The following is a 54,603-nucleotide window of genomic DNA, read 5'->3' as shown; positions in this document are numbered from 1 at the left end:
GGCAGTCCGTTCGCCCGTGCGCAGCGTGGCGACGCCGCCGACGAGCACACCCCGGGCCCGGTGATCACGGCTACTCCGGGTGTGGGTCGCGTTGCGGCAGCAAGCCCTGCGCCAGCAACCGCCGCGAAATCACGACGAGTCCGTTCCGGAACCCGCCGCCGAAAATCGCCTGTTCCTCGCCCGTCTCGGGCACGAGCGTACTGACGAGGATGGTCGACCCGTCGACGAGCAGGAGCCGTCCGATCGCCAAGTCCTCGACGGAGTCCGTGCCGCTGCGCAGCCAATCCAGCCCGGAGAGGAACGTGGTGGCGTTCGGGACGGCGTCGTGAATGTGCGCTTCGAGCGCTTCGGTTACCGCACCGATCAGCAGATCCACCTCGGGACCAAGTTCGATCAGGCTGTCGATCAACTCTTCCGTCAGCAGCGATTCGTCGCCGAGCACCAACACGACCTCGTCGGTCGCATCGCCGATGAGCTGGTTCGACCGGTTCGCAATCGCGTCCGTCCCGGACATCGACCAGACCTCCTGGATCGGGTCTTCGTCGGTCTGGTCCACTGGATCGGCCTGTTCGAGGGCGTTCGTGAGGCGGTCGACACGAGCCTCGTACTGGTCGCGAAGGGTTTCGGTCGCCTCCTCGAGCGGAACGGCCCGAAACCGCTGTGGACTGGAGTGCTGGACTTCGACGAGTCCCTGTGCTTCCAGCACCCGGACGGCGTCGTAGACCCGCGTCCGAGGAACGTCGGTGATCTCGCTGAGCTGTTTCGCCGTCCCCGTCGAGAGGCGTGACAACCCGACGAAACACTTTGCCTCGTACTCCTTCAAGCCGAGTTGCTGGAGTACCTCGACTGCTTCTTCGACTGTTTCGTGTGTGTTCATGTGTCCCAACTCGTAACCCCCGAGATGCCCGGAGTTCTCGAAACGTTGGAGCGCTGGCCGGATAGGCGTTGTCACTACTCGGGAGCTCGATTCACTGGTGGGACGGAGCCACTCTCCCGAGACGACAGTCGATACGCCCTATCGAAACCGCCCACGATTAGTTGTCACCCACAGAATCACAGTTTTCAGGATGTGAAATAGATAGATTCCTGTCCGATTACAGTTTTGCTTCGCACTTTAACTCAGTTAATCACAAAAGAAATATACTGCTCAAGATCGTACTACGAATCCGGCACGCGGCTCGGAATTTGTGTCCCAACCACAACCCGATGCGTGCCGGCCCCGGCCACGTTCCGTGGCTGGGTTTCCGAAGCCACCGACCATGACTCCTGATCCGTCCGACGATCCCCGCTCGGCCGCCATCGAGCAACTCGAACAGTTCGGCCTCAGCGCGTACGCCGCGCGGACGTTCGTCGCCCTCGTGAGCCTTGGCACCGGAACGGCGAAAGACGTGAGTGGGGTTTCGGACGTCCCTCGGACGCGGGTGTACGACGCGATAGACGAACTCCACGACCTCGGGTTGGTCGACGTACAGCAGTCCTCCCCCAAGGAGTTCTGGGCGATTTCGGCCGACACCACCGCCCGAAAGTTCGAACGGGAGATCGATCACCGACTGTCGGTCCTGACGACGGCGCTGGACGAACTCGAACCCGTTCGACGGAGCGAGGAACAGCGCGGGGTCTGGACGGTGGACGGGCAGGCGACGGTCACCGACCGCGTGGTAGAGTTCGTCGAGGGTGCGGACGACGAAGTCGTCTACATGACGGTCGAGGATCTGCTCACCGAGGACGTCGTCGACGCGTTACGCGACGCCGCGGAGCGCGGAGTGACGATCAGCCTCGGTGGCGTCTCGGCGGACGTACAGGAGCAGATCGGAACGGAGATTCCCGGTGCCGAACTGTTCGAATCGCTGTGGGTCTGGTCGGACACGCCCGCGGGGCGGCTCATGATGGTCGACGGCACGCAGACGCTCGTGAGCGTGCTCGTCAACGGTCACGATGCACCCCCGACGGACCCACGGTCGGAGACGGCGATCTGGGGCTCCGGGGAGACGAACAGCCTCGTGGTCGTGCTGAAGGCGATCTTCACCTGGCGGCTGGAGGGGTCCGAGCCCTCCGAGTGAGATTCGGGAGCGAAGACGGAGTCCGGCGAGCCGGAACCCACTCGGTCGGGTCGAGTTGATCGGGCGGACGAGGGCGCCGTGACGCGGAAGCCGCCGACGGTTCTGAAAGAGAGTGACGTTCTGTCCGCAGTGTCGAGTGGCGACGCTGGCAGACGGCTCGGAGAGTCGGGGAGCGCTCCCGGTCCGCCGGCCGCCAGAAGTTGAGACCGGCCTTCTCAATGCATATGGATTCTGGCGCAGTTCATAAATAGTATGAAGTCGTAGTCCGAGATGGAACGATGGCACGAATCACTGGATCGTATCCAGACGACCTCGACCTCCTCATCGAGGGTGCTGTCGAGGCTGGTGTGTTCGGGGGCAAGAGCGATGCGTTGCGAGAGTTCGTGCGTGAATACTTCGAGGATCACGAAAACGAGCGTATTGCAGCTGCGGTGGCCCTCTATGAACGAGAACGGATCACACTCGGTGATGCTGCGAGACTTGCTGATGTCGACCGCTGGACGATGCGCGATATCCTCCGTGAACACGGCGTTGACCTCCGCCTCGGGCTCGTTGACGAAGACGACGCAGCCTACGAGGTAGGGGCAGCAAGCGAACTCGAATTCGATGATGAGGACTCGAACGACGTGGAGTCACCTACGGAATGACAGGTGGCGGAATTCCAACGAATCCGAGCGTCCTGAACACGACTGTCCTCTCGAATTTTGCGTATATCGACCAGTTGTGAGTGGTTGCAGGACTCTCTGGAGTCTGTACGGTTCCAGTCGTGCACGAGGAACTCGAGAACGGTGTTGGTGATCATCCATATCTTCAATCCGCACTCGATACACTCGACGACGAGATTCCAGTCGCGTCGGTTTCGGACACCGTTTCAAATAGAGAGTCGGTCGTCAGCGATCATCTCGATCCCGGCGAGGCTCAAGCGTTCGCCTTGGCGGACGCAGAGGACGGTCGTCTGCTGACGGATGACGGAGATGCCCGATCATTTGCGAAAGAACAGGGCGTGCCCGTGGTCGGATCCGTCGGTGTGCTCTTGGCTGCTATCGATGCCGAAAAAATCGACGAATCGATCGCTGACGAGTGGCTGTCGACGTGGATCGGTGAAATCGGGTACTACGTTCCACACCAGTCGATTTCGGAGTATCGGTGACTACGCATGCCGCCTCCTCCATAGCGGGTGTAGTCTCAACTTCCAGCCGGCCGCCCTTCTGTATCGCGACATGCGATTTATCGCCCGGCGACGCCGGCGCCGTCGCTGGCGGACGCTGAGAACGGAAAAGCGGAGCCGCCCTACTTGCCGCGGCGCCGGTCGCCGCTCACGCTGGGTCGGGTGTGTTCCGTGCCCTTGCCGCGCTTTCGCTGCCCGCGGCCCTTCTTGCCGGCGCTGGTCTTGCCGCGGAACGCCCGGCCGCGGTGACTGTCGTCACAGATCCAGTTCAGGTCGTCGTCGCTCTGGATGGCGGGATGCTCGGGGTCCACGAGAATCACTTCGTGCCACTTCTGCGAGCCGTCCTCGCCCACCCAGTAGGAGTTGAGCACGCGGAGGTTGGGGTACTTGCGCGACGTGCGCTCTTCCGCGATGCGCTGGATGCTCTTGCGGCGGCCGAGGCGGTTGACGCCCTGGCGCTTCGAGCGTCGCCCGGCCTTGAATCGGCGCTTGCGGGCGCCGCCCTTGCGCACCGACGTGCGGACGACGACGATGCCCTGTTTGGCCTTGTAGCCGAGGTTGCGCGCCTTGTCGAGGCGGGTCGGGCGCTCGATGCGCTCGATGGCGCCCTGCTCGCGCCAGTCCTGTTTTCGTTGCCACTGCAGTTCGGCGAGTGCCCCGTCGTCGGGGTTCTGCCACGCGTCCCGGATGTGGGAGTAGAAGCTTCGTGCCATGGGTTTCACCACGGGCGCTTGCGATTCAGCGTCGCCGAAGTCGGCGAGCCACATGTCGTCCCGACGAGTCGGGTGCCCGCTGGGGCCCGTCGACCAGCGAGTTAGCCGTGCTACCGCCCGGTTCCGTTTAAGGACTTCGACTCGTCGCGAACTCCCGCACCGTCTGGAAGTCGCCCTCCGCGATGGCGTCGGCCACTCTCGCCACGTCCACGTCGGGGACGACGGCGGGATACTTCCGGCGGAAGAAGCCGACCAGATTGCTCACGTCGCGTTCGAGGAGTTCGGCGGCGTTCGCGTGGTCCGTGGGCACCGACTGGGGCCAGTCGAAGATCGTGATCCCCGACTCCGCGACGGCGACGTTGTGTTCGCTCAGGTCGGCGTGGACCATGCCCGCCTCGTAGGCGTCGGCCACCTCCCCGAGCACCAGGTCGAGGACGCCGACGACCTGCGCGTCGTCGAGTTTCGCACGCGCGAGTTCGACTCCGTCGAACTTCGTCATCAGGATGGCGTGGCGGTTGTGGTCGACGGGTCGCGGCACCGACACGTCGGGATAGAGGGTTTCGAGCGCGTCGTGTTCGCGCTCGGCCGCCTTGCGCGCCGTGTAGAGCCACGAGACGTGGTGGTGGTCGGCGGTGTACTCGCGTTCCTTGTTCACCTCCCGGAAGTTGGTGTAGCCCTCGCGGTGGAACTTCAGGGCGAGCGGGCGGTAGGACTGGGCCTCGTACACGTCGCTCTCCTTGCCGACGCCGAGGGGCGCCCCGACGCCCTCGATGGTGTCCCGCTCCGCGAAGGTGTGGAGGGCGAGCACGTCGTACCCCTCGAAGGTGAGCTGGTAGCCCTCGTACTGGATGGTCCGGCGCTCGATCAGGTCGCGTTTCATGCAGCGATCCAGCCGGTAGTCCACCTCCTCGGCGGTCAGGTTCGCGTACTCCGGCAGCTTCCCCCGGTTGACCCACTCGCTGAATCGCATCCCCTGCTCGACCCCCGAGAGCAGATAGAAATCCTCGGGGTCGAGGTCGGCCACCACGCTGGCGACGTTTTTGACCATACCCCGACTCCGCGGCCGAGGGACAAAAGCCCCCCGCGTCGGGGGAATAAATCGTATGTCGCGATATCGAATGCCGGTCGACGGGCGAGCGCCGACACCGACGGCGTCAGGTCTCCGGTTCGGGAAGCGGTTCGACCAGGAACACGTAGTCGTCGTAGACGCCGTCCAGATTCGTCGGACTCTCCTCGTCGGTGTGGGCGCGACAGAGGTAGGCCTCCGCGGTGACGGCGCCGTGACCGGTCTCCTCCTGATATCGCTCGATCACGACGAACGTCGCGGGCTCGTTGCATCCGCGCCGGTGACACGTGAGCGGCCGCTCGTCGGGCGGTTCGGCCTCGTCGCCGCGTTCGCGTGCCTGGTCGATGTCCCGTCGCTGCTGGCGTTTCGTCTCGTGGCGGGCTTGCTCCTCCCGCCCCTCTTTGGTATCTGGCATCGTCCGAGATAGGACGATGAACGTGATAACGCTGTGGTGGGGCCGCGGACTACCGGCGACGACCCGTCACTCGTCGAGGCTCGGATGCGTCGGCTGGTCGGAGGGGTGAGCCGCCGCGAACCGCTCGCGCATGTGTTCGCGGGCGGCGTCCTCCCGACGACGGCGCTCGGCGTCGTCGATCTCCTCACAGCCCGGCGGCAGGTCCCGGCCGCGGTCGGTGAAGTAGCCGTCGGGCGCCACCCAGTCGTGGTAGAACGGTTCGTCGGCGTCCTCCAACAGCGTCACCGCCACCTCCGCGCCGTGCCCGGCGCTCACGACCGCCTGGTGGGGTTTGGCCGCCAGCCTCCCGGCGGCGTACAGCCCCGGGACGCTCGTCCGTCCGCGCTCGTCGACGGCGACGAACGGTTTCCCGCGGTCGACGACGTCGACGCCGTCGGGCAGGTAGTCGACGGTGTTTTTCGTGGCGGCGACAACCCGGTCGGCGCGGTAGCGGTCGCCCGCGGCCGTCTCGGCGGTGAACGCGTCGTCGTCGCGGGCGAGTCGGGCCACCTCGCCCTCGCGGCGCTCGGCACCCGCCCGGTCGGCACCGTCGGCCATCAGGTCGAGCAACAGACGGGCGTTGACGCCGGCGGGGAAGCCGGGGTAGTTCTCCAGATGGGCGTTGCGTCGGAGGATGGAGTCGTCCGAATCGAGAACGAGCGTCTCGAAGTCGGCGCGGGCGGTGAACGTCGCAGCGGACAGGCCGGCGACGCCACCGCCGACGATCAGGACGTCGTACATACGCGACGGCACGCGGGCATCGTACTTGTCGGCGTCGCCCGCGACAGCGTTATGCCATGTGAAGACGTACCACGTTGGATGGAAGACGTATTCGTCGGGAGCCTCATGTCGTCGCCGGTCCACACGATCGGTGGCGACGCTACGCTCCGGGAGGCGGCGGCGGTCCTCCTGGATCACGGCATCGGGTCCGTCGTCGTCGTGGACGACGCCGGGCGTCTCGACGGAATTCTCACGGCGACCGATTTCGTCACCGTCGTCGCCGACGGGACGGGCGACTACGATCCGGCGACGAGCGTCGCGACGGCGATGAGTACGGACGTGGTGACGACGACGGCCAACGACACCGTCGAGGCAGCGGCCGATCTGATGATCGAATCCGGTCACTATCACCTGCCGGTCGTCGACGCCGACGGCGCCGTCATCGGCGTCATCACGAGCCACGACCTGACGGCGTACGTCTCGACGGTGCGGACGCCGAGCCCGCCGTCCCGGGATACTGCGTAACAGGGGGTGTCGCTACGCGTCGGGGCGGACGCTCGCCCGGAGCGCGACGCGGGCGACGTTCCCCCCGCACTCGGCGGTCCGGGCGAGGCTCGCGAGCACCCGCGAGAGGGCGTAGGCGTCCGGCGGGGCGCGTTCGAAGAGCGCCTGATCGAGGGCGCGCACGTCGTCGACGACCCGATCCCGCCGATCCAGCGCCTCGTGGGCCCGCTCGGCCGACCCATCGAGGGCGGCCGTCGTCGCCGTCTCGACGACCCCACGGGCCGCGTCGGCGAGCGGGCGGAGTTCGGCGAGCGGACCGTCGTCGACGGCGGCGTCCATGCGGTCGGCGAGCGAGCCGATTCGGACGGCGTGGTCGGCGACTCGCTCGAGTTGACGCGCCACGACGAGGGCGTCGAACAGTTCCGAGCGGCGCACGTCGAGGGCGTCGACCTCCTCGAAATCGACGAGCGAGCGGTTGGCGTGGCGGGTGAGCATCTCGAACAGGCGGTCGGCCTCGTCGTCGCGTTCGTCGAGCGGGTCGGCCGCCGTCTCGTCCGGGGTGCGTTGTGCCACGCCGCCGTCCGCGTCGCACGTCACGCGCTCGACGGCGGTGCGTTGCATCGAGAGGGCGGTGAACTGAAGCTGGATCACGGACTGCCGGATCGACACCTCGGCGGCGTCGAGCAGGTTCTCGACCGTGATCCGGTCGGGCATCTCCTCGACGACCGACAGGCCGACCATGCTCCGGACGAGACGGCGGGCGGCCCGTCGCTCGTCGGCAGTCAGTTCCGCCCCCTCGGGTGCGACGAGCGTGACCGCGTCGTAGCCGACGACGTAGGCGGCACGGAGGGTCCGCTCCACGGCGTCGGTGTCGGCCGAGGGCAAGGTGATCGTCGTCGCACCGAGTGGCTCGCCGTCCTGAGCGGCGCTCCGGACGACGAGCGACCCGTCCGTGTGGGGGTAGAGGTGGATCGGCATCCCCGCTTCGAGGTGGTGGTCCGTAGCCCACTCCTTCGGAAGCGACACCGAGTACGTCGATCCGCCGACCTTCTGGAGCTTTCGCGTCTCCATCTCAGACGAGCTCCGGGTCACTCTCGATCATATAGAGGGTGCGCGCGGCGATGTTGACCGCGTGGTCGCCGACGCGTTCGAGGTCACGGATCACGAGCAGGAGCCGCGACACGTCGTCCAGAAGCTCCTCGACGGCCCAGGAGTCCCCCTCGTCGACCTCGCGTTCGATCAGGTCCCGGACGACCCGCTCGCTCGCGTGCTGGCACAGCGCGTCGAGTTCGTCGTCGCGTGCCGCAATCTCCCGACACAGCTCGGCGTCGTCGGTCCGGTAGGCGGCCATCGCGTCGTCGAGCATCGAGCGCGCGCGGTCGCCGATGGCCGAGAGGTCCACCTCCTCGAAGCGCTTGCGGTCCGCCGCGAGGGTGTACTGTGCGAGGTTCACGGCCAGATCCCCGACCCGTTCGAGGTCGGTGACGATTTTGAACGACGAGGCGACGAAGCGGAGGTCGCCGGCGACGGGCTGCTGGCGGGCGAACAGCTGGATGCACGTCGATTCGAGGGCCAGATACCGGCGGTCGACCGCGTCGTCGGCGCCGGCCACCTCGCGTGCGACCGCCTCGTCGACCGTCGCGAGCGCCGCCAGCGCGCGGTCGAGGCGGTCGGCGACGAGTTCGCCCATCGCGAGCACCTCGGTGCGAAGGTCGGCGAGCGACGACTGGTACTCCTCCCGGGTCACGGTTAGCCGAACTTGCCCGAGATGTAGTCTTCGACGCGCTGGCTCCGCGGGTCCTCGAATATCTGATCGGTGTCGCCGTACTCGACGAGTTTGCCGCCGGTGAGGAAGACCGCGGTCTGGTCCGAGATGCGGGCCGCCTGCTGCATGTTGTGGGTGACGATGACGACCGTATACTCCTTCGCGAGGTCGTTGATCAGGTCCTCGATCTTGGCGGTGGCGATGGGATCGAGCGCCGACGCCGGTTCGTCCATCAGGATGACCTCGGGGTCGACGGACAGACACCGGGCGATACAGAGCCGCTGTTGCTGCCCGCCGGAGAGGCCGAGCGCGTTGTCGTCGAGGCGGTCGTGCACCTCGTCCCAGAGCGCGGCCTGTTTGAGCGCCCGCTCGACGAGTTCGCGCTCCGCCTCGCTGTCGTCGCGGCCGAGCATCCGGGCCAACAGCCCGGTCTCGATGTCGCCGTGTTTCCGGGGGCCGTACGAGATGTTGTCCCGGATCGACTTCGGGAACGGGTTCGGCGACTGGAACACCATCCCGACCCGCTTGCGCAGTTCCACCAGATTGATGCCGTCCTGGTAGATTTCCTTCCCGTCGAGGCGGACCGAGCCGTCGACGCGGGCGGCGTTGATGCGGTCGTTCATCCGGTTGAGACAGCGAAGGTAGGTCGACTTCCCACAGCCCGAGGGGCCGATGAGTGCGGTGACGCTCTTCTCGGGAATCTCCATCGAGACCCCCTTCAGGGCGTGGTCGTCGCCGTAGTGCACGTCGAGGTCCTCGGCGACCATCTTCGCCTCGCCCCGGAAGTCGTACTCGACCCACTCCGCTCTGGTCTCTTCGACCGTCTCGCCGCTCGTGGTTTCGAGCGGCTGATCGCTGCCGGTCGTCCTGGTCTCCGTCTGACTCCGTGTCTGTCGTGAATCACTCATGGTTAGTCGTGTCTGAGTTGCCGTCGGAAGTAGTAGCGCGCCCCGATGCCGATGGCGTAAAACGAGAGGACGACGGCGAGCAGGACGAGCGCCGTCGCCCACCGGAACCCGGTCGGATCGGAGACGTTGCTTCCCAGGCCGACGCCCGCGGTGATGAGGGCGTACAGCTGGTACGGGAGCGCCGAGGTCGCCTGCAGGAGTTCGGGGTTGGCGACGAACGGCGGCGAGCCCGTGAACTCGAAGCCGCCGACGACGTCGACCGTCTGTGCCCCGGGGACGAAGGTTCCGCCGGCCATCGTCAGCAGAATGGGCGCCGTCTCGCCCGCGATCCGGCCGACGCCGAGGATGACCCCCGTGACGACGCCCGGTAGCGCGGCCGGGAGGACGACGCTGCGGACGGTCTGCCACTTCGAGACGCCGAGTGCCGCGCTCGCGTCGCGGTACTCGTCGGGCACCGAGAGCATCGCCTCGCGGCTCGTGATCAGCACCAGCGGCAGGAGCATGAACCCGAGCGTGAGCATCCCGGCGAGCAGCGACTTCCGGTTGCCAAACCGGGGGATGAGGAAGGCAAAGCCAAAGAGCCCGAAGACGATGCTCGGCGTACTCCAGAGGCCGTTGGTCGCCACCTCGACCGCCTGGGTGAACCGGCCGCGCTCGGCGTACTCGGTGAGGAAGATGGCCGCGCCGACGCCCAGCGGCACCGCGAACAGCACCGCGCCGACGACCAGCCAGACCGTGCCGACGATGGCCGGGAGCACCCCCTGGAAGTCGTTCAGGAGCGCGACGCCGTTCATGACGAACGGGACGTACACCGGCAGTTCGAACGAGCCGAACAGCTGCGGACCGACGCCCGCACCGATCTGGACGCCGGTGAGCAGGCCGGGCAGTCCCTGGACGACGACGAAGGCGATCAGGATGAACAGGAAGGCGATGATGGAGAGCGCGTTCAGGTAGACGAGCACGTACGCGCCCATGTGTCGGCCGCGGGCGCCGAAGCGGCCGTAGGCCTTCGCCGCGGCCCAGCCGCCGTAGAGGGCGCAAAACAGCGTCGCGGCCGGCACGAGGAACTCGGCGGTGATCGACGCCTGCTGTTCCCAGCCGAGGTTCCACAGCCAGCCGGGACCGATGGTTCCGGTGAGGAAGACTAGGCCGACGAAGGCGAGGAGGGCGCCGAGCGGCACCGTCGAGCCGACGTCTTCTCGAGGGACGGCGGTCGCGACGAAGGCCACGCCGCCGGCGACGGCGGCGCCGGCGACGCCACCGGTGACGCCGAGCCCGAGCGTCTCCGAGGCGACCCCGCCACCGATGACGAACCACGGCACCGCGGCGCCGAAGCTCGCGATCAGGCCGGCGCTCGAATCGGGGTCGGTCTCGACGTAGCCGAGTCGCGACCCGACGCCGAAGACGCCCACGGCGACGCCGAGGGCGATCAACAGCCCGCCGAGCAGGGTCACCGTCGGCACGCCGGCGAGGGTGCCGGTGAGGCTCACCCGCTCGAACATCGCCGCCACCGCGAGGACGAACAGGATCGCCGAGAGGCCGACCGTCGCTGCGGCGACGGCGTCGGTCGCCGTCGTGTCGCCGTCGACGAGCCGCGACCCGGTCGCGCCCGCCATCAGGCCTCACCCCCCAGCTTGCTGCGCATCCGCCACTCGATGTACTGCGCGCCGATGGAGATGGCGAGAACGGTGAGAAAGAGGATCACGCCGGCGACGAACAGCGCGTCCATCTGGAGACCGTCGGCCTCGCCGTAGTTGCGGGCGATGAGCGACGTGAGCGTCTCCTGTCCGTAGAAGACGTTCACCAGCGGCTCGGTGAGCCGCGGGACGCCGCGCAACATGACGGTCGCGGCCATCGTCTCGCCGATGGCGCGCCCGACGCCGAGGAGGACCGCCGCGGAGACGCCGGAGAAGGCCGCGGGCAGGGTGATCGAGGTCATGGTCTGCCAGTCGGTCGTCCCGACGGCGAGCGACCCGCTTTTCATCGACTCGGGGACGCTGCTGAGGGCGTCCTCGGCGACCGAGACGACCGTCGGCAGCGCCATCAGCCCGACGACGATGCCGACGAACAGGTAACTCCCCTGACCGGTGGTCTGGAACTGATCCGAAGCCCACGGGCTGAGGATCGTGAACCCGATGAACCCGTAGACGATGGAGGGGATGCCGGCGAGGATCTCGACGCCCGGTTTGACGAACTCGCGGACGACGGCGGGTGCGATCTCCGACAGGAAGAGCGCGGCGGCGACGCCGAGCGGCCCGGCCACCGCCGTCGCGATCACCGTCACCAGCAGAGTGCCGTGGATCATCGGCGCCATCGAGTACCGGATCGGATCCGACACCGCGTCCCACCTAGCCTGGATGAACATCCGCAGTCCCGGCACCTCCACCCCGAACACGGTGGCGGTTTCGTACTGAATGACCGGGACCGACTCCCGGAAGATGAACACGATGATCAGCCCGAGGATCAGCAGGGTCGAAACCGTCATCGTCAGCGTCAGTATCAGCGCGGTCTCCTCCTGGTGACGCACCCAGCCGTACCCCGTCGCCGCGACGAACACGAGGAACGGCAGGACGGTGAGGTTCGACACCGCGAGAAACCCGACGAAGGCCGTCAGGAGGGAGACGGCGATGACCCCGACGACGACCAGCGCCGCGGGGTCGGTATCGTCGACGAAATCACGAACCCGCTGGAACTGCCGCCCCGCGGCCGCGTTCAACCGTTCGGTGCGTGTTACTGATGACATATATCGTTTGTTTGATGTTTTGGGTGGGAGAGTGTCATAAAAATGAGCTGTCGGCGGTCTCGGTCGGCGGGCCGATCCGGTCGTGTCGCCGGAGTTACGGCATGATCAGGTCTTCGGTGGCGAGCGCCGAGACCTGCTCTTTCATCGACTCCAGGTCGCTCGTCGGCAGCGGGATGTAGTTGTTCCCCTCGACGAAGACGGTCTGCCCGAACTCGTTGAGGAACATGTTGATGAACGCGGCCTCGCGGGCGTCGTACCCGCCGCCGTTCGGGTTGTCCTCCTCGATCAGCGTGTACATGTGGAGGTCGCGGTTGAGCGGGTAGTCGCTGTCGAAGATGGTGTTCTCCGCGTCGCGGTCCGGCTCGTAGAGCGTGCCCTCGAAGTCGATGCCGACCGGAACGACGGTCTCGCTGGTGAACGCCAGCGCCATGTACGCGATGGAGCCCTCGTTCTGGGAGACGGCCTGTGCGACCTGCTGGTTCTGCCCGAAGCGGGTGTCGACACCGGGCATCGCGGCGTCGGCGCCGCCGAGCATGTTCAGGCGGAACGAGGTGTCCGTCCCGGAGCCCTCGGCGCGACCGATGGCGTAGATCTCCTGATCGTAGTCGACGCCTTCGATCTGGTTCCAGTTGGTGATCTCGTCCTGGTAGATCCCGCGGACTTCTTCGCCGGTCAGCTGGGTGACGCCGGCGTCGATCACGTCCGAACTGACGACGACAGGCTGGCCGTCGCGGCCGACGACGTTGTCGACGACCTCGCTCTGGGCCTTCTCCTCGCTCCAGTCGAGTTCGGCCGTGATCGGCCCCGAGGAGTTGCCGATGTCGACCAGCCCTTCGGTGACGGCCTCACAGCCGGTTCCCGAGTGGCTCAGGCCGACCGTCGTCGGGAACGGCGGGCTGGAGCGCTCCTCGGTCGGTTCGAAGCCGAACTTCTGGGCGAAGTAATCGGCAAGAAGCATGTCCGGCTCGCCGAGCTGGCTCCAACCGGGGACGGTACTCTCCGAGTTCGATCCCCAGTACTCGCCGTCGCTCGGCGGTGCGTTGGAGTTCCAGTAGGCACTGCCGGTGTTCGAGATTGGGTAGACGGTGGAGGACCCCTCGGCGTTGAGCAGCGAGGTGTTCAGGCCGTCGGTGCCGTCGTCGCTCGATTCCGTCTCCGTCGGTTCGCTGTCCATATCCGATTCGGCTTCGGTGGCCGTGGGGTCGGCCCCGCCGTCGCCGCCGGCGCCGCCGTCGCCCCCGCCCGACTGCCCGCCACAGCCGGCCAGACCGGCGATGCCGACGGCACCTGTCGTCGTGATGAACGCCCGCCGCGAAACTCGACCGCCCTCGGTTCCAGTGTTGTCTGACATCGAGTTGATTTCCCGGAGTTCTCGTAAAGGTCGTTTATATGAGGGGTAGATCCCGGACCCATGCTACAGTGTACCAATCCTTCAGCTATATATGCGAAAATAGTCCTCAGAGACGCTGATACGGAAAATTATAACGCCGCCTCGGCGGAAACGGTTCGTGTGATCGACCACGACGACTCGCTCGACGGGCTGTCGCTAGACGCGGCCGTGGACGGGGTCGTCGCCCGGACCGGCGACGACCCCGACGCGGTTCGGGCGGCGCTGGGACGGGTGACGACGGACGGTATCGTGCGCCGCGAGGCGGTCGACGACGCGCTCGCCCACGTCTCGAAGGTGGTGTCGACCCCCGAGACGCGCGTGGAAAACGCCGGGATGCTGATCGACGACGCTCGCGAGGCCGCCGCGGCGGTCGATCACCTAGACAGCGTGGCCGAGCGTCTCGACGACTTCGAGACGCGACACGCGGCGGTCGCGTCCCGTGTCGACGACCTCGGCGACCAGCTTCAGTCGGTCGTCGACCTCGCGAACGAACCCGACGCCATCTACGAGACGGCGGTCGAGATTCGTCGACTCAACGCCGCGGCCAATTCCGCCCAGCACACCGCCGACAAACTCGGCGTCGACGCCGAGGAGTTCGAGGCGTGGGTCCGGACCCCCGACCGTCGGCTGGCCGCCCTCGACGACGACGCCGACGCGGTCGCGGGCTTCGTCGACGGCGTGGCGGGGACCTTCGACGCGCTCGCGGCCGGGGACGTGGAGGCGGACGTCGACCCCGCCGCCGTCCGGTTCGACGCCGCCCTCAGACACCGGGTCGCGCGGCTCCTGCTCGACGACCTGCGTGCCGAGGTCGACGACCTCCGGGCCTGGCCCGACCCCGGTCCCGACGACGCCCACGGCGCCGTCGACGCCGAGGGCCTCGCAGCCCTCGACGACCGTCTCACGGGCCTCGAGGAGCGATGGCGGTCGATCGACGACCGCTTCGACGGGGGGCCGGCGGCCGCGTGGCGGGACCGCTACGGCGACCGGCTGGCCGACTTCGAGGCCGCGCTCGACGACCACGCCCCGCCGGTCGACTGGCGGGCAGTCGAGTCACTGCTCGGCGAGTACCGCCCGGAGACGGAGAGCGCGGAGTCGGCCTGATCGGGGGCGACGACCCCGCCGACCGATCCTCCCGCTCGGGTGACCCGCCGATCAGCTCTGTCCGTCTCAGACGGGACGTTGTAAGTCAGTACCGGCGGTTCGCCAAGACGGGGCGGCGAACCACCGGTGAACAGTTACACTACTCCGTCTCAGTCGACGCGCCCGGCGAGGTCGAGAGCCGCGTTCGCCAGCACGGACGCCGAGCTGTAGCAGTCCGCCCAGCTCGTGAACTCGTCTTCGGTGTGGCTCTTGCCGTCCTCGCTGACCGAGAAGACCATGGCCGTATCACAGACCGACGCGGTGTGGGTGGCGTCGTGGCCGGCGCCGCTCACCATCCGGCGACCGTCGTAGCCCAGGTCGTCGACCGCGTCCGCGACGGCCTCGACCGGGCGGTCGGGGAAGTCGACGCTCGCCGCCCGCATCGTGTGTTCGATGTCGTAGTCGACGCCCTCGCGCTCGGCGGCCGCCGCGACTTCGGCCTCCATCCGCTCGACGCCGCGGTCGAGGGTCGACTCGTCGGGGTCGCGGATGTCCGTCGTGAACTGCACCGTCTCGGGGACGATGTTGACCGAGTTCGGTTCGACGGTCAGGGAGCCGACGGTGGCGACGGTGCGCTCCCCGAGGGAACCCGGGAGCCGTCGGATCGCCGTCACCACGTCCGACGCCGCGACCAGCGCGTCGTCGCGGTAGCGCATCGGCGTCGTCCCCGAGTGGTTGGCCTGCCCCTCGAAGGTCACTTCCGCCCACCGCAGGCCGACGATGCCGGTGACGATGCCCACGTCCGCGCCCGTCTCCTCCAGAAACGGCCCCTGTTCCGGGTGGAGTTCGAGGTACGCGTGGTACGGCTCGCGGGGTTCGGCCGGTTCGTCACCCCGGTAGCCGATCCGTTCGAGTTCGTCCACCAGTCGAACGCCGTCGGCGTCGGTCTTCTCGTACTCCGCCTCGATGTCGTGAGCGCCGGCCCAGACGCCGCTGCCCTGCATCGCCGGCGGGAACCGCGACCCCTCCTCGTTGGTCCAGTTGACCACCTCGACCGGTCGCTCGGTCTCGATGCCGTCGTCGTCGAGCGTCCGGACGAACTCGATGGCGGCGACCACGCCGAGCGCGCCGTCGAAGATGCCGCCGTAGGGCTGGGAGTCGAGGTGCGATCCCACGAGTACCGGTTCGGCGTCGGGGTCGGCGCCCTCGCGCCGGGCGAACATGTTGCCGAAGGCGTCGACCCGGAGGTCCATCCCCATCTCGTCGGCGCAGTCGGCGAACCAGTCGCGGGCCTCCGCGTCGGCGTCGGAGAGGGTGAGCCGATGGAGGCCGCCACCGTCCGTCCCACCGATGGCCGCCTGTTCTTCCATCGTCTCGACGAGTCGGTCGCGGTCGATGTCGATACGCATAGCCGACCAACGACCGACGGGGAATTAAATGCCCACGGTGGGGGGGGGTGCGCGTCGATCCCGGCGAACGACTCCGACGACCCCGCTCACTCCGCCGACGGCGGCGTCCGCTCGCGGAGCGTCTCGATTTCGGTTTCGAGTCCCTCCGTCGACGGCGCGCCGACGAACCGCGAGTCGACGCGGCCGTCGAGCGTAAACAGGGTCGTCGGCGCGCCGCTCACGTCGAACTCCCGGTCCAGCAGCCGGGGGCAGTCCGGGCCGTACACCGCCAACAGGAGTAGATCGCCCGGCGGTTCGTCGCCGAACAACTCGTCGAAGTCCGACCGGATCGCGTCACAGGGCGGGCAGTCCTCGCGCCAGGCGTACACGACACAGCGCTCGTGAAGCTTGACGAGGCGGACGAGGTCCTCGCCGTCGACGGCGAGAAACGCCTCGGGCGCGCCGTCGGCGCGGGGCGTCCCCGACTCGAACTGTCCGATCACGACCGTGAGCGTGAGCGCCTGCGCCGGCGAGAGGTCGTCCGTCCGGTTCCGGAGGGCGACGTAGCGCGCGAGGAAGTCCGGATCGGTGACCGCAGCCGCCTCGAAGGTGTCCGTCGTCTCCGGATCGTCGGCGAGTTCCGCGACGGCCGCGCTCCGCTCGTCGGGGTCGCGCTCCGCCAGCGTCCGCCGGTGCCGGTCGACCGCCTCCCGGAACGACTCGGTGGGGCGCAGGCCGTCGGAGTCGACGGGTTCGAACACGTCGCGCTCGATGAGTTGCTCGACGGCGTCGGTTGAGGACATACCGTCACCAGCCCGTTCGGGCGTATAAATGGTGCGCTCATACGGATTACTGTAACTGTGTCCCGGTGGTTCGCCGGCCGTTCTGGCGAACCACCGGCACTGACTTACAATAAACCGTTCAGACCGTCGCCACGACGCCCGCCGCGACCGAGAGGAGACGGGCGTCGTCGAACGCCGAACCCAGCAACTGCAGGCCGACCGGGAGTCCCGCCGCGGTGCCGTTCGGCACCGTCACCGCGGGGAGGCGGGTGACGTTCGCAGCGCGCGTGTTCCGGGCGTAGTCGTACGCCCACTCGCCGACCGAATCGATCCGCGGCGCCACGTCCGGCATCGTCGGCAGGAGAAGGGCGTCGACGCCGTCGAGCGCGTCCTCGAAGGCCTCCCGGAGCCGCTCGCGGGCGGCCTGCGCGCGGACGTACGGCCGGCCGTCGTGGGCGTCGACCACCTGCGCGCCCGCGAGGAGTTTGCTCGTATAGAAGTCGCTCAACTCGCCGCTGGCCGCAGCCCGTGCCCGCGCGAACCCGGTCTGGAGCGTCTCGTCGACGCCGCCGCGGCGGTACGGCGCGGCGCCGTCCCGCCAGTGGGTCGCGAGTTCGGTGAAACTCAGCGCGTTCTTGATCGGCCGGGCGTCGTGGAACGACGGGACCGAGACGGTCCGAACGTCGGCGCCGGCGTCTTCGAGGGCGTCGACGGCGGCGTCCGTCCGCTCCTCGACCCGGTCGGCGACCCCCTCGCCCGTCCCCTCGGCGAGGACGCCGATCCGGAGGTCGGCCGGGGCGGGCGGATTGGCGACGGCGTCGCGGTAGCCGCCGACGCGGTACCCCGGACGGCCGGCCGCCGCCAGACTCGCGGGGTCCGACTCGTCCGCCCCCGCCATCGCGGCGACGAGCGCCGCCGCGTCGTCGAGCGTGTTCGTGAACGTCCCGACGTGGTCCTGCGTGTACGTGTTCTCGACGACGCCGGTCAGCGGGACGAGCCCGTAGGTCGGCTTGTAGCCGACGACGCCACAGAACGACGCGGGGATGCGGACGGAGCCGCCGGTGTCGGTGCCGAGGGCGGCGTCGACCCGCCCGCTCGCCACCGCGGCGGCGCTCCCGCCGGAGGAGCCGCCGGCCGTCCGCCCGTCGTCGTGCGGGTTGGTGATGGGCGCGCCGTGGCCGGTCGTCCCGCGGGCGCTCCCCGCGAACTCGTCGCAGGCCGTCTTGGCCGTGATGGCGGCGCCGGCCGCCCGTAGTCGGTCGACGACCGTCGCGTCCGTCGTGGGGACGAACCCCCGCATCGTCGCCGACCCACAGCGCATCGGGACACCGGCGACGGCGATGACGTCCTTGATCCCGACGGCCGTCCCGTCGAGGTGACCGGTCGCCGACGGCGGGACCGAACAGTCGGCCGCGACGGCGCCGTGAGGGTCGTCGGTCGGGTCAGCCCAGGTGCGCGCCCCGGGGTCGGCGCCCGTCGGCGAGGGCGCGTCTTCGACGATGGCGAGGTCGTCGAGGGCGTCTAGGTCGTCGAGCATCGCGTTGACCGTCCCCGTGAGGTCGGCCGCCCGGTCGGCGTCGACGTCGATGCCGAACCGCTCGCCGAGCGTCACCAGTTCGTCCGCGGTGAGGTGTCGCATGGCTACGCCTCGTACGGTCATTGTAAGTCAGTACCGGTGGTTCGCCGAGACGGCCGGCGAACTACCGGAATACAGTTACAGTAACGGTGTGCCCGGTGCAGAGACTGAGTTCGGCAGTTGTTCGCGGGAGCAGATTAGATCTTCAGAGACCTTGGCCGAGGACGGAGTCTTCCGCACTCGCAAAGACGACGAGGGCCGTGATTTCGTCCTCGATGTCGAAAAAGTCGTGTTCGGCTCCCTGTTCCACGTAGACTACGTCACCCTCGTCGACAGCATACCGCTCATCTTCAACGTGGACCATCCCCGATCCGGAGATGATGAAGTAGAGTTCGTCGGTTTTGTGGGCCGTCTTTGGCTCGGGATTGGGGTACTGTGCAAGTTCGACGCTCAGCGCGTCCTTGCTCAGTACTTCCAAGTAGTTCGTGTTTTCCTGTTCGAGTTGGTCGACTAAGTCGCTCGTCGAAACGTGGTTCATCAGGAGAACCTATTCTCTCCATAGCCGATGAATACTTTGATTCCCTGCACAAGCCGTCGCTGTCGAGATCGTGCCCTCGATCCTTCACGATCGTATTGACCTCTCTATTCCGTGTCAGAAGCGGCGTACAAGATGAGAGGATGTACTCAGCAAAATCTTGGTAACTACACCCATATATAGTACAAAGGGTGCTGCTTCCACTGAAGATAGCGCACGAGTTCAAAATGTATACACGTGCACTGGACCCAGTACGACCAATGGAAGACGATACGGCTCTCCGAGAAACCAGTAAACACGGGGCTGACTGGTATCGGACGCTCGTTGAGGAGGTAGATGATCTCGCAACAGTCGTCGATACCGACGGGACGATAACCTACGTCAGTCCGGCCCTCACACGGATTCTCGGCTACGATCCCGACGAAGTGGTTGGCCACGAGGGATTCGAGTTCGTCCATCCCGAGGACCGGGAACGAAACGCCGACGCGCTGGAGACCGTTCTCTCGAACCCGTCTGAATCCGAGACTGTCGAAGTCCGATTCCGCCACGCCGACGGCTCGTGGCGCTGGATCGAGGCCACGATGCGGAATCGACTCGGCGACGACATCATCGATGGGATTCTCCTTAGCAGTCGAGACGTCACCGAGCGAAAGGAGTACGAGCTCGAAGCCCGAGAGCTCGCCGAAGAGTACGAAGCCCTCTTAAACAGCGTTGAGGACGCCATCTTTCTCATCAATGTCGAGGAAAATGGGGATAGTGTCCGATTCGAGTTTGAACGTCTCAGTCCCTCCTACGAGCGCCAGACTGGCATTACAACCGAGGAAGTGCAGGGCCAGACACCACGAACCGTGTTCGGTGAAAAACAGGGAGCTGAGTTAGAAGCGAACTATCACCGCTGTGTCAACGCTGGCGAACCGATCTCGTATCAAGAGGAACTCCGGGTCGGCGAAGGAGCACGCTTCTGGCAGACGAAGCTTGCGCCGGTCATCTCTGAGGGTGAGATAACTCGCCTCGTTGGGGTCACTCGGAACGTGACTGAACGCGTCGAACGGGAGCGACAATTACGCCGGCAGAACGAGCGCCTAGAGGAGTTTGCGAGCGTTATTTCTCACGATTTACGCAATCCGCTCAACGTCGCACAGGGTCGTGCCACGCTCCTTGCCGAGCAGGCAGAAAGCAGTCATCTCGATCCACTCCTGCAGGCGCTCGACCGGATGGAGGCGATCGTCGAGGACACGTTGACGCTTGCTCGCCAAGGCGACACGATATGCGAAACCGAGTCGATCAGTTTGACGGACCTCGTCGGGAAGTGCTGGGCGACAGTAGACACGGACGACGCAACCATCGAGATCATCGACGAAATGACCTTCCAAGGCGATCCCAACCGACTACGGCACGTGTTCGAAAATCTGTTCCGGAACGCTGTTGAACACGGTGGATCCGACGTGACCGTTCGCGTCGGCTGCCACGACGAACGGGGGATCTACGTCGAGGACAATGGGCCAGGAATTCCAGTCGAAAAGCGTGACGAGGTGTTCGAACCGGGGCATTCGTCGGCACAGGGTGGTACCGGTTTCGGGTTGACCATCGTAAAACGAATCGTGGAAGCCCACGGCTGGGAGCTGTCTGTAACCGATGGAACTGATGGTGGAGCACAGTTTGAATTCGAGATGGCGCAACAGGGAGAGTTCGTGTGAGTGTTTAGACAAGCCCCGACCTATGATCGAGAAGTGCGGCCTCAACTGCTGAGCGCAGCGTGTGCGACATAAGCGCCCCGTATTCAGCACGGCTACTGGGAATTGTCATCGATTGAGGATTTCAACAAGACCAGTAATCCGTATCACGGGTGGCGGTCTGCGGCCTGACGACACGAGCCGAAAAACGGCGGGTGGTCGGCGGTTCGACTACGGGTCCAGACCCAGTTCCTCGATGCAGGGGAAGTCCTCGGCCGACGGCACCTCACCCTGGGGCCAAAGCGGGTCGAGGTCCGCGTCCGGCGGGTAGTGCAGGTTGTCGTTGCCGTCCCAGCCCCAGCCGGCGTCTTCGAGCATCTGTCGGGCGACTTCCGGGCTGCCCTGTGGCGACTCGGCCCACCCGGAGAGCATGTCCTCGGGCGGGTACATCGGGTGGTTCTTCGAGATGTACGTCGGGTACATCTCCGCTTCCACCTCGCCGGCCAGCGCCACGTCGATCATCTTCTGGCGGTTCACGGCGGCGTCGATGGCCTTGCGGAACTCGGGGAACTTACACGGCGCCGTGTGGCAGACGTACTGCAGGTTGTAGGAGGTGTGGGTCGCGGCGAACTCCGCCTGCGCGTCGCTGATCTCGTTGTTGACGCGCTGGGCGTTCGGCGGCGAAATCTCCGGGGTGATCATACACTCGCCGGCTTCCAGCGCGGTGATCATCGTCTCCTCGTTGCGGTAGGCCTCGAAGATGATCGGCTGGCTGGCCTCGTAGGTCGGGTGCCCGTCGTGGGGTTCGGTGACGACGCGCTGACCACGCTGGAGCTCCGTCACTTCGAGCGGGCCGGACGAGACGATGGGCGTCTCGAACTGGGCGCCGCCGGGGTTCTCGATGGCGCCAGCCTCCTCGAAGGAGGCCTTGTGGAGGATGCCCCACCGCATCAGCGTCGTGCGGGCGAAGGGGATGTACGGCTCCGTGAAGGTGAACCGGACCGTCTTCTCGTCGGGCGTCTCGATGGCGTCGTACGGAACGGGCGCGGCGCCCGGGTACGCGCCGGCCTCGCCGCCGCGCTTGATCTGTTCGAACGTGAACTTCACGTCCTCGGACGTGACGGGGTCGCCGTTGGTGAACTGCGCGTCGTCGAACAGTTCGACGACGATCTCCTGGGAGTCGACGACGTCGACGGAGCCGAGCAGTTCGGTCAGCTCGAAGTTCTCGTTGTACTTGTGGATCGGCGAGTGGATCATGTGCTGCCACATCGCCTCCGGCATCGAGGCGGAGTGGGTCAGCCAGTTCGACGTCTCGGTGGCGATGGGGTTGATCGCGACGATCAGGTCCTCGCCCCCCGTCGTACTGGATTTGAACGCCCACTCGGCGTTCGAGCGGGCGATCCCGCCGTTGCCGATGCCGCCCATGTCGACCATGTCCGTCCGCCAGGCGCCGATGTTGGCGACCGGCGCGAGGTTCCCGATGGCGCAGTCCTCGGACAGCCGGGCGATGGCCTCGTGCATGCCCTGCTGGCGCTCCTCTTCCGTCTCCGCGGACGTCTGTTCGAGGAGCAGCCGGGTGTACTCACAGTCCGCGTAGTTGGAGTAGTTGCTCTGCCCGTTGGCCCCGGCCCAGTCCAGCCGCATGTTGTTCAGCAGTTCCTGCGGGTCGAGGCGGTCGGCCGCGGGCACCCACCAGGTGAAGGAGATGTTGTTCTGCCGGTTGGAGTCGTTCGCCATCTGGGAGAGCTGGGTCGTGATGCTCACCGGGACGACTTCCATCCCCACGCCGAGTTCCTCGGCGCCGCTGGAGATGATCGGCGCCATCTGCTCCTGTGTGGTCGTGAAGCCGCCGTAGTCCGACCAGTACTCCATCTGGAGCGTCGAGACGCGTTCTCCGAGGTCACCGCCGCCACCGCCACCGCCGCCGCCACCGCCACCGCCGGACTGCCCACCACAGCCGGCGAGACCGGTCGCGCCCGCAACGCCGATTGCCTTCAGTACCGAGCGGCGGTTGAGCCCGCCACCGTCCGCGTCGTTATCGCATGACATACACCGAAGAACCAAACCCGACATGAATAAACTTACCGACGCGAAGAGTCCACACTGCTCCAATAATAAAGGGTGATTAAATGCCGTGATCGAGGGAGGTCAGTCCTCGACGCGGATGCGGGGGTCGATCACCCCGTACAGCAGGTCGATGAGGAAATTCGAGATGATGACGAAGGCGGCGACGACGAAGAACACGAACTGGACGACCGGGTAGTCACGACCGAGCACGGCTTCGACGAGCGTGAAGCCGATGCCCGGCCAGTTGAACACGGTTTCGACCAGCACGAGGCCGCCGAGCGCCCGCGCCAGCGAGACGGGGTAGATGGTGATCACCGGCAGGCTGGCGTGTTTGGCGACGTGGCGGAGGCGCTTGGTGGTCGGCAGCCCAGTCAGGCGGTGATACTCGGTGTAGTCCTGCCCCATCACTTCGACGACGCTCGTTCGCATGATCAGGGAGGGGATGAACAGATACCGACAGACCACGGCCACGAAGGGCAGGACGTAGTGAATCCCGAAGTCGGGCGTGACGTAGGGACCCCACCACGTCCCGGCGTCGCTCCCGCCGGCCGACAGCATCCCGGAGGTCGGGAAGAGGTTGAGCCAGCTGGCGAACACCACGATCAGGACGATGGAGATGAAGAAGGCCGGGAAGGAGCCCGCGCCGATGACGGGGATGAGGCCGAGCTTTTCGAGTCGGCTCCCCCGCTTGCTCCCCGCTATCGTGCCGATGAAGGCCCCGAGGATGTAGGTGAACGTCATCGCGGGAGCGACGAGGATGAACGTGTTGAAGATGCGCATCTTGACGAACTCCCAGACGGGGACGCGGTAGACCGGCGACTCGCCGAGGTTGCCCTGAGCGAGGTTGGAGATGTACCGCCAGTACTGGACGTAGAGCGGCTGGTCGAGCCCCCACTTCGCGCGCAACGCCGCGAGCGCCTCCTCGTTGGCGCCCGCCACCGCCATCTGGGCGGTGAAGTCGCCGGGCATCGACCGGAACATGACGAAGAGGGCGGTGAGCACCAGCCACAGCGTGAACACCGTCTGGAGGCTCCGGACGAGGACGTACCGCTTCATCGACGACATGGCGTACTCACCTCCGCGTTCGGGGGACGGGAGCCGTCGGGGGCGGCCCGTCCGTGCGGTGCGCTCCGTGGCCGTGGCCGGGAGCTGACGATCACTGCCGTCCGGGGTCGGGTGTCAGTCTGTCGTGATTGCATGGTCCTCGGTGACCTGTCGGTCGTGGTCGTAGTACTGGTGGCAGGCGACGTGCCAGTCGGTCTCGGCCTCGATGGATCGCGGCGTGATCTCACAGACGCTCTCGAAGCGCTCGCGGAGGTCCTCGATGGCCGTCTCGCGGTCGCCGCCCGCGATGTCCTCGAGCGCCGAGTCGAGCGTCGCCGCGTTCTCGCCCGACAGCTCGGTCGAGAAGTACTCGTCGCGGATGGCGGCGGCGAGCGCGTCCCGGTCGCCCGGATCGTCGAGGCTCTCCCGGATGCGGTCGAGCGGGAGCGCGTCCCGTTCGAGCGCCTCGCGGAAGGCCATCACCTCCCGATACGCGGCCTGGTCGACCGCGAGGTCGTCGGGAGGAATCACCTTCGGACACCGGTCGCGGAACCGACAGCCCTCCCCCAGGTCGATCGGATCGCGCGGCGCCCCGGACATCTCCGTCCGCGGGCGGTCGTAGTGGGGGTCCGGAACCGGAATCGCCGAGACGAGCGCCTCCGTGTAGGGGTGTTTGGGGTCGTCGAGGAGCTGCCCCGTGGCCGCCGACTCGACGATCCGACCCAGATACATCACGTTCACCACCTCCGAGATGTACGACACCGTCGAGAGGTCGTGGGAGATGTAGATCATCGAGGCGTCGTAGTCGTCGATGAGGCCCTTCAGCATCCGGAGCACCGACGCCTGCGTCGACACGTCGAGCATCGACACCGGCTCGTCGGCGAGGATGATGTCCGGCTCGAGCACCAGCGCCCGCCCGATGGCGACCCGCTGTTTCTCGCCGCCGCTCAGGTTCATCGGCTTGCGCTTCAGATACTTCTCCGGCGGTCGGAGCTCCACGTCCTCGAGCACCTGCCGAATCCGTTCGTCGCGGTTGCCCACGTCGTGGATTTCGAGCGGCTCCTTCAGCGACTCCTCGACGGTCATCTTCGGGTCCAGCGAGTTGAACGGGTCCTGGAAGATCACCTGTACGTTGCTCCGGTAGTCCTTCCAGTCGGCGCTGTCGAACGACGACATCGGCGTCCCCTTGTACACCACGTCGCCGCCGGTGATGTCGTGGAGGCCGATGAGCGTCAACAGGAGCGTCGTCTTCCCGCAGCCACTCTCGCCGATGACGGCGATGGAGTCGTTCTGTTCGAGGGTGAAGGAGACGCCGTCGACGGCCTGAATCTTCGACGGATCGCGCCGCATGAGCAGGTCGAAGACGTTCGAACTCTCCTCGAAGTGTTTCTCCAGCCCGTCGATTTCGAGCAGGGGAGCGTCCGCCATCTCAGTCGTCCCCCTGTTCCGGCGCGGCCGGATCGGTCGCCCCGTGCTTCTCGTACAGTTCGTACGCCTCGTCGGCGCGGAAACACGACGCGGCGTGCGTGGCGTCGTCGTCGCCGACGGGGTCGAGCGGTGGGGCGCTCTCGCGGCACTCCTCGACGGCCCACGGACATCGGTCGGCGAAGCTACACGCGGTCACCTCGCCGATCAGTTCGGGCGGGTAGCCGTCGATCACCTCCAGATCCCGGTCCGGCTCGCGGATGTCGGGGAACGCCTCCTTGAACATGAAGGCGTAAGGGTGGCGCGGGTTGTCGTGGACTGCCTCCGTCGAGCCGCGCTCGGCGATCTGACTGGCGTGCATGATTGCCACGCTGTCACACGACTCGAAGATCACGCTGATGTCGTGGGTGATGAGCAGGAGGCTCGTCTCGGCGTCGTCTTTCATCCGGTCGAGATACTTGAAGATCTGGTCCTGCATGATCACGTCGAGCGCCGTCGTCGGCTCGTCGGCGATGACGAGGCTGGGTTCGAGAAACAGCGCGAGCGCGATGATCGCCCGCTGTTGCATCCCGCCGGAGAACTGGTGGGGGTAGTCGTCGATCCGGCTCTCCTGGAGCCCGACCACGGCGAACATCTCTTTCAGTTTCTCGCGAATGGCCTCGTTCGAGAGGTCGGTGTGGACCCGTCCGATTTCGGCCGCCTGCTCGCTCACCCGCTGGAGCGGGTCGAGGCTGTTCATCGAGCTCTGGGGAATCCAGGAGATCTCCTTCCACCGGAGCTCCTTGTTGAGTTGTTTTTCGGTGAAGTCCTGAATCTCCTCGCCGCGGTACCGGATCGTCCCGCCGTCGACGCGGCCGTTGTCGTCGAGGCCGCCGATGATCGCCTTGGCGGTCGTGCTCTTCCCGGAGCCGGACTCGCCGGCGAGACCGAAGAACTCGCCGTCGTCGATGCTGAAGGAGGCGCCCGACACCGCAGTCAGGTCGCCGCCGTCCGTCTCGTACCGGATCGTGAGGTCTTCGACCTCGAGTAGTGGATCGCTCATATTAGGCAGCCACCGTATCCGCTTCGACCGACTCGCCGTCGGCCGTGATGAGGTCCTCGTACCCGCGTCCGAACATGAACGTCGAGAGCACGGTGATGCCGATCAGGAGGCCGGGCGTCAGCGACCACCACCACGCCTCGGACATGTACCCCGAGTTGAACGCGTTCCGGATCATGACGCCCCACGACGGGGTAAACGGCGACGCGACCCCGAGGAACGTCAGGCTCGCCTGGAGCATGATGGCGTAGCCGACGCCGAGCGCCAGGAAGAAGATGGCCATCGGGGCCACGTTCGGGAGGATGTGCTTGATGATGATCCGCCGGCGGCTCGCACCCGTCGCTTTGGCGACCTTGACGAACGGGTACTGCTTGATCTGCAGGGTCTGGGCGCGTATCACCCGGGCACCCCCCCGCCACAGGATCAGCCCGATGACGAGAATCGAGGAGATGAACCCGACGCCGAGGAACGTGATCATCACGATGCCGAAGGGGATGAGCGGCACGCCGTACGCGAAGTCGGTAAAGCGCATCAGGATCGTCTCCGTGCGACCCCCGACGTAGCCCGCGGTTATCCCGATGGTCGTCCCGATGGTAAGTATCAGTCCCCCGCCGAGGACGCCCGTGATCACGGTCGGCCGGGCACCGACCAGCAGGCGGGAGAGCACGTCGTAGCCGGCGAAGGTCGTCCCGAGCGGGTGGTCGAGCGAGGGCGGCGCGGCGCTCAACACCTCACCCGTCTCGTCGTCGTACTGCGTCTCTTCGATGTCGTACGGCGCGATGGCGGGGCCGACGAGGCCGAGGACCGCGATGCCGACGAGGATCCAGAAGTATACGGCGGTCGTCCGGTCGTTGAGCATCAACCGGAGGCCGCCGACGAAGTTACGGACGATGTGATTGCTCGTGACGGCGTCCAGCGGCCCTGCGCCGCTGGTTGGTATCAAATCACGTATTGACATACCCGACCTAATTAGAAGGGGGAGCAAAAGTGTTGTCCTTGTTCCGATTACACGATTTAGGGTTATTTTCAGATAGTGAAGCCCGGATGGTACGGCGATCTCGGAACACGGCGTCCGACGGCGCGGTCCGCGTCTGCGCGGCGCACGGCCCACGCAGTTTTGCCCCTCACCGCCGTAGCCGGCGCATGGTGTACGATACCATCGGTGCGTCGCCGGTCGCGTGGGCGGGCAAGCCGTATCCGGCCGTTCGGTCCGTGGCCGAACGGGACGGGTCGGTCGCCGTCGTGCCGGTCGGCAGCCTCGAACAGCACGGTCACCACCTGCCGACGGCGACGGATACGATCCTCGCCGACGCCGTCGCCACGACGGCCGCGGAACGCGTCGCCGACGGGATGCCGATACTCGTCACGCCGCCGCTCTGGACCGGGCACTCCCCGCATCATACGCCCTTCGGGGGCACGGTGACCCTCGACGGCGGCCGGCTGCTCGCGCTCCTCGAAGACACGGCGGGGTCGGTCCTCGGGGAGGGGTTCGACGGCCTCCTGCTCTTGAACGGCCACGGCGGCAACGGCGCGCTCGTTTCGAGCGCGACGAGTACGATCGGGTCCACGCACCGGGACGCCGAGATACTGGGTGTCACGTACTTCGATCTGGGCGCCGAGCGGATCGGCGAAATTCGGGAGAGCGACCGCGGCGGCGCCGGCCACGCGGGCGAAATCGAGACGTCGATGATCGCCCACCTCCGCCCCGAGCTGGTCGACATGGACGCCGCCGAGGGACGGCCGTGGGAGTCGCCGTACGACCGCACCCGCGACGACCTCTCGCATCCGGGGCCGCTCGCCGCCTACGCCGACTTCGACGCGTTCAGCGACACCGGCGCGGTCGGCAACCCCGAACTGGCGACCGCCGAGAAGGGCGAACGGTTCTTCGAGGTGTTCGTCGACGAGGTCGGTGACGTGCTCGAACGCCTCCACGAGCAGGCGGGGTGAGCGGGCGCTCGCGAAACCCATTTGCCGGCCGGCGCCGACCGGTCGGTATGGACGCGAGCGACGGGCACGCCGACCGCGAGTGGCGGCTGATCCGCGAGGAGGCGTGGCCGGGACCGATGAACATGGCGCTCGACGAGATTGCGGCGGAGACGGCCGCCGCGGGCGGCCCCCGAACCCTCCGGGTGTATCGCTGGGAGCCGAGAACACTCTCGCTCGGCTACCACCAGGACCCCGACACCGTCGACTGGGACCACTGCGAGCGGGAGGGTGTCGGCGTCACGCGCCGGCCGACCGGTGGCGGCGGCATCTACCACGACAGTCACGGCGACGTCTCCTACACGATCGTCGCGCCGGCGGACGAACTCCCCGGCGACCTCGTGGAATCGTACCACGAACTGTGCGCCCCGATCCTCGACGCCTTCGAGCGCATGGGCGTCCCCGCCCGCTTCGCGGAGACGGAACGCCCTGCCCGCCACCAGCCGGCGTGTTACCTGCGCGAACTCCACCCCGCCCACGACGTGGTGGTCGAGACGGACGGCGAGGAGCGGAAGGTGAGCGGCAACGCCCAGCACCGCCGGACCGACGCCGTCGTGCAACACGGCTCGCTCACGTACGCGGTGAACGCGGAGCGTCACCTCGCCGTCTTCGCCGATGCGAGCGTGACGCCGGCGGCGTTCCGGGAGCGCGTGACGGGCATCGCGGACCACGCGGACGTGAGCCGGTCGGAGGCGGTGGGGGCGCTCGAAGCGGCGCTCGCGGACTGGGCGGACGCCACGGAAGGAAGCTGGACCGGCGACGAACTCGAACGGGCACGCGACCGAGCGAGCGAGAAGTACGCGAGCGACGAGTGGACGCGCCGGCGGCCGGGGCGTCGTTAGAAGCCGAACGTCTCGGGGTCGGAGACGTCGAGTTCCTCGACGATGGCGTCGTGAATCTCGCTCACCGGCGGCGTGTCGCGCGTCGGGTCCAGCCAGTGCTCGCCGAGCCACCGGTAGCGGACCGTCAGGTCCGAATCGAGGAAGAAACACGACCGACGCGAACGCCGCGTGATCCCCAGGGTGCGGTACGTGACGCCGAAGGCGTCCGAGACGGCGAGATCCGGATCGGTGTAGAGCGGAAAGCTCAGGTCGAGATGGTCGATGAAGCGGCGGTGGAGGCCGGCACTGGACTTGCTACAGCCGACGACCTGGACGTGATCGCCGCTCGCGAACCAGTCGAAATCGCGGAACGAACACCACTCGTCGATGCAGTCGGGGCTGAAATCGAGCGTGTAGAAGCTGAGCAACACGGGACGTTCCGCGACTAGGTCATCCAGCGCCACGTCGGTCGCCGTGCCGTCCGGGCGGACGAGCGTGGCCGACACGTCCGCAACCGTCTCGCCGACCGCTATCGGACCGTCCATACCGGTCCATCAGCCGGGGTCGACAAAAACCGTTGGTGTCCGATTCGAAGCGCCTTTGCGCGCTCGAAGACAGGGGAAGGTATGCGAGTCGGAGCACACGTATCCGTCGCCGGCGGCGTCGACAACGCGGTCGACAACCAGCGCGACGTTGGCGGTAACTGCGGACAGATCTTCACCCACTCCCCGCAAGTCTGGCAAGACCCGAACGTCGACGACGACGAGGCTACGGCGTTCCGCGAGGGCACCGCCGAGCATCTGGACGGCCCGTGGGTCATCCACTCCTCCTATCTCGTCAACCTCTGTACGCCGAAAGACGACCTGCGCGCGAAATCGGTCGAAAGCATGCAACGCGAAGTCGACGCCGCCGACAAACTCGGCATCGAGTACGTCAACGTCCACCTCGGCGCGCACACGGGCGCGGGCGTCGACGGCGGCCTCGACAACGCCGTGAGCGCCCTCGACGAACTCGACGTGCCCGAGGGCGTGACGGTCCTCGTCGAGAGCGACGCGGGCAGCGGGACGAAACTCGGCGGCGACTTCGAACATCTGGCGGCAGTTCTGGAGGAGTCGACCCACGACCTCGGCGTCTGTCTCGACACCGCCCACGCTTTCGCCGCCGGCTACGACCTCTCGACGCCCGCGGGCGTCGACGAAACGGTCGACGAGTTCGACGACGTGATCGGCCTCGAACATCTGCACTGTCTCCACCTCAACGACTCGAAACACGCCTGCGGGACGAACAAGGACGAACACGCCCACGTCGGCGAGGGGGAGATCGGCGTCGACGGCATGCGCCGGATCGTCGGCCACCCCGATCTGCGCGACCGGCCGTTCGTGCTGGAGACGCCGACGGAGGACGGCAAGAGCTTCGCGTGGAACATCGACCGCGTCCACGAACTGGCGGCGGAGTAATACGGGTTATTGTCCGTCGTTATCGGTGGTTCGCCGGACTGTCTCGGCGAACCACCGGTAAACAGGGACGATAATCCGTATGAGGCCGCGGCGCTTTTCCGACGACCCGCCGTAGCGACGGTCGAATGAGCGACGGATTCACGCGACGCGACGCGCTCGCCGTCGGCGCCGGCGCACTCGGCGTCGGCGTCGCCGGCACCGGGCGCGGTCGCGGCCAGTCCCAGTCGGACGACGCCGTGACGGTCGCCACGCGAAACTGTTATCTCGGCGCCAACCTCTTTCGCCTCCTGACCGCCGCGATGGAGGGGAGCGAGGCGGTCCGGACCGCCGTGAACGACCTCGTGCGGGCGGTCGACCGGAGCCACGTCGCCGAGCGCATGGACGCCGTCGCGGCCGAACTCGAACGGACCGAACCGGACCTGGTCGGGCTACAGGAGGTGGCGCTGATCCGGACGGGCGAACCGACCGCGGGGACGACGCCCACGGCGACGGACGTCCGCTACGATTTTCGAGAGACGCTGACGGCGGCGCTTTCCGAGCGCGACCTGCCGTATCGCGTCGTCGCCGCGGTGGAGACCACCGACTTCCAGCTCCCGACGACGGTGGACGGCGAGCGCCGCGCCGTCCGCCTGACCGACCGCGCGCTGTTGCTCGCTCACGAGTCGGTGGCGACCGAGAACGTAACGACGGGGCGGTTCGACGCCGCCGTCTCGCTGTCGGACGGTGAGCGATCGATCACGGTCGAGCGCGGCCACCTGCTCGCCGACGTGACGGTCGGCGGGACGCGACTGACCGTCTGTAATACACACCTCGAATCGGCGTCGGCGGGGACGCGACTGGAGCAGGCGACGGAACTGGAGACGCTGCTCGCGGACCGACGGGACCCGGTCGTCCTCGTCGGCGACCTGAACAGCGGCCCCGGCGGATCACGTGGGGCCTACGACCACCTCACCGGGACCTTTCGCGACGCGGCCGACGGCGTCGGCAACACCTGCTGTCACGCTGCGGGCCTCCGCAACGACGAGGTGTCGCTGACGGCGCGGATCGATCACGTCCTCGTCCGCGGCGACCTCGGGGCGACCGACGTGACGCGCGTGGGCGCCGACCCGGCGAACCGAATCGCGGTCGACGGCGACCGACTCTGGCCCTCGGATCACGCGGGCGTGGTGGCGACGCTCTCGCCCGACGCGGCGCCGACCGCCACCCCGTCGTCGACGCCGACCGGGACGGCGACGCCGGCACCGACGGGGACCCCCACCCGGACGCCGTCGGAGTCGGTGTCGGTCCGTGTCGACGACGACACCAGCGTCACGGTGCCGGGGTTCGGCGTCACCGCGGGCGTCACCGCCGTCGTCGCGGCGGCGCTGGCCGCCCGCCGACGGATCGAGGACGACTGATTTTTGCCCCCCGGCGCGGTACGGCCCGCGTGCGCAACTTCTCGGCCGACTACCTCCGGCGGACGCGGGCGGGCCTGTGGGCGTCGCGGGACGCCCTCGCGGCCCTCGATTTGCCGTCCCGTGAGCGCGTCCTCGACGCCGGCTGTGGGACGGGCGAGTTTACGCGGGTGCTCGCCGAGGAGGCGGGCGAGGACTGCACCGTCGTCGGCGCCGACGCCGACCCCTCGCTCCTGCGGGTCGCCCGCGAGGAGACCGGACTGCCGGTCGTCGCCGGCGACGCCCTCCGACTCCCCGTCCGTGACGGCGCCGTCGACCTCGTGGCGTGTCAGGCGCTCCTCGTGAACCTGCCCGATCCGGCCGCGGCGCTCCGGGAGTTCCGCCGCGTCGCCCGCGAGACGGTGGCGGCCGTCGAACCAGACAACGGCGACGTGGCCGTCGAGTCGACGGTCCACAGTGAAGTCACACTCGAACGCCGGGTGCGCGAGGCGTATCTCGACGGCGTGGAAACCGACGTGGCCATGGGCGACCGGGTGCGCGAGGCGTTCGAGGCCGCCGGACTGGTCGACGTGACCACGCGCCGGCACTACCACCGGAAGGTGATCGAACCGCCGTACGGCGAGGCCGACTTGGAGGACGCGACCCGGAAGGCGACGGGAGCGGGGCTGGCGGACCACGAGACGGAACTCCGGCGGGCGGTCGGCGACGAGTACGACGACCTGCGGACGGCGTGGCGCGAGATGGGTCGCGAGGTGGTCGAAGCGATGCAGGCGGAGACGTACCGCCGGGCCGAGGTGGTGCCGTTCGACGTGGTCGTCGGGCACGTACCCGAGCGAGGGTTCAAGTAGGGACGGGCGGCCAGCGGACCCGTGCCCTGACCGTTGTCGCGGGGCGGGTCGCGGGTGTGTGACGCCGCCGCCTCGCGCGGCACCCCGGCGTCACCCGTGTCTTGCGAAAAATTCGAGGCGAAAGCCTCGCCCTTTCAGGGGCATGGCGAGAGCGAAGCTCTCGCTGCAACCGAAAAGCTCCGCTTTTCGAGGACGGGGATGAAGCCGACTAACAGTATTCAACCGCCGACGATGGCACAGACGAGGTTCCAACGCAATCATTAACCCATCTGACTATGATAGTATACATAGATGGTAAAGAGTACCCGTCACGCGAAATACGAACTCTATTATCACATAGTGTTCGTGCCGAAATATCCGCGTTCGCACCTGACGGGGGAGACGAAGGAACGTCTCGAAGCCATCTTCGCGGAAATCTGTGAGAACAAAGACCTCGAACTGGCCGAGTCCGAGGTCATGCCCGACCACGTACACCTGTTCATCGGGAGTCCGCCGAAGAACGCCCCGTCACTCATCGTCAACTGGGTCAAGGGCATCTCCGCGCGGAAGTACAACCAACGCTACGACGACCGCGTGAAGTGGACTCGTTCGTACTACGTCGGTACGGCGGGGAGCGCATCGAAAGGCGCTGTCGAATGCTACATCGCGGAACAGGAAGGTGACAACGAATGAAGCGCGTCAACACCTTTGAGGTCGTCCCACAGACCGAGAATGACAAAGAGTGCCTACTACGGCTACTCGACGCCTCCGCTTCTCTGTGGAACGAGCTGACCTACGAACGTCGTCAGAACTACTTCGGTGACGGCGACGTATGGGACACCTCCGAATACCGAGGACGCTACAACGGCGTCGTCGGCAGTGCGACTGTCCAACAGGTCACGCGCAAGAACAGCGAAGCGTGGCGGTCGTTCTTCGCCCTCAAGGAGAACGGCAAGGACGCCAACCCGCCGTCGTACTGGGGCAACGAGGAAGACGGACGCGAACTCCGCACCTACATCCGGAACAACCAGTACACGATTCAGTGGGGCAAGCGTAGCCGTCTCGAAATCCCTGTCGGGCAAGAACTGAAAGACGAATACGGACTCGGCTACCACGAACGACTCCGCCTCGAAGTCCGAGGCAACCCGAAGTGGGACGGCAAACGGGGTCGTCTGGAACTCGAATACGACGAGGTTAACGACACGTTCAGGGCTTTCCAACCAGTCACCGTCCCTGATTCTCGACTGGATTCACCACTGGCTTCCGAAGAAGCCGCCCTCGACGTTGGCGCGAACAACCTCGTCGCCTGTTCCACGACCACTGGGAACCAGTATCTCTACGACGGTCGGGAGTTGTTCGAACGGTTCCGCGAGACGACTGACGAAATCGCCCGCCTTCAGTCGAAACTCCGAGAGGGACGCTACAGTTCCAAACGGATTCGACGGCTGTACCGACAGCGGACGAAACGCCGTGACCACGCACAGAACGCGCTGGTGCGCGACCTCGTTGAACGACTGTACGACGAGGGCGTGGCGACGGTGTACGTAGGCGACTTGACCGACGTGCTGGAAACGCACTGGTCGGTCAGGGTGAACGAGAAAACGCACAACTTCTGGGCGTTCAAGAAGGTCATCCACCGTCTCGCGTGCGTCTGTGAGGAGTACGGCATCTCTCTCGAAGCCGAGTCGGAAGCGTGGACGAGCCAAACGTGTCCAGAGTGTGGTGACCACGAGGAGACAGTTCGCCACGGGGACATGCTGACGTGTCCGTGTGGCTTCGAGGGGCACGCCGACCTCACGGCGTCAGAGACGTTCCTTCGAGAAAACAGCGATTGCGAACTCAGGCCGATGGCACGGCCCGTGCGATTCGAGTGGGACGACCACGAGTGGTCGGGGAAACCACACCCTCACGACAGTCCCAAAGAAGCGCTCACAAACCCGCAAGTTGCCTCCGTGGGTCGGTAGCCGAACCCCCAACGGAGGAATCCTCTCGCTTTAGCGCGGGGAGGATGTCAAACCACGTCGCCCCGCACCGTCCGCCCCGTCGTCTCGGCGCGGCGTTCCCGCAGGGCGTCGGCCGCCTCGGCGGCCGCCCCTTCGTCCAGCCCCAACATCTCCAGGGCCTCCGAGAGGGTGGGGAAGGCGAGTTCGCCGCCGCGAAGCTTCGCCATCGCCTCGTCGTCGCGTCGGCCGTCGGCGTAGAGGCAGACGCCGCGCGGATCGAGGATTTCGCCGTAGGCCTCGCGGGCCATCGCGCCCTTCAGTCGCTGGGTGACGTTGTCCGAGAAGGAGGCGTTGCACACCTCCAGGTGGATCGGTTCGTCGTCGTTCACGAGGTGGGCGGCGAGACAGCGCTCGGGCGCCGCGTGGCCGTTGTCGTTCGCGCGGAGGTGGTCCGGATGCGCCTCGGCCCAGTCGGCGTCGACGGTTCTGCCGACGCCCGCGACGCCGTAGCGCTCCTCGAACTCGGCCGCACGATCGGCGTCGCCGCGCATGAGGAGGTCCTTCGTGACGTACACGTCGAGGCGGTCGATCGGATCGAGTCCGAGGGCCACGTCGCCGTACACCCACACCTCGCGGACGGGAACGGGGAGACGGGCGTCGTCGGTTGCGGCCCGATCCACGAGGTCGACGATGTCGGCGACCCGATCCAGCGCGGCGTCTCGGTCCATCGTCCGCCCTTACGCGTCGGCGCGCAAAACGGTTGCTACCGGCGGGCGGCGAGAGCGCTCCCGACGACGACCCCACAAGACACTTGTCTATCTCGTTTGACGTGTTCGGGACGTGCTCCCGACGACGCGACGCGCCCTGCTCGGATCGGTGTGCGCCCTCGCCGGCACCGCGGGGTGTCTCGGGAACCCCGGCGGGAGCGAGTCGACGCCGACGCAGGTCGGGACGCCGACGCGGACTCCGACCGGAACCCCGACGCGAACGCCGACCGAGACGGTGACCGACGACGCCTGTACGGCCGCGGCGCCGCCGCGTCCGTCCGACGCCGCGGCGGCGCCGAAGCCGTATCCAGAGAAGCCGGACGAACTGACCCGCGACTCCGTCTCGTCGTTCGTCGAGGCGTACGAACGGGCGTACCAGTACAACGAGATGCTCGCGGCGTATCCCGACATGATCGGTCGGCGCAACGACCTGGACATCAGCGTCAACGAGGTCACCGTCACCGTCGCGGATGGGGAATTCACCGTCGATGTCACCGGACAGGCCAACACCGGCATCACGGCCGACGGCGACGAGGCGGCGACGGCGACGCCGACGCGGACGCCGCTTCCCATGGGTCACTGGCCGTTCGAGGCGACGTACACGGTCACCGACCGGTTCGTTCGGCGGGCGGGCGTCGTCCACGAGTGCTGGGGATCGGCCGAGACGAAACCGTGATACGGCCCGCCCGGCAAGGACGCGCCGATGGAGTGTGACAAGTGCGGCCGCGAGGCGGTGATGCACGCTGCCTACTCGGGCGCGCACCTCTGTGACGACCACTTTCGCGCCTCGGTCGAGAAGCGGGTGCGCCGCCGGATTCGGGAGGACGGCCTCCTCCCGGCGGACGCCTCGCCCGAGAACCCGCAGACGTGGGTGATCGGCCTCTCCGGCGGCAAGGACAGCGTCGTCCTGACGCACGTACTCGACGAGACGTTCGGCCGCGACCCCCGCGTCGAACTCGTCGCCCTCTCGATCCACGAGGGGATCGAGGGGTATCGCGACGAGAGCCTCGACGCCTGTCGGACGCTGACCGACGGCCGTGACCTCAGCCACGAGGTGGTGTCGTACGCCGACGAACTCGGTGTTCGGATGGACGACGTGGTCGAGAAGGACCCCGAGAACATGGCCGCCTGCGCCTACTGCGGCGTGTTCCGGCGGGACCTCCTGGAGACCTACGCCGACGAACTCGGCGCCGACAAACTCCTGACGGGCCACAACCTCGACGACGAGGCCCAGACGGCGCTGATGAACTTCTTCGAGGGCGACCTGCAACAGATCGCCAAACACTTCGACGCGAGCCTCGGCCCGTTCGACCGACGGGCCGAGAGCACCCACTTCGTCCCGCGGGCCAAACCCCTCCGGGACGTGCCGGAGAAGGAGGTGGCGCTCTACGCCCACCTGGCCGACTTGCCAGCCCACATCACCGAGTGCCCGCACGCCGGCGAGGCGTACCGCGGGGAGATACAGGAGCTGTTGCTGGGCATGGAGGAGAACCACCCGGGCACCCGCCACTCGATCATGGCGGGCTACGAGGAACTCGCCGAACTCGCCGCGGAGCGGTACCGCGACGGCGAGAGCGAGGACCTGGGCGAGTGCGACCGCTGTGGATCGAGCACCGGTGGGCGCATCTGCCGGAAGTGTCGACTCGTCGAATCGATCGAAGCGGTGTAAGACGCGCCGCTGGTGCGGTAGTCGGGCCGAAAATAGATCGTCGCGAAAGCGACCGAGCCGGTCAGCGGATCACGTCGATGCCGTTGCGCTGGTCGACCTGATTGCGGTCACGGCCACCGTCGGACCAAGACGCCTGATCCTGGTCGACGTTGTCGCTCGCGTCGAACTCCGAAACGTCCTCGCCGTTGAGACTACGTCGGGACTTCTCCGCCTGTCGCTGTGTCGACGGTCCGAGCACCTGTGCGCTCTGGACGCCGGTCATGATGGCCATGACCCGCACCTTGCCCTTGTACTCGTCCTGGATGCGCGCGCCCCAGATGACGTTGGCGCTCGCCTCCAGCCGTTCGGTGATGTTGTTGGCGATGCCCTCGGCCTCTTTCAGCGTGAGGTCGGGGCCGCCAGTGATGTGAACGAGTCCGCCGCTTGCGCCGCGGTAGTCCACGTCGAGCAGTGGGTGGTTCATCGCGTCGCTCACCACCTCCTGAGACTTGTTCTTGTCCTGCGTCTCGCCGACGAGCATCACCGCGACGCCGCCCTGATTCATGATCGTGGACATGTCCGCGTAGTCCAGGTTGATCAGGGACGGCTGGGTGATGGTCTCGGAGATGCCCTTGACCGTCTCGGCGATGATCTGGTCCATCACGGAGAAGGCCTTGCCGATGGGCAGGTTGGGCACGTAGTCGAGCAGGCGGTTGTTGTCGAGGACGATGATCGAGTCGGCCTCGCCGCGGAGCTTCTCCAGGCCCTCCTCGGCTTTGACCGTGCGGGCGCGCTCGACGTTGAACGGCGTGGAGACCATGCCGACGACGATGGCACCCTGCTCCTTGGCGATCTTGGAGACGACGGGCGCGGCGCCGGTCCCGGTGCCGCCCCCCATCCCGGCGGTCACGAAGACGAGGTCGGCCTCGCCGAGGACCTCCTTGATCGTTCCCTGGGCCATCTCGGTCGCGCGCTCGCCCATCGAGGGGTCGCCACCGGCACCCAACCCCTGCGTCAGCGACTTGCCGACCAGAATCTTCGTGTCGGCCTCGATCATCTTCAGGTGCTGTTTGTCGGTGTTGATGGCGACCGTCTCGGCGCCGTCGACGCCGATGTTGTACAGGCGATTGACGGTGTTGTTCCCGGCGCCGCCGGCGCCGACGATGACGATCCGTGGGTCACCGAACGCGTCGTCCTCGTCGGCGTCGCGCTGTTCGGCTTCCTCGCGCTCGATGGCGTCTTGGACGAATCCCTGCATCGTTACACCTTCGCCCAGCTACGGTTGCGCTTGCGGTTGTCGTCACGGGACTCGCTCTGTTCGTTGAGCATCTCGCGGACCGCCGAGCGGATGGCCTCGCTTCGGTTCGGGAACTCTCCCGTCTCGACCATCTGTTCGACCTCCTCGATCTGCTGCTTCGGAATTCGTAGTGTCACACGCTCCATTGTTACATTCCCCCGGTAAGACGGATGGGGCGACGCCCCGATGTGCTGTCTTACACGGTTCAACCGGCCGATGACGGGGTTTTTCCCCCGCGGCCGGCGACCTTGTAAGACGACCGTCTTACGCGAACGTACCAAGAGACGGATACCTTATAAAATTAACGGCCGTTGTAAGACACGCGGTGTTTGCACCGCTTACGGCCGGTCGAGCACGTCGGCGGCTGGGGTCCGACGCCCACAGCTCGGGCAGAACGCCCAGTCGGATCTGAGTTCGTCGCCACAGTCGCAGAACACCCGGTGAGCGGCCTTCTCGCCGCAGTTCGGGCAGTAGACGTGGCCGGCGGACATCTCCTCGCCACACTGTGAGCACGCGTTCCGTTGCCCGCTCGCGCTCCGCGACTCAGCGGGGTCGTCGGTCGTTTCACGATCCGTCTTACGCTCCGCCGACCCGCGGTCGACGGACACGTCCGGCTCCGCCGCCGCATCGCCGTCGACGGTGACGTTGACGTTGATCGCCGGCGGCTCTCGGGGTGCGAAGGCGTGTTCCATCAGCAACGCTTCGAGTCGGTCCGACGACCCGTTCGAGGACTCCTCACGTTCCGCGTCGTCGAGGTAGGTGCGCAGCGCCTCGCGCATCACCTCGCTTTTCGAGGCGTCGAATGCCTCCAACCGCTCGACGAGGTCGTCGTCGGCGCGGAACGTGATCTTGCTCATCGTTCACACTCACGTCACCCCATCGTTTTAACTTTTCCGTCGTGTCTGACGGATGTCTGTCGGACGGCCTACGTCGATTCGAGCCGCCGCCGCTCCGCGCCAAGTAACCGCTCCCACAGCCCGAACAACCGGCTATCCAGCCCGTACGCCGCGTCCACGTCACGAACCCACGTCTCGTCGGAGAAACAGAGCGACTGAAACCGCCTGACTCGAGGGGAGAGCGTCCGCCGCGATCCGGCGTAATACTCGACCGTCTCCCGGGTCGCCCGGTCGAGGAATCCCGACGGTACGTCGATGCCGTCCGCCGTCGCGGCGTGCCGGAACCACTCGACGTGGGTCACCGCCGCCGCGAGGACGAATCGCTCGCGAAAGCCCGAAGCGCCGGCGAGTGGGGACTCCCCGCCGGCGAGTACGTCCCGCGGGCGCGGGAACCGCGGCGCCGTCGCGGTCACCCCCGTCGCCGCCGCCACCTCGCGGGCGATACGCCGGAGCCGTCGTTCGAGGATGCGTGCCAGCGGCACCACCGCGAGTTCGTACCACGTCGGCATCCACTCGCAAAACGGCTCGGAGTAGACGGCGTCGCCGAGGAAGACGCCGACGACCGACGCCGCCTCGCGGCGTGACAGCGCCGACGGATCGGTACGCAGCGTCGCCGCAACCGCCTCGCCGTCGATCCGGTCGGCGCCGGAAAAGTCCATGCCGGCCGCCACGCGTCGGGTGTACGTCCGCCCGGCCAGATACCAGTCGGCGGCGTCGGCGGGCGTCCGCATCGTTCGGAGACGGAGGACGCTCACGGCCCGATGGTTGTCCGGCGACGACGTAACTCTGCCCCCCGAGTCGGCCGTAGGGTGACGGCCGTACCGGGACGACGGCACTAAGTTGGCTCCGCGCCGAGCGGCAGGTGTGCCCGTCTCGTTCGACCTCTTCGGGACGCTCGTGACGGCGTCGATGCCCTCCGATCCGGCCGGCGCCGTCGCCGCCGAGCTTCGCGACCGCGGGGTCGCCGTCCCGGACGACTGGTCGACCGCCTACCGGACCCCCCACCTCGACGTTCCCGACGCCGCCGAAATTCCCCTCCCCGCGCACGTCGCCGCCGCGCTCCGGAGCCGGGGGGTGGAGGCGTCCGACACCGTCGTCAGACGCGCCGTGATCGCCGCCTTCGACCCCGAGGTGCGCCGACGCGAGGGGGTGGCCGACGCGCTCGACGCCGCCCGCGAACGCGGTCCCGTCGGCCTGTGTTCGAACTGTAGCGTCCCCGAACTCGTCCCGCGGACGCTCGTCCGCGCGGACCTCCGGGGCGCCTTCGACGCCGTCGTCACCAGCGCCGCCTGCGGCTTCCGCAAACCCCACCCGCGCCCGTTCGAGACGCTGGCGGCCGACCTCGGCTGCGAGGCGTCGGAGACACCTCGGGGAGGCGGCGGAGCCGCCGACGCGTCGGCCCTGATCCACGTCGGCGACGACCCCGACACGGATGGAGGAATCGACGCCGTCGGGGGCCGGTTCGTCGACGTGACCGAGACGCCGCTCGCCGACCTCCCCGCGCACCTCGGAGGCGAGCCGTGACCCTCCTCGCCGCGGGGAGCGTCGCCCTCGCCGCCGCGGGCGACCGACTGGTCGCCGAACCGCCCGCCCGCTACCACCCCGTCGCGTGGCTCGGCCGTGCGCTCGGTCCGCTGGACCGGCCGTGGCGCCACCCCCGGCTGGCGGGCGTCGCGACGGCCCTGTTCGTCCCCCTCCTCGCCGCCGGGGGCGTCGCCGCCGCCGTCGCGTTGGGAATCCGGATCGACCCCCTCGTCGGCGCAGCCGTCGCCGGCCTCGTCCTGTTCGTCTCGACCAGCCGACGGATGCTCGTCGACGAGGCGCGGGCCGTCGTCGCCGCGAGCGAGGCGGACCTCGCGTCCGCGCGGGAGCGGCTCCGCTCGCTCGCCGGCCGCGACGCCGCGACCCTCTCGGCCGGCGAGGTGCGGAGCGCCGCCGCCGAGAGCGCCGCCGAGAACCTGAGCGACGGCCTCGTCGCGCCACTGCTGGGCTTCGCCGCCCTCGCCCCCCTCTCGCTCCCCGCGGCCGCGGGCGCCGCCGCGTGGATCAAGGCCGTCAACACGCTGGATTCGACCTTCGGCTACCGCTCGGTGCCGATGGGCTGGGCGCCCGCCCGCCTCGACGACGCCGTCATGTTCCTCCCCGCACGCGCGAGCGCCGTCCTCCTCGCCGTCGCCGCCGGCTGCCCCGGCGCGCTCCGGCGCGCCCGGTCGCTCGCCCGCCGCCCCGCCTCGCCCAACGCCGGGTGGCCGATGGCGACACTCGCCGTCGCGTTGGACGTTCGGCTGACGAAGCCCGGCGCGTACGACATCCCCGCCGGCGACGCCCTCCCGACGCCAGCCGACGCGATGAGGGGGGTCGCCGTCGTCTCGCGGGCCGGGTGGCTCGCGTTCGGCGTGGCGACGGCCGCGGGGGTGGTCGGCCCGTGCTGACCGCCGTCCGCGGCGCGCTCGCCTTCCTGACGCGCCTGCCCGTCGGCGGCGGCGAGGCGGGCTGGGACGCCTTCCGGACCACGCCGGCCGCGTTCGTCGTCGCCGGCTACGTCGTCGGCGGCCTCGCCGCGCTCCCCCTCCTCGTGCCCGTGCCCGTCTCCACGGCGGCGGCGCTGTATCTCGCCACGCTCTACCTGATCACCGGCGTCACCCACGTCGACGGCCTCGCGGACTGCGGCGACGCCGCGGCGGCCCACGGGGTCGACGACCGGCGCTCGGCCCTGAAAGATTCCCGAGTCGGCGTCGGCGGCGTCCTCGTCGTCGGCCTCTCGCTCCTCGCGCTGGCGTTCGGCGCCCTCGGCGTCGCCGGCGCCGGCCCCCGCGTCGCCGCCCGCCTCGTCCTCGCGGCGGAGGTGGGCGCCAAAGTCGGCATGGCGACGCTCGCCGCCCTCGGGACGCCCGGCCACGAGGGGCTGGGGTCGGCCGTCGTCGGCGAGGCGGACGCCGCCGCCCTGTTGCCCGTCGTCGCCGTCGCCGTCCCCGCCGTGCTCCTCGCGCCGGCCGGGAGTACCCCGTCACTGGTCGCCGCGCTCGTCGCCGGCCCGGCCGTCGCCCTCCTCGTCGGTCGGTGGGCGACGAACCACCTCGGCGGCGTCACCGGCGACGCCCTCGGCGCCGCGAACGAACTCGGCCGGGTCGTCGCGCTCCACGCGGGGGTGGTCGTGTGGACGCTCTGGTGATGTGTGGCGGGCGGGGGACGCGCCTCGGCGGCGAGCGGGAGAAGCCGCTCGTCGCGGTGGCCGGAACGCCCATGATCGACCGGGTGTGTGACGCCCTCGCCGGGAGCCGCGTCGACGGCGTGTACGCCGCCGTCTCGCCGCACGCGCCCGCGACGCGTGCCCACCTCCGCGACGCAGCCCCGGCCGTGAACGTCGTCGGGACGCCCGGCGACGGCTACGTGGCCGACCTGACCGCGGCACTAGATAGAGTCGGCCGCCCGGCGCTGACCGTCGCCGCCGACCTGCCGCTGCTCGCGCCCGAACCGGTCGACCGCGTCTTGGCGGCCGCCGACGGGGACGCCTCCCTCGTCGTCGCCGTCCCCGTCTCCCTGAAGCGTCGCCTCGGCGTGAGCGTCGACGCGACGGTCGCTGACGGTGACCGACCGCTCGCACCGACCGGTCTCAACGTCGTCGCCGGAACCGACGACGACATATACGTCAGCGACGACCCACGACTCGCCGTGAACGTGAACCGGCCGACCGATCTGTGGGTCGCGGAGGCGCTGTCGTGACGCGGTTCGTCCTCGTCGCGGGGACGACGAAGACGGCACGGATCGACGGGATCAGCGCCGCGGGCGCCGATCCCGACCTGGTGGCTCACACCCCGAGCGCCGACGCCGAACTGGTCGAGTACGGCCACCTCGTGCGCGCGCCGAGCCTCCCCGTGAGTCCGACGGGCTGTCCGACGCCCGCGGCGGTCACCCGCGCGGTCCGGGAGCGGGTCGGCTTCGAGACGCTCGTCGTCGACGCCGGCCTCGCCGAACCGACGGGTGCGCCGACCGTCGGCGTCGGCGCGACCCCCGGACGCGACATCAGGGAGACGGATCCGGTGCCGACCGCGCCGGGTGCGTGGGTCGCCGCCCGCGAACTCGGGAGCGCGCTCCCGGAGGACGAACTCGTGATCGGCGAGACGATTCCGGGCGGGACGACGACGGCCCTCGGCGTCTTCCGGGCGCTCGGCGTCGGCAGCGAGGGACGTGGTCGAGGCGACGCCGTCGGCTTCCCCGTCTCATCGTCGCTCCCGGAGAACCCCCTCGACCTGAAGCGGGAGGTGGTCGACGCCGCGTTCGAGGCGAGCGACCTCACCCCCGGCGACGCCGCCTACCACCCCGAACTCGCCGTGCGCTTCCTCGGCGATCCGGTGCTGGCGACCGTCGCGGGCCTCACCGCCGGGGCGCTCGACTCCGGGACCGAGGTGATCCTCGGCGGCGGGACACAGATGCTCGCCGCCGCCGCGCTGGTTCGGCACGCGGGCGTCGCGGCGCCGCTCTCGGTCGCCACGACGACGTACGTCGCCGCCGACGTCGACATGGACGCCGCGGCGGCCGCCCTCGACTGTAACCTCGTCGTCACCGACCCCGGATTCGCTGGACGGGACGACCCCCTCGCCCGCTACGCCGCGGGCGAGGCGAAGGAGGGTGCGGGCATGGGCGGCGCGCTCCGGTTGGCGGAGCGGGCAGGGGTGACAGAGAGCGTCGCGGACGGAACGCTTGAGGTTGTGGAGCGTGTGAACGAATCGTATGGACCCTGACGCCGTGGCCGACGTGACGCGCGTGCCACACGGGGGGGCGTCGGACGCGACACTGTTGGACTTCAGCGCCAACACGAACCCGGACCGCCCGCAGGGCGTGGTGAGCGTCTACGAATCCGCCTACGGCGCCGCGACGCGGTATCCGGAGGACGACTACTGCGAGTACCGGACCGCGGCGGGGGAGTATCTGGGCTGTGAACCGCTGAACGTCGTGCCCACGGCGGGCTGCATCGAGGCGCTCCGGCTCGCCTTCGGCGTGACCATCGGCACCGACGACGACGCGCTCCTCCCGAAGCCGAGCTTCGGCGAGTACGAACGCGAAGTTCGGCTACAGGGCGCCACCCCGACGTTCGCCGCCCACGACGGCCTCCTCGACACCGATCCGGCGCCGTACGACGCCGTCGTCGTCTGCAACCCGAACAATCCGACCGGCGACGGCTACTCGCGGGCCGAACTCGTCGCCTACGCACAGACGTGTCGATCCGCCGGCACCGCCCTGATCGTCGACGAGGCGTTTCTCGATTTCACCGACCGACGGACGCTCGCCGGCGAACCCGGCGTCGTCGTCGCACGGTCGCTGACCAAGATATTCGGCCTCCCCGGCCTCCGAATGGGGATGGCAATCGCGACCGACGACCTGCGCGACCGACTCGACGCCGCCCGGCCGGCGTGGGGACTCTCGATGCCCGCGGCCGACGTGGGGGCCTACTGCCTGCGACGGACGAAGTTCGTCGCGGAGACGCGCGACCGGGTGCGCCGCGAACGGCGCCGCATGACCGACCACCTGCGCGATGCCTTCGAGGTGTACCCCTCCGAGGCACCGTTCCTCCTCCTCGGCGTCCACGACCGGCCGGTGCGCGACGTGATCGACGACGCCCGCCGCGAGGGCATCGTCGTCCGCGACGCGACCACCTTCCGCAGCCTCGACTCCCACGTCCGCGTCGCCGTCCGCCGCCCCGCGGAGAACGACCGCCTCCTCGACGCGCTGACGTGACCGCCGTGTTCACCGCGACGGTCCGTGACGGGGTCTGTCGCCTCACCCACCCCGACACGCGCTGGCTCTCGACCGGCCACGCCGGCGGCGAGCATCGCGCCCCCGCGGCCTACAACTGCACCGTCCCCGAGGGGTGGGACCGGACCGACCTCGACGCCTACGTCGCCGAACGCCTCGCCGCGGCGGGCTTCGAGGCCGACGGCCCCGCGCTCCTGACCGGCGTCGACCAGCGACACGCCCGCCGGGCGCGACTCGGCCCCGTCGAGGCCGTCGCCACCGCCGGCGTCTCCAACCCCGCCGCCCTGCCGGTCGACGGCGGGGAAGCCGACGCCGACCGGCACGCCGGCCGCGGGGGCGACGACCCTACCCACCACGCCGGCACCGTCAACGTCGTCGTGGGGACGACCCGCGCGCTCGCGCCGGGGGCGCTTCCGAACCTCCTGACCGTCGCGGCCGAGGCGAAGGCGGCGACGCTGCTCGAACTCGTCGGCGTCCCGGGGACGACGACGGACGCCGTCGTCGCGGCCTGTGACCCCGCCGGCGATTCGGTCCCCTTCTCCGGGAGCGCGACGGCCGTCGGCGGAGCCGCCCGGGCCTGCGTCCGCGACGCCGTCGCCGCCAGCCTCCGTTCCCGCTACCCCGACGACGAGTACGAACGGGAATCGGGAGTCGTCACCGACGAACGGGCCACGGTGTCGAAACTTCACCCCTCACCGGGCGATTGAAGGCCGCGCCGGGTCGACGGGCAGGCATGACCGACGACGATCACCCCACCCCACAGGCGCCGCCCGAGTTCGGTCTCGTGCAGGCCTGGTGGGGGGACGGGAAGGGCAAGACCACCGCGGCCCTCGGGATGGGCTTTCGCGCCGCCGGCCACGGCTACCGCGTCCACCTGCTCCAGTTCATGAAAGGCGGCGCGGCGAGCGTCGAGGGCGTGCGTGGCGAGTACGCGGCCATCGATCAGGTCGCCGGCTTCACCTACGAACACAGCGGCCACTACGGCTGGCACGGCTTCGCCGACGGGAGCGACGACGCCGACCACGCCGCGAAGGCGCGGGGCGGCCTCGAACGCGCCCGCGACCTGATCGAGGGGGCGCGCGACGCCGACTGCTCGGCGCCGCTCCCGCTCGACGGCGACGCCGCGGATGGCGTCCACATGCTGATCCTCGACGAGATCCTGTACGCCGCCAACCGCGGGCTGATCGACCCCGACGACGTGGTCGCCCTCGTCGAGTCGAAGCCCGACGGGCTGGAACTCGTCTGCACCGGCGGCCACGAGCGCCCCGACTACCTCGCCGACGTCGCCGACCTGGTGAGCGAGGTGCGAAAGGAGCGCCACCCCATCGACGCGGGCCAGCGAGCGCGGAAGGGGACGGAGTTCTGATCTCGCTGCCGGGTGACGCGCCAAGCGTTTTGCCGATCCCTCCCTTTCGGCGAGTATGGTACGCGCACCCGGCGAGCCGTTCCGTGACCGTCTCGCCGGCCTCGACCCCGAGACGCTGACCGCCTTCGTCGCGGCCGTCTACGACGCCCGCGGGTGGACGGTCACCGACGAGGGCGGCGACGGCGAGACGCTGGTGTGGCCGCCCGGCACGGAGCGGCCGCGACGGCTCGCGGTCCACGCCGAGGACGATCCGGCCGTCACGCTCCGCGACGACGCTGGCGACGACGCGACGACCCTCGACGCCGCCGATCTCCGGCGGATGGTTCGGTACGCCCTCGACGACGAGGACTGGATCCGGCTGTGCCGCGAGTTCTTCGAGTGCGACCCCGAGGCGGTCGTGCTGTCGGCGCCGACAGCCGAATCGACGCCGACCGACACGGCCGGGACGGATCGAGGCGGGACGGAACGGCAATCGGCGGTGGACGACGGGGCGGAAACACCTCGGGACGACGAGCCACGAGGGGCGCCGGACACCGACGCCGCAGCCGCGGCCGCTCGGACCGGCGGCGAGGAAGGCGACGACGACGGCACGGCCGCCACTTGGTCGGCGACGCGCGTGGTCGCCGCGGGGCTGGCAGTCGCACTCGTCGTCGCCGGCGTCGTCGCGGCCGGGCCGGCGCTCACGTCGTCGTCGGGATCGGGCGGGGACGGCTCCGCCCTCGGCGACGACAACGGAACCGAGACGGAGAGCCCGAGTACGGTCCGTCCCGCGGCCCCGCCGGACGTGATGGACCGCGAGGGGCGCCCGGTCGCACCCGGCGGGGGCGAGGAAGTGTCGGTGCCCGAACCGCGACCGCCGGGCGTCGGCACCGGCGGCGTCGACAACGTCTCGGAGATGATCGCGGCCCACGAGGCGGCGCTGTCGAACCGCTCGTATCGCCTGTCGGTCGATCACCGCGAGTACGCCGACGGGCGGCCGACGGGAGTCGTCCGGGAGCGGACCGTCGTCGAGTCGTCCACGCGCTATCGGTCCGACGTGACGTGGATGGGCGTCGTGCGACAGACTCCGTCCGCGGTCGGTGACGCCTCGACGTACGCCGACGGGAATGGGCTGTACATCAGGCTGAGCCAGGAACCGGGGTCGACGATCATAACCTACGCTGACTCGGACCGTGACCGATTCGCCCGTCGAACCGTGTCTTACCTTCGGGAGACGGTTTCGGGAAGCGACCTCCGGATCGTCGATGCCGTCCGGCACGACGGCACGACCTGGATCTGGATCACGGTCGGTCGGGACGACGCGGTCGGGAGCCTCCTCGTCGACGAGGACGGCCTCGTCCACGAACTCCACTACGAGTACACGCACCGTCCCTCGGACGGCCCACCGGTCCACGTCGAGGTCACGATGCGCGTGACACCCGCGAACGTGACCGCCACGCCGCCGCCGTGGCTCGACCGCCGGTGAGGGCTGAAGAGTTTTGCGTGGCAGGCCGTATGGGACAGTATGACATCTGTGCCGGGACCGGCGTTCCGTGACCACCTCGCGGAGCTGGACCGCGAGACGGCCACAGCGTTCGTCGCGGCAGTGTACGACGCCCGCGGGTGGACGGTCAGTAGCGGGGACGAGGACGGCGACGTGGCTCTGCTGGCGACGCCGCCGCAATCGGACCACACGCGGCGACTCGTCGTTTGCGTTGGTGGAACGGCCGACTGCGATGGGGAAGCAGGGATCGACAGAACCGTCGTCGACGCCGCGACGCTCTACGAACTGTTGGCGTACGCGCTCGACCCGAGCGACCGACACCGGCTGTGTCGTACGTTCTTCGACCGCGAGTTCGAAGCGATCGGTGCGCCGCCCGCGGCAGCGGAGCCGTGGGATCGGGACGACTCGGCGGGCACCGCGTCGCCGGAGCCGACCGTCGCCGGAGCAGCGGGGAGCGCCCGCGACGCGGGGACGACGGACACCGACCCGTCCGCCGCCGCCGACGCGGGGGACGCGGCGGAAACCGCCGAGCAGACGGCGGGACCGGACGGGGACGAGAGCGAGAACGCGGTAGCGGAGGCGGACGCGGAGGGTTCGGCGACGGCCGCGGCGTCGACGACGCGACAGGAGCGCCTCGTCCGGGCGGCGGGCGTCGTGGTCGCGCTCTCGCTCATCTTCGGCGGCATCGTGACCGCCGCAGGGCCGGCGCTCACGGAGTCGGCGGCCACGGCGTTCGGCGGCGACGAACCGGCGAGCGACGACGGCTCGGCGGCCGGGAACCAGTCGGTCGACGTCGACGCGCCGCCGGGACTCGACGGGAACGGAGTCGGGCACGCGGGACGACTCGCCGACGCGCACGAGGCGGCGCTCGGCAACCGGTCGTTCCGGCTCCACATCGTCCATCGCGAGTTCGCCGACGGCGAACTGCGCGGCGTCGCCACCGAACGCGCCGTCGTCACGGCGTCCGGGCGCTACCGATCCGAGACACAACAACTCGGCCAGGTCGACTACGCGTCGGAGGTGATCGGCGACGGAGCGACGTACTCGAACGGGGTGCGACGCTACGTCCGGTCGCACGACGTCGGCGACGCGGCGGGCGAGAGCCCGCGGCTCCAGTTGCGCACCACCATGACGGCGGCGGACCCGAACCGGGTCGTCGACCGAACCGAGCGGTACGTCCAGTGGTATCTGAGCGTCGAGTCGTCGCGGCTCGCCGGCACCGTCGAGCGCGACGGGACGACGCTGTACGTCCTCGACTTCGAGCGAGACCCGTGGTCCGGCGCGACCGACGTCTCGGGGCGAGCGCTCGTCAGCGAGACGGGCATCGTCCGCGAGATTCGGCGGTCGTACGTCCCGCGTAGCGATCAGTCGGTGCGGGTCGAGACGGTCATCCGGATCACGCCCGGTCCGGTGGAGGTGACGCGGCCGGGGTGGGTCCCGCCCCGCGAGCCACGACACAGAGGGATAGACGAGGGATCGGCGCCCGCGCGCGCCGCCCCCACGGAACCGGACGCCCGGCCGGCCGAACGGCGGGCGTGAGACGCCACGCGATCACCCGACCGCCGACCGCGGGTCACGCGGACGGGCGGCGGCGTTCGACGACGCCCGATCAGCGCCACGGCGGCGGCGATGCGGTCACGTTCGCCGGTCGAATGCGAACCGTCGTGACGGTGCGGACCGTCGACGCCTCGGCGGGAGGGTAGGCGTACTCGTGTCGAACCTCGTGGACGAGGCCGTGTTCGTCGACGAGGACGCTGTCTATCGCGTCGGTCCCCCCCGGTGGTCGGCGGCGGAGGTCGATCCAGACGTACGTCGTGCCGTCGCGCTCGAAGGAGCCGACGATGGCGGCGTCGTCGACGTCGAGTACGTCCCGGAGGTGCGTCGCGGTGCGGTTCGCGAACGGGTCGACGGCGGAGTCGGCGGTGACGCTCCGCCAGCCCGGCCCCCCGGCCGCCCCGGACTCGTTCCCCCGCTCGGTGAACCGGATCGTCCCGTCGGCGTCGGTGTCCGACGTGAGTCGGACGAACCGCGTCGTGCCGTTGGCGTACGTGGAGACGGTGCCGATGGCCCGCGGCTCCTGTCTGAACGTGCCGATCACGCGGACGTCGGAGCGGTACCGTGCCGGTCCCTCGACGACCGTCCGCTCCCTGGCGACGGCGGTCGGTCGACCGCCGACGAACTCGCGGGCGACGACGGAGAGCCGATAGGAACGGCCGTCGAGCGCCGCCTCGTGGGCCGCGACGAGCGCCGACGCGTTCTCGATGCCCGAGGGACCGACGCCGGGTGGGAATGGCCCGTCGACGGCCACCGTTCCGGCGGCGGCCGGGGTGGGCTCGTCCCCGTCGTCGACCGTCGGACCGGCGTCGCCGTCGGCGGTCGGGGTCCCGGTCGACGCGTTCCCGCCGACCGCCGCGTCGGGGTCGTCACCGTCCCCGCTCGACGGCACGAGCGTCGGCCCGACGGCGACGGCGACGCCGCCGACCACGAGCAGCACCGCCACGGCGACGGCGAGGCGACGCCCGAAGCGACGCGACGGGTCGGCGACCGGCGCGTCGTCCCGGTCGGGCGCGTCCGACGCCACGTCGGATACGTCGGACGACGGGGTCGGGGCGGACGCGGTGGCGGCGACGGGGGACTCGGACGGACTCCCGGCTGCTCCCGACGGACCGGCCCGGCCGTTCGATCCCTCGAACGCCGTCGGCTCACGGTCGAAGAACTCCCGGAACAGGCGGGTTCGAGTGCCGTCGTCGACGGCGTAACGGAGCAGTTCGAGGATGTCGGCGGCGTCGAGGAGTCGGTCCGCGTCGGCGTTCGGATCGCCGGCGAGCGTCGGCACGACCACGCGGTCGGCGTCGACCGACCGGGGGTCGGCGGGATCGACGGCGAGCCGGCGCCAGTCCCGCTCTCCGTCGGGCCTGACGAGTACGTCGTCGCCGTCGCGCTCGGTCGTCCACCCGCGGGCCTCGTACACCGCCGCGACGAAGGCCGTCAGTTCCTCGGCATCGAGGCCGCGGAGCAGCTCCCGAAACGCCGCAGGACCGGGAAGCATACCCGGCGAAGGGGGCAGATCGATAAAACGCTTTGCTCGGCCGGCGAAGCCACCCCGAACGTTTAATCCGGGGGCGCAGGTACTCCGTACCGATGGTCGAGGCGTTCGCCGTGGCGAGCGGCAAGGGCGGGACGGGCAAGACGACGAGCACGCTCGCGCTGGGGATGGCGCTCGCCGAAACCCACGACGTGACGGTCGTCGACGCCGACACCGGCATGGCGAACCTGCTCTTTCACACCGGCCTCGACGACGCGGCGGTGACGCTGCACGACCTGCTGGTCGAGGGGGAAGACGCCGCCGTCTCGGCGGCCGTCTACGAACGCTTCGGAATGAAGGTCGTCCCTTGCGGGACGAGCCTGGCTGCCTTTCGGGCCGCCGACCCCGAACGCCTGCGCGACGTGGTGGCGGAACTCGCCGCCGACACGGACGTCCTCCTGCTGGACTCGCCGGCGGCGCTGGGATCGAAGAGCGCGGTCCTGCCCATCGTGCTCGCGGACCGGACGGTGATCGTCCTCCAGCCGACGATTCCGGCGCTCTCGGACGGACTCAAGGTACAGGAGTACGCCCGGTCGTACGGGACGGAGACGGCGGGGACGCTGTTCAACCGCGTCCGCGACGACGAGGGGATCGACCGCGTGGCCGAGCAGGCGGACCGCTACTTCGGCGGGGAGACGCTGGGGGTGATCCCGGAGAGCGACGCGGCCCGTGCGGCCCGCGCGGCGGGCGAACCTCTCCTGGCGCACGCACCGGACACGCCCGCGTCGCAGGCGTTCCGCGAGGCGGCGAGACGACTCGACGTGCGCGACGAGGCGAGCGGCGACGTGGCCGACCGCTTCCGGAGCGCCGTCGTCCCCGAAGAGGTATGAAGATACCCCGTGGCGACCTGCTCCGCTCGCGGGTCGTCGACGACCCGGGGGCGACGCTGGCGACGGCGCTGGAGCGACGCCTGACGGGTTACGCCGTGTTCGAACCACAGGACGCCGTCCTCCTCGGCGACGAGCGCCGCGGCGTCGTCACCTTCGAGGACGGGGTGCCCGTGCTGGCGTACTGCACCGACACCGACCGGGGCGGCGCCGACGCCCTCGCGGACGTAGCGAGTCCCGGCCCCTACAGCGCCGAACTCTACGAACTCGACCGGGACGCGCTGGCCGAGGCTCACGAGGCCGACGAACTCCGCGTCTCGCCGGGACTGCCTGCGGAGCGCCTCGGCGCCGACAGGACCCTCGTGACGCGAACCCGCGACGCGGCGCCCGACGACCGACTCGGCGCCGACGACACCGACGCCGTCGAGGCGTTTCTGGCCGACGAATCACAGATCGAAGCCATCCGCGAACAGGCCCGCGAGGAGGCCCGCGCCCGCGCCGAGGAGTGGGGACTGACCGACGCGCTCGACGACTGAGGGTTCGAGATCGTGTCAACCTAAAAACACACATGGGCTGCGACCCGCGGCGGTCGAAACACACCCATCTTTAATATTGATTGAAATGAAAGGGTGGGTATCAGCAGCCGGATCACTATGGAAAACTCACACACAGGATCGGATCGTCCGTCGACGAACGACGATTCCGAGGACGGAGTGTACGTCGTCAACTACTACGAGACCAGCGACATCGAACTGAGCGTCACCGTCGTCCACGCGGTTCTCGAAGTGACGGGGAAGGAACCGACCGATGTGGACCTCAACGCGGTCGTCCAACCGGATGCGCTGAACCGCATCTTCAGCCCCAAACACGACGGCGAACCTCGAGAGGGCGGGCGGATAGAGTTCGACCTCGCCGGATGCCACGTGACGGTCACTGGCGACGGCGAGGTGCGGGTCGACGCGGATCCGTAATCGGCGTCGCCCGGGGACCACCGGAACTGTACCCGGTCGTGGGCGTTTTTCGTCATCCGTCGTCGTCGAGCGGCGCGGTCAGATATCGTCGGAGACGGTCGGCGGACCAGTTGCCGTCGGCGAGTCGCACCCGTTCGGCCGACCGGTCGAACGTCACGATGCCCGCCTCGGTCAGCCGTGGGAGGTGGACGGACGCCAGCGCAGTGTAGGCGCGGGTGTGCTGGGTGTCGGTCGGCTCGTCGATGTCGTTCTCCCAGCGCGCGAGCCGTGTGGCGAGGCGGTCCAACTCGAGTGTCGGTTGGTCGAGCAGCGACCGCAACACGAACCGACGCCGGCCGTTCGCGAGCAGGGCGTGGAGTTCGTCGTCGTCGAGCGTCCGCGTCGTCGTGGCGTCGACGACCCGGCCGAATAAGGGACGGTACGTGTTGATGGTGCGCTCGTCGGTCGTCGACGGGTCGAGCCGAACGACCACGTCGGCCGCCGACTGGTCGACACTCTGGACCAGCAGGTGGAGGAACTGGAAGGTGGACTCGACGCCGTTCGCGTCGACGAATGGGTCGAGGGCGTCGACGTAGACGAGCGTCTCCCGGTCGGTGTCGACCCAGTCGTCGAGATAGAGGGTGACCGCGGTGCCGAGTCGGCGCAGATCGGCCGGGTCCGACATCGACGTGACCGTGATGTCGCCGCCTGAGAGCGGCTTGCGCGACGGCGTCCCGCTCGGCGCGGCCGACGCCGACCGGTCGAACTCCGCGTACGTGATCACCCCGAGCGCGGCGGGCAACGTGCCCGCACGCCGTCGCCACTCCTCGACCACCTCCCGCATCGACCGCGACGCCGAGACGACGAGGACGTTCGTCGACTCGGGAGCCACGTCGAGGGCTGCGTCGGACGACGGATCGTCGTCCAACAGCAACGTCGCGGTCGGCCGGCCATCACCGCCACATGCGTCTGCTTCGCCGCCGTTGACTCCCCCCATACTGACTGTCAATTCCTCGTTATCACGGCGCCGATATAAAGATACGGTGGACGCGTTCGGCGGCTCACGCCCCGTCGTCGCGACGGTCGAGCGGCGTCCCGTCGCGCGGGCAGTAGTCGAAGCCGGGGTCGCGCGTACTGAACCCGCACGCCGGACACTCCCGGACGGGCGGCGCGTCGCCACCCCGTCGCCACAGGAGCGGGACGAACGGGAGGAGGAGAAAGGCAACGAAGGTGTCGAAGTAGTACCACGCGGCGACGCTCACGGCGAGGCTCACGACCAGTCCGGCGACGGCCGTCGCCGTCCGCGACCCGACCATGCCCGCGGTTGGCGCGTCGCGGCCAAGTGCGTGGCGGTCGTGATGACTTACAAGAAACCGTATCAGTCGTCGGCCGGCACCCGGTCGCGGGCGGTGTCGTCCTCGGTCGGAGGCTCCGTCCGAACGTCGATCCGGGAGACCCACTTGATCCGCTCCCAGCAGTCGGCGTCGTCGACGAGGAGGCGGACGGGACCGCCCCGCTCGGTCGGAATCGGGTCACCGTCGAGACGTACCGCGAGGAGGGCGTCGCGGAGGCGGTTCAGGTCGAACCCGCAGGCGAAGTCGGGGTCGGCCGAACTGACCAGCGCGTGCGAGGCGTCGGCTCGGGGGCGCGATCGGTCGAGGAGGGTGCCGACGCGGACGCCGCGCCACCGATCCGGGGCGGTCGTCTCGCCCTCACAGCCCGTCGCCACCTCGGCGGACACCGTCTCCAGCGCCGCGAGGTCGCTCGCCCGCACCGACTGCGGATCGGCGACGGCGCCCGTCAGGGTCACCGTCCAGCGGGCGGGGTCGGGGTCGGCCGGTGGGTCGGAGTGTGCCATAGTTGGGACAGACGCCACACGGGCAAATGCCTTCGGCCGACCCGTTCGGGCCGAACACGTTCGGGCCAACCGACAGGGGCGGGCGGCGTCTCGCATACCCCATGGACCGACTGGATATCCGTGACCTGCCGCCGAGCCAGCGACACG

Annotated in this window: 58 protein-coding genes and 1 pseudogene (1 of these 59 cut by a window edge); 29 read left to right on the top strand and 30 right to left on the bottom strand. The window is 68.6% G+C overall.

Annotation, left to right across the window (positions count from 1 at the left end; translation table 11 throughout):
• Positions 1-70: 70 nt before the first annotated feature.
• Positions 71-877, bottom strand: a complete 807-nt coding sequence (locus DU484_RS05990) for a TrmB family transcriptional regulator (RefSeq protein ID WP_114605382.1) — start codon at positions 875-877, stop codon at positions 71-73.
• Between the two features lie 382 nt (positions 878-1,259).
• Between DU484_RS05990 and DU484_RS05985 the strand changes: the two genes are divergently transcribed.
• The 3 genes and pseudogenes from DU484_RS05985 to DU484_RS05975 all read left to right on the top strand — a co-directional run bounded on the left by DU484_RS05985 (position 1,260) and on the right by DU484_RS05975 (position 3,210).
• Entirely contained in the window at positions 1,260-2,060 is an 801-nt protein-coding gene (locus DU484_RS05985; protein WP_114605381.1) for a TrmB family transcriptional regulator, read from the top strand.
• A 278-nt stretch (positions 2,061-2,338) separates the two neighbouring features.
• Complete coding sequence (locus tag DU484_RS05980; protein WP_114605380.1) at positions 2,339-2,707, top strand: UPF0175 family protein; 369 nt, start codon at positions 2,339-2,341, stop codon at positions 2,705-2,707.
• A pseudogene (locus DU484_RS05975) lies at positions 2,704-3,210 on the top strand (twitching motility protein PilT). The gene DU484_RS05980 and the pseudogene DU484_RS05975 overlap by 4 nt, the downstream one beginning before the upstream one ends.
• 140 nt (positions 3,211-3,350) lie before the next feature.
• On the opposite strand, the gene DU484_RS05970 reads toward DU484_RS05975, so the two are convergent.
• The 4 genes from DU484_RS05970 to DU484_RS05955 form a co-directional block, all read right to left on the bottom strand.
• On the bottom strand, positions 3,351-3,941 hold the full coding sequence (locus tag DU484_RS05970; protein ID WP_114606721.1) for a 50S ribosomal protein L15e: 591 nt from the start codon (positions 3,939-3,941) through the stop codon (positions 3,351-3,353).
• A 127-nt stretch (positions 3,942-4,068) separates the two neighbouring features.
• Complete coding sequence (locus DU484_RS05965; RefSeq protein WP_114605379.1) at positions 4,069-4,989, bottom strand: serine/threonine-protein kinase RIO2; 921 nt, start codon at positions 4,987-4,989, stop codon at positions 4,069-4,071.
• 106 nt (positions 4,990-5,095) lie between these two features.
• The gene (locus DU484_RS05960) at positions 5,096-5,422 is read right to left on the bottom strand and encodes a hypothetical protein (protein ID WP_114605378.1); all 327 of its coding nucleotides are present in this window, start codon (positions 5,420-5,422) and stop codon (positions 5,096-5,098) included.
• Positions 5,423-5,488: 66 nt separating this feature from the next.
• Positions 5,489-6,202 carry an NAD(P)/FAD-dependent oxidoreductase gene (locus DU484_RS05955; protein ID WP_114605377.1) on the bottom strand — a complete coding sequence of 238 codons (714 nt, stop codon included), beginning with the start codon at positions 6,200-6,202 and terminating at the stop codon, positions 5,489-5,491.
• A 78-nt stretch (positions 6,203-6,280) separates the two neighbouring features.
• On the opposite strand from DU484_RS05955, the gene DU484_RS05950 reads away from it, so the two are divergent.
• Positions 6,281-6,706 (top strand): CBS domain-containing protein, encoded by a 426-nt coding sequence (locus DU484_RS05950; RefSeq protein ID WP_114585251.1) that lies wholly within the window; start codon positions 6,281-6,283, stop codon positions 6,704-6,706.
• 12 nt (positions 6,707-6,718) lie between these two features.
• Here DU484_RS05950 and DU484_RS05945 read toward each other — a convergent pair whose 3' ends face one another.
• From DU484_RS05945 to DU484_RS05920, 6 genes are all read right to left on the bottom strand, one after another.
• Positions 6,719-7,756, bottom strand: a complete 1,038-nt coding sequence (locus DU484_RS05945; protein WP_114605376.1) for a phosphate signaling complex PhoU family protein — start codon at positions 7,754-7,756, stop codon at positions 6,719-6,721.
• A gap of 1 nt (position 7,757) precedes the next feature.
• On the bottom strand, positions 7,758-8,432 hold the full coding sequence (gene phoU / locus DU484_RS05940) for a phosphate signaling complex protein PhoU (protein WP_114585249.1): 675 nt from the start codon (positions 8,430-8,432) through the stop codon (positions 7,758-7,760).
• A gap of 2 nt (positions 8,433-8,434) precedes the next feature.
• Entirely contained in the window at positions 8,435-9,358 is a 924-nt protein-coding gene (pstB, locus tag DU484_RS05935; protein ID WP_114605375.1) for a phosphate ABC transporter ATP-binding protein PstB, read from the bottom strand.
• Between the two features lie 2 nt (positions 9,359-9,360).
• Complete coding sequence (pstA, locus tag DU484_RS05930; RefSeq protein ID WP_114605374.1) at positions 9,361-10,974, bottom strand: phosphate ABC transporter permease PstA; 1,614 nt, start codon at positions 10,972-10,974, stop codon at positions 9,361-9,363.
• Complete coding sequence (gene pstC, locus DU484_RS05925; protein ID WP_114605373.1) at positions 10,974-12,101, bottom strand: phosphate ABC transporter permease subunit PstC; 1,128 nt, start codon at positions 12,099-12,101, stop codon at positions 10,974-10,976. The genes pstA and pstC overlap by 1 nt, the downstream gene beginning before the upstream one ends.
• Positions 12,102-12,195: 94 nt before the next feature.
• The gene (locus tag DU484_RS05920) at positions 12,196-13,452 is read right to left on the bottom strand and encodes a PstS family phosphate ABC transporter substrate-binding protein (protein ID WP_114605372.1); all 1,257 of its coding nucleotides are present in this window, start codon (positions 13,450-13,452) and stop codon (positions 12,196-12,198) included.
• A 159-nt stretch (positions 13,453-13,611) separates the two neighbouring features.
• Between DU484_RS05920 and DU484_RS05915 the strand changes: the two genes are divergently transcribed.
• Entirely contained in the window at positions 13,612-14,592 is a 981-nt protein-coding gene (locus DU484_RS05915) for a halo transducer protein (protein ID WP_114605371.1), read from the top strand.
• Positions 14,593-14,741: 149 nt separating this feature from the next.
• On the opposite strand, the gene DU484_RS05910 is transcribed toward DU484_RS05915, so the two are convergent.
• The 4 genes from DU484_RS05910 to DU484_RS05895 form a co-directional block, all read right to left on the bottom strand.
• Entirely contained in the window at positions 14,742-15,980 is a 1,239-nt protein-coding gene (locus DU484_RS05910) for a Zn-dependent hydrolase (RefSeq protein ID WP_114585243.1), read from the bottom strand.
• Between the two features lie 86 nt (positions 15,981-16,066).
• On the bottom strand, positions 16,067-16,762 hold the full coding sequence (locus tag DU484_RS05905; protein ID WP_114605370.1) for a thioredoxin family protein: 696 nt from the start codon (positions 16,760-16,762) through the stop codon (positions 16,067-16,069).
• Between the two features lie 118 nt (positions 16,763-16,880).
• Positions 16,881-18,380, bottom strand: coding sequence for an amidase family protein (locus DU484_RS05900; protein WP_157969507.1), 1,500 nt, complete (start codon positions 18,378-18,380; stop codon positions 16,881-16,883).
• Positions 18,381-18,522: 142 nt separating this feature from the next.
• Positions 18,523-18,855, bottom strand: a complete 333-nt coding sequence (locus tag DU484_RS05895; RefSeq protein ID WP_114585240.1) for a cupin domain-containing protein — start codon at positions 18,853-18,855, stop codon at positions 18,523-18,525.
• 257 nt (positions 18,856-19,112) lie between these two features.
• Here DU484_RS05895 and DU484_RS05890 point away from each other — a divergent pair, with 257 nt between their 5' ends.
• On the top strand, positions 19,113-20,549 hold the full coding sequence (locus DU484_RS05890; RefSeq protein ID WP_114585239.1) for a PAS domain S-box protein: 1,437 nt from the start codon (positions 19,113-19,115) through the stop codon (positions 20,547-20,549).
• 207 nt (positions 20,550-20,756) lie between these two features.
• Here the strand turns inward: DU484_RS05890 and DU484_RS05885 are convergent, their stop codons facing one another.
• The 5 genes from DU484_RS05885 to DU484_RS05865 all read right to left on the bottom strand — a co-directional run bounded on the left by DU484_RS05885 (position 20,757) and on the right by DU484_RS05865 (position 27,058).
• The gene (locus DU484_RS05885) at positions 20,757-22,574 is read right to left on the bottom strand and encodes an ABC transporter substrate-binding protein (RefSeq protein ID WP_114605368.1); all 1,818 of its coding nucleotides are present in this window, start codon (positions 22,572-22,574) and stop codon (positions 20,757-20,759) included.
• Between the two features lie 99 nt (positions 22,575-22,673).
• Positions 22,674-23,657 (bottom strand): ABC transporter permease, encoded by a 984-nt coding sequence (locus DU484_RS05880; protein WP_114605367.1) that lies wholly within the window; start codon positions 23,655-23,657, stop codon positions 22,674-22,676.
• 114 nt (positions 23,658-23,771) lie between these two features.
• Complete coding sequence (locus DU484_RS05875; protein ID WP_114605366.1) at positions 23,772-25,064, bottom strand: oligopeptide/dipeptide ABC transporter ATP-binding protein; 1,293 nt, start codon at positions 25,062-25,064, stop codon at positions 23,772-23,774.
• A 1-nt stretch (position 25,065) separates the two neighbouring features.
• Positions 25,066-26,103, bottom strand: a complete 1,038-nt coding sequence (locus DU484_RS05870) for an ABC transporter ATP-binding protein (RefSeq protein WP_114605365.1) — start codon at positions 26,101-26,103, stop codon at positions 25,066-25,068.
• A 1-nt stretch (position 26,104) separates the two neighbouring features.
• Positions 26,105-27,058: an ABC transporter permease gene (locus tag DU484_RS05865; protein ID WP_114605364.1), complete on the bottom strand. Its 954-nt coding sequence runs from the start codon at positions 27,056-27,058 to the stop codon at positions 26,105-26,107.
• Between the two features lie 185 nt (positions 27,059-27,243).
• Here DU484_RS05865 and DU484_RS05860 point away from each other — a divergent pair, with 185 nt between their 5' ends.
• Together DU484_RS05860 and DU484_RS05855 are read left to right on the top strand one after the other, a co-directional pair.
• Positions 27,244-28,047 (top strand): creatininase family protein, encoded by an 804-nt coding sequence (locus DU484_RS05860; protein ID WP_114585233.1) that lies wholly within the window; start codon positions 27,244-27,246, stop codon positions 28,045-28,047.
• A 47-nt stretch (positions 28,048-28,094) separates the two neighbouring features.
• Positions 28,095-28,925 (top strand): lipoate--protein ligase family protein, encoded by an 831-nt coding sequence (locus tag DU484_RS05855; RefSeq protein ID WP_114585232.1) that lies wholly within the window; start codon positions 28,095-28,097, stop codon positions 28,923-28,925.
• Here the strand turns inward: DU484_RS05855 and DU484_RS05850 are convergent.
• Positions 28,922-29,449 carry a redoxin domain-containing protein gene (locus DU484_RS05850; protein ID WP_114605363.1) on the bottom strand — a complete coding sequence of 176 codons (528 nt, stop codon included), beginning with the start codon at positions 29,447-29,449 and terminating at the stop codon, positions 28,922-28,924. The genes DU484_RS05855 and DU484_RS05850 overlap by 4 nt on opposite strands.
• 81 nt (positions 29,450-29,530) lie before the next feature.
• On the opposite strand from DU484_RS05850, the gene DU484_RS05845 reads away from it, so the two are divergent.
• From DU484_RS05845 to DU484_RS05825, 5 genes are all read left to right on the top strand, one after another.
• A complete protein-coding gene (locus DU484_RS05845; protein WP_114605362.1) occupies positions 29,531-30,361 on the top strand; it encodes a deoxyribonuclease IV in 831 nt (276 codons plus the stop codon).
• A 125-nt stretch (positions 30,362-30,486) separates the two neighbouring features.
• Entirely contained in the window at positions 30,487-31,758 is a 1,272-nt protein-coding gene (locus tag DU484_RS05840; RefSeq protein ID WP_114605361.1) for an endonuclease/exonuclease/phosphatase family protein, read from the top strand.
• Between the two features lie 29 nt (positions 31,759-31,787).
• Positions 31,788-32,603, top strand: coding sequence for a class I SAM-dependent methyltransferase (locus tag DU484_RS05835; protein WP_114605360.1), 816 nt, complete (start codon positions 31,788-31,790; stop codon positions 32,601-32,603).
• A gap of 291 nt (positions 32,604-32,894) precedes the next feature.
• The gene (gene tnpA / locus DU484_RS05830) at positions 32,895-33,275 is read left to right on the top strand and encodes an IS200/IS605 family transposase (protein ID WP_114605359.1); all 381 of its coding nucleotides are present in this window, start codon (positions 32,895-32,897) and stop codon (positions 33,273-33,275) included.
• Positions 33,272-34,546, top strand: a complete 1,275-nt coding sequence (locus DU484_RS05825; protein ID WP_114605358.1) for an RNA-guided endonuclease InsQ/TnpB family protein — start codon at positions 33,272-33,274, stop codon at positions 34,544-34,546. The genes tnpA and DU484_RS05825 overlap by 4 nt, the downstream gene beginning before the upstream one ends.
• 47 nt (positions 34,547-34,593) lie before the next feature.
• On the opposite strand, the gene DU484_RS05820 is transcribed toward DU484_RS05825, so the two are convergent.
• Positions 34,594-35,253, bottom strand: coding sequence for a DUF7095 family protein (locus tag DU484_RS05820; protein WP_114585226.1), 660 nt, complete (start codon positions 35,251-35,253; stop codon positions 34,594-34,596).
• 112 nt (positions 35,254-35,365) lie between these two features.
• On the opposite strand from DU484_RS05820, the gene DU484_RS05815 reads away from it, so the two are divergent.
• Complete coding sequence (locus DU484_RS05815) at positions 35,366-35,968, top strand: hypothetical protein (protein ID WP_114605357.1); 603 nt, start codon at positions 35,366-35,368, stop codon at positions 35,966-35,968.
• 27 nt (positions 35,969-35,995) lie between these two features.
• Positions 35,996-36,961, top strand: coding sequence for a tRNA 2-thiolation protein NcsA (gene ncsA / locus DU484_RS05810; RefSeq protein ID WP_114605356.1), 966 nt, complete (start codon positions 35,996-35,998; stop codon positions 36,959-36,961).
• A 61-nt stretch (positions 36,962-37,022) separates the two neighbouring features.
• Here ncsA and ftsZ read toward each other — a convergent pair whose 3' ends face one another.
• The 4 genes from ftsZ to DU484_RS05790 form a co-directional block, all read right to left on the bottom strand.
• Positions 37,023-38,198, bottom strand: coding sequence for a cell division protein FtsZ (gene ftsZ, locus DU484_RS05805; protein ID WP_114585223.1), 1,176 nt, complete (start codon positions 38,196-38,198; stop codon positions 37,023-37,025).
• Between the two features lie 2 nt (positions 38,199-38,200).
• Positions 38,201-38,383, bottom strand: a complete 183-nt coding sequence (locus tag DU484_RS05800; protein ID WP_049935276.1) for a ribbon-helix-helix domain-containing protein — start codon at positions 38,381-38,383, stop codon at positions 38,201-38,203.
• A gap of 192 nt (positions 38,384-38,575) precedes the next feature.
• Positions 38,576-39,094 (bottom strand): double zinc ribbon domain-containing protein, encoded by a 519-nt coding sequence (locus tag DU484_RS05795; RefSeq protein ID WP_114585222.1) that lies wholly within the window; start codon positions 39,092-39,094, stop codon positions 38,576-38,578.
• Positions 39,095-39,162: 68 nt separating this feature from the next.
• Positions 39,163-39,792, bottom strand: a complete 630-nt coding sequence (locus DU484_RS05790) for a hypothetical protein (protein ID WP_114606720.1) — start codon at positions 39,790-39,792, stop codon at positions 39,163-39,165.
• 205 nt (positions 39,793-39,997) lie between these two features.
• Between DU484_RS05790 and DU484_RS05785 the strand changes: the two genes are divergently transcribed.
• Genes DU484_RS05785 through DU484_RS19425 form a run of 10 tightly spaced genes read left to right on the top strand, consistent with a single transcriptional unit; the run spans position 39,998 to position 49,275 of the window.
• Entirely contained in the window at positions 39,998-40,657 is a 660-nt protein-coding gene (locus DU484_RS05785) for an HAD family hydrolase (RefSeq protein WP_114605355.1), read from the top strand.
• Positions 40,654-41,565 carry a CobD/CbiB family cobalamin biosynthesis protein gene (locus DU484_RS05780; RefSeq protein ID WP_114585220.1) on the top strand — a complete coding sequence of 304 codons (912 nt, stop codon included), beginning with the start codon at positions 40,654-40,656 and terminating at the stop codon, positions 41,563-41,565. Before DU484_RS05785 ends, DU484_RS05780 begins: the two co-directional genes overlap by 4 nt.
• Positions 41,559-42,305 carry an adenosylcobinamide-GDP ribazoletransferase gene (cobS, locus tag DU484_RS05775; protein WP_114587177.1) on the top strand — a complete coding sequence of 249 codons (747 nt, stop codon included), beginning with the start codon at positions 41,559-41,561 and terminating at the stop codon, positions 42,303-42,305. The genes DU484_RS05780 and cobS overlap by 7 nt, the downstream gene beginning before the upstream one ends.
• Complete coding sequence (locus DU484_RS05770; RefSeq protein ID WP_114606719.1) at positions 42,305-42,856, top strand: NTP transferase domain-containing protein; 552 nt, start codon at positions 42,305-42,307, stop codon at positions 42,854-42,856. Before cobS ends, DU484_RS05770 begins: the two co-directional genes overlap by 1 nt.
• Positions 42,853-43,875 (top strand): nicotinate-nucleotide--dimethylbenzimidazole phosphoribosyltransferase, encoded by a 1,023-nt coding sequence (locus tag DU484_RS05765; RefSeq protein ID WP_114585219.1) that lies wholly within the window; start codon positions 42,853-42,855, stop codon positions 43,873-43,875. The genes DU484_RS05770 and DU484_RS05765 overlap by 4 nt, the downstream gene beginning before the upstream one ends.
• Complete coding sequence (locus tag DU484_RS05760) at positions 43,865-44,869, top strand: aminotransferase class I/II-fold pyridoxal phosphate-dependent enzyme (RefSeq protein WP_114605354.1); 1,005 nt, start codon at positions 43,865-43,867, stop codon at positions 44,867-44,869. The genes DU484_RS05765 and DU484_RS05760 overlap by 11 nt, the downstream gene beginning before the upstream one ends.
• Positions 44,870-44,874: 5 nt before the next feature.
• Positions 44,875-45,594, top strand: coding sequence for an adenosylcobinamide amidohydrolase (locus tag DU484_RS05755; protein ID WP_114606718.1), 720 nt, complete (start codon positions 44,875-44,877; stop codon positions 45,592-45,594).
• 26 nt (positions 45,595-45,620) lie between these two features.
• Complete coding sequence (locus DU484_RS05750; RefSeq protein ID WP_114605353.1) at positions 45,621-46,253, top strand: cob(I)yrinic acid a,c-diamide adenosyltransferase; 633 nt, start codon at positions 45,621-45,623, stop codon at positions 46,251-46,253.
• A gap of 55 nt (positions 46,254-46,308) precedes the next feature.
• On the top strand, positions 46,309-47,718 hold the full coding sequence (locus DU484_RS05745; protein ID WP_114605352.1) for a hypothetical protein: 1,410 nt from the start codon (positions 46,309-46,311) through the stop codon (positions 47,716-47,718).
• Between the two features lie 39 nt (positions 47,719-47,757).
• Positions 47,758-49,275, top strand: a complete 1,518-nt coding sequence (locus DU484_RS19425; RefSeq protein WP_157969506.1) for a hypothetical protein — start codon at positions 47,758-47,760, stop codon at positions 49,273-49,275.
• A 70-nt stretch (positions 49,276-49,345) separates the two neighbouring features.
• On the opposite strand, the gene DU484_RS05735 is transcribed toward DU484_RS19425, so the two are convergent.
• On the bottom strand, positions 49,346-50,785 hold the full coding sequence (locus DU484_RS05735) for a hypothetical protein (RefSeq protein ID WP_114605351.1): 1,440 nt from the start codon (positions 50,783-50,785) through the stop codon (positions 49,346-49,348).
• Between the two features lie 92 nt (positions 50,786-50,877).
• On the opposite strand from DU484_RS05735, the gene DU484_RS05730 reads away from it, so the two are divergent.
• The 3 genes from DU484_RS05730 (at position 50,878) to DU484_RS05720 (ending at position 52,619) form a co-directional block, all read left to right on the top strand.
• The gene (locus tag DU484_RS05730; RefSeq protein WP_114605350.1) at positions 50,878-51,651 is read left to right on the top strand and encodes a nucleotide-binding protein; all 774 of its coding nucleotides are present in this window, start codon (positions 50,878-50,880) and stop codon (positions 51,649-51,651) included.
• Positions 51,648-52,184, top strand: a complete 537-nt coding sequence (locus tag DU484_RS05725; RefSeq protein ID WP_114585212.1) for a hypothetical protein — start codon at positions 51,648-51,650, stop codon at positions 52,182-52,184. Before DU484_RS05730 ends, DU484_RS05725 begins: the two co-directional genes overlap by 4 nt.
• A 117-nt stretch (positions 52,185-52,301) precedes the next feature.
• Positions 52,302-52,619: a HalOD1 output domain-containing protein gene (locus DU484_RS05720; RefSeq protein ID WP_114605349.1), complete on the top strand. Its 318-nt coding sequence runs from the start codon at positions 52,302-52,304 to the stop codon at positions 52,617-52,619.
• A 52-nt stretch (positions 52,620-52,671) separates the two neighbouring features.
• Here the strand turns inward: DU484_RS05720 and DU484_RS05715 are convergent, their stop codons facing one another.
• The 3 genes from DU484_RS05715 to DU484_RS05705 form a co-directional block, all read right to left on the bottom strand.
• On the bottom strand, positions 52,672-53,595 hold the full coding sequence (locus DU484_RS05715) for a DUF7504 family protein (RefSeq protein WP_114585210.1): 924 nt from the start codon (positions 53,593-53,595) through the stop codon (positions 52,672-52,674).
• Positions 53,596-53,659: 64 nt separating this feature from the next.
• Positions 53,660-53,914, bottom strand: coding sequence for a hypothetical protein (locus DU484_RS05710; RefSeq protein ID WP_114585209.1), 255 nt, complete (start codon positions 53,912-53,914; stop codon positions 53,660-53,662).
• 62 nt (positions 53,915-53,976) lie between these two features.
• A complete protein-coding gene (locus DU484_RS05705; protein WP_114585208.1) occupies positions 53,977-54,456 on the bottom strand; it encodes a molybdopterin-dependent oxidoreductase in 480 nt (159 codons plus the stop codon).
• Positions 54,457-54,557: 101 nt separating this feature from the next.
• Between DU484_RS05705 and DU484_RS05700 the strand changes: the two genes are divergently transcribed.
• On the top strand, positions 54,558-54,603 hold the 5' end (the start) of the coding sequence (locus DU484_RS05700) for a DUF2249 domain-containing protein (RefSeq protein ID WP_114585207.1). It continues 182 nt past the right edge of the window; the window shows 46 of its 228 coding nt (coding positions 1-46); it begins with the start codon at positions 54,558-54,560; its stop codon lies beyond the right edge, outside the window.

The organism is Haloplanus rubicundus, from assembly GCF_003342675.1.
Classification (GTDB): domain Archaea; phylum Halobacteriota; class Halobacteria; order Halobacteriales; family Haloferacaceae; genus Haloplanus; species Haloplanus rubicundus.
Note: the sequence above shows the minus strand (reverse complement) of the source record. Positions and strands in the feature narration are given on the sequence as shown.

What these genes read in the sequence shown, in the direction of transcription:
- DU484_RS05960 (WP_114605378.1), bottom strand. Translation starts at nt 5,422, where the DNA reads ATGCCAGATACCAAAGAGGGGCGGGAGGAGCAAGCCCGCCACGAGACG.
- DU484_RS05950 (WP_114585251.1), top strand. Translation starts at nt 6,281, where the DNA reads ATGGAAGACGTATTCGTCGGGAGCCTCATGTCGTCGCCGGTCCACACG.
- DU484_RS05880 (WP_114605367.1), bottom strand. Translation starts at nt 23,657, where the DNA reads ATGTCGTCGATGAAGCGGTACGTCCTCGTCCGGAGCCTCCAGACGGTG.
- DU484_RS05705 (WP_114585208.1), bottom strand. Translation starts at nt 54,456, where the DNA reads ATGGCACACTCCGACCCACCGGCCGACCCCGACCCCGCCCGCTGGACG.
- DU484_RS05885 (WP_114605368.1), bottom strand. Translation starts at nt 22,574, where the DNA reads ATGTCATGCGATAACGACGCGGACGGTGGCGGGCTCAACCGCCGCTCG.
- DU484_RS05905 (WP_114605370.1), bottom strand. Translation starts at nt 16,762, where the DNA reads ATGTCCTCAACCGACGCCGTCGAGCAACTCATCGAGCGCGACGTGTTC.
- DU484_RS05855 (WP_114585232.1), top strand. Translation starts at nt 28,095, where the DNA reads ATGGACGCGAGCGACGGGCACGCCGACCGCGAGTGGCGGCTGATCCGC.
- DU484_RS05720 (WP_114605349.1), top strand. Translation starts at nt 52,302, where the DNA reads ATGGAAAACTCACACACAGGATCGGATCGTCCGTCGACGAACGACGAT.
- DU484_RS05790 (WP_114606720.1), bottom strand. Translation starts at nt 39,792, where the DNA reads ATGGACTTTTCCGGCGCCGACCGGATCGACGGCGAGGCGGTTGCGGCG.
- ftsZ (WP_114585223.1), bottom strand. Translation starts at nt 38,198, where the DNA reads ATGCAGGGATTCGTCCAAGACGCCATCGAGCGCGAGGAAGCCGAACAG.
- DU484_RS05865 (WP_114605364.1), bottom strand. Translation starts at nt 27,058, where the DNA reads ATGTCAATACGTGATTTGATACCAACCAGCGGCGCAGGGCCGCTGGAC.
- DU484_RS05870 (WP_114605365.1), bottom strand. Translation starts at nt 26,103, where the DNA reads ATGAGCGATCCACTACTCGAGGTCGAAGACCTCACGATCCGGTACGAG.
- pstA (WP_114605374.1), bottom strand. Translation starts at nt 10,974, where the DNA reads ATGGCGGGCGCGACCGGGTCGCGGCTCGTCGACGGCGACACGACGGCG.
- DU484_RS05850 (WP_114605363.1), bottom strand. Translation starts at nt 29,449, where the DNA reads ATGGACGGTCCGATAGCGGTCGGCGAGACGGTTGCGGACGTGTCGGCC.
- DU484_RS05890 (WP_114585239.1), top strand. Translation starts at nt 19,113, where the DNA reads ATGGAAGACGATACGGCTCTCCGAGAAACCAGTAAACACGGGGCTGAC.
- DU484_RS05875 (WP_114605366.1), bottom strand. Translation starts at nt 25,064, where the DNA reads ATGGCGGACGCTCCCCTGCTCGAAATCGACGGGCTGGAGAAACACTTC.
- DU484_RS05750 (WP_114605353.1), top strand. Translation starts at nt 45,621, where the DNA reads ATGACCGACGACGATCACCCCACCCCACAGGCGCCGCCCGAGTTCGGT.
- tnpA (WP_114605359.1), top strand. Translation starts at nt 32,895, where the DNA reads ATGGTAAAGAGTACCCGTCACGCGAAATACGAACTCTATTATCACATA.
- DU484_RS05980 (WP_114605380.1), top strand. Translation starts at nt 2,339, where the DNA reads ATGGCACGAATCACTGGATCGTATCCAGACGACCTCGACCTCCTCATC.
- DU484_RS05715 (WP_114585210.1), bottom strand. Translation starts at nt 53,595, where the DNA reads ATGGGGGGAGTCAACGGCGGCGAAGCAGACGCATGTGGCGGTGATGGC.
- DU484_RS05745 (WP_114605352.1), top strand. Translation starts at nt 46,309, where the DNA reads ATGGTACGCGCACCCGGCGAGCCGTTCCGTGACCGTCTCGCCGGCCTC.
- DU484_RS05840 (WP_114605361.1), top strand. Translation starts at nt 30,487, where the DNA reads ATGAGCGACGGATTCACGCGACGCGACGCGCTCGCCGTCGGCGCCGGC.
- DU484_RS05730 (WP_114605350.1), top strand. Translation starts at nt 50,878, where the DNA reads ATGGTCGAGGCGTTCGCCGTGGCGAGCGGCAAGGGCGGGACGGGCAAG.
- DU484_RS05945 (WP_114605376.1), bottom strand. Translation starts at nt 7,756, where the DNA reads ATGGAGACGCGAAAGCTCCAGAAGGTCGGCGGATCGACGTACTCGGTG.
- DU484_RS05770 (WP_114606719.1), top strand. Translation starts at nt 42,305, where the DNA reads ATGTGTGGCGGGCGGGGGACGCGCCTCGGCGGCGAGCGGGAGAAGCCG.
- DU484_RS05710 (WP_114585209.1), bottom strand. Translation starts at nt 53,914, where the DNA reads ATGGTCGGGTCGCGGACGGCGACGGCCGTCGCCGGACTGGTCGTGAGC.
- DU484_RS05795 (WP_114585222.1), bottom strand. Translation starts at nt 39,094, where the DNA reads ATGAGCAAGATCACGTTCCGCGCCGACGACGACCTCGTCGAGCGGTTG.
- DU484_RS05955 (WP_114605377.1), bottom strand. Translation starts at nt 6,202, where the DNA reads ATGTACGACGTCCTGATCGTCGGCGGTGGCGTCGCCGGCCTGTCCGCT.
- DU484_RS05800 (WP_049935276.1), bottom strand. Translation starts at nt 38,383, where the DNA reads ATGGAGCGTGTGACACTACGAATTCCGAAGCAGCAGATCGAGGAGGTC.
- DU484_RS19425 (WP_157969506.1), top strand. Translation starts at nt 47,758, where the DNA reads ATGACATCTGTGCCGGGACCGGCGTTCCGTGACCACCTCGCGGAGCTG.
- DU484_RS05735 (WP_114605351.1), bottom strand. Translation starts at nt 50,785, where the DNA reads ATGCTTCCCGGTCCTGCGGCGTTTCGGGAGCTGCTCCGCGGCCTCGAT.
- DU484_RS05900 (WP_157969507.1), bottom strand. Translation starts at nt 18,380, where the DNA reads ATGCGACACCTCACCGCGGACGAACTGGTGACGCTCGGCGAGCGGTTC.
- DU484_RS05725 (WP_114585212.1), top strand. Translation starts at nt 51,648, where the DNA reads ATGAAGATACCCCGTGGCGACCTGCTCCGCTCGCGGGTCGTCGACGAC.
- pstB (WP_114605375.1), bottom strand. Translation starts at nt 9,358, where the DNA reads ATGAGTGATTCACGACAGACACGGAGTCAGACGGAGACCAGGACGACC.
- DU484_RS05820 (WP_114585226.1), bottom strand. Translation starts at nt 35,253, where the DNA reads ATGGACCGAGACGCCGCGCTGGATCGGGTCGCCGACATCGTCGACCTC.
- DU484_RS05920 (WP_114605372.1), bottom strand. Translation starts at nt 13,452, where the DNA reads ATGTCAGACAACACTGGAACCGAGGGCGGTCGAGTTTCGCGGCGGGCG.
- DU484_RS05970 (WP_114606721.1), bottom strand. Translation starts at nt 3,941, where the DNA reads ATGGCACGAAGCTTCTACTCCCACATCCGGGACGCGTGGCAGAACCCC.
- ncsA (WP_114605356.1), top strand. Translation starts at nt 35,996, where the DNA reads ATGGAGTGTGACAAGTGCGGCCGCGAGGCGGTGATGCACGCTGCCTAC.
- DU484_RS05895 (WP_114585240.1), bottom strand. Translation starts at nt 18,855, where the DNA reads ATGAACCACGTTTCGACGAGCGACTTAGTCGACCAACTCGAACAGGAA.
- DU484_RS05825 (WP_114605358.1), top strand. Translation starts at nt 33,272, where the DNA reads ATGAAGCGCGTCAACACCTTTGAGGTCGTCCCACAGACCGAGAATGAC.
- DU484_RS05965 (WP_114605379.1), bottom strand. Translation starts at nt 4,989, where the DNA reads ATGGTCAAAAACGTCGCCAGCGTGGTGGCCGACCTCGACCCCGAGGAT.
- DU484_RS05760 (WP_114605354.1), top strand. Translation starts at nt 43,865, where the DNA reads ATGGACCCTGACGCCGTGGCCGACGTGACGCGCGTGCCACACGGGGGG.
- DU484_RS05990 (WP_114605382.1), bottom strand. Translation starts at nt 877, where the DNA reads ATGAACACACACGAAACAGTCGAAGAAGCAGTCGAGGTACTCCAGCAA.
- DU484_RS05910 (WP_114585243.1), bottom strand. Translation starts at nt 15,980, where the DNA reads ATGCGTATCGACATCGACCGCGACCGACTCGTCGAGACGATGGAAGAA.
- DU484_RS05860 (WP_114585233.1), top strand. Translation starts at nt 27,244, where the DNA reads ATGGTGTACGATACCATCGGTGCGTCGCCGGTCGCGTGGGCGGGCAAG.
- pstC (WP_114605373.1), bottom strand. Translation starts at nt 12,101, where the DNA reads ATGTCATCAGTAACACGCACCGAACGGTTGAACGCGGCCGCGGGGCGG.
- DU484_RS05845 (WP_114605362.1), top strand. Translation starts at nt 29,531, where the DNA reads ATGCGAGTCGGAGCACACGTATCCGTCGCCGGCGGCGTCGACAACGCG.
- DU484_RS05985 (WP_114605381.1), top strand. Translation starts at nt 1,260, where the DNA reads ATGACTCCTGATCCGTCCGACGATCCCCGCTCGGCCGCCATCGAGCAA.